General features: G+C 72.6%; 15 protein-coding genes and 2 pseudogenes (1 of these 17 running past the window's edge). 8 read left to right on the plus strand and 9 right to left on the minus strand.

Going from position 1 to position 57,671, the window contains the following annotated elements:
- A partial coding sequence (locus ACWC9R_RS19970; RefSeq protein ID WP_450733228.1) for a peptidase C39 family protein occupies positions 1-815 on the plus strand: 815 nt, incomplete at its 5' end.
- Positions 816-1,184: 369 nt separating this feature from the next.
- Here the strand turns inward: ACWC9R_RS19970 and ACWC9R_RS19975 are convergent.
- From ACWC9R_RS19975 to ACWC9R_RS20005, 7 genes and pseudogenes are all read right to left on the minus strand, one after another.
- The gene (locus ACWC9R_RS19975) at positions 1,185-3,347 is read right to left on the minus strand and encodes an SUKH-4 family immunity protein (RefSeq protein WP_450733230.1); all 2,163 of its coding nucleotides are present in this window, start codon (positions 3,345-3,347) and stop codon (positions 1,185-1,187) included.
- Positions 3,348-3,404: 57 nt separating this feature from the next.
- A complete protein-coding gene (locus ACWC9R_RS19980; RefSeq protein WP_450733232.1) occupies positions 3,405-8,660 on the minus strand; it encodes a toxin glutamine deamidase domain-containing protein in 5,256 nt (1,751 codons plus the stop codon).
- Between the two features lie 134 nt (positions 8,661-8,794).
- Positions 8,795-9,280, minus strand: coding sequence for a hypothetical protein (locus ACWC9R_RS19985; RefSeq protein ID WP_450733234.1), 486 nt, complete (start codon positions 9,278-9,280; stop codon positions 8,795-8,797).
- Positions 9,281-9,444: 164 nt separating this feature from the next.
- Complete coding sequence (locus tag ACWC9R_RS19990) at positions 9,445-9,729, minus strand: hypothetical protein (protein ID WP_450733236.1); 285 nt, start codon at positions 9,727-9,729, stop codon at positions 9,445-9,447.
- Positions 9,730-10,286: 557 nt separating this feature from the next.
- Positions 10,287-10,517: pseudogene (locus ACWC9R_RS19995) on the minus strand (IS5/IS1182 family transposase); the annotation flags it as partial.
- 34 nt (positions 10,518-10,551) lie between these two features.
- A complete protein-coding gene (locus ACWC9R_RS20000) occupies positions 10,552-15,855 on the minus strand; it encodes a sacsin N-terminal ATP-binding-like domain-containing protein (RefSeq protein WP_450733304.1) in 5,304 nt (1,767 codons plus the stop codon).
- Positions 15,856-16,596: 741 nt separating this feature from the next.
- A complete protein-coding gene (locus ACWC9R_RS20005) occupies positions 16,597-17,619 on the minus strand; it encodes a hypothetical protein (protein WP_450733238.1) in 1,023 nt (340 codons plus the stop codon).
- Positions 17,620-17,951: 332 nt separating this feature from the next.
- Between ACWC9R_RS20005 and ACWC9R_RS20010 the strand changes: the two genes are divergently transcribed.
- A complete protein-coding gene (locus ACWC9R_RS20010) occupies positions 17,952-18,437 on the plus strand; it encodes a GNAT family N-acetyltransferase (protein ID WP_450733306.1) in 486 nt (161 codons plus the stop codon).
- Positions 18,438-18,493: 56 nt separating this feature from the next.
- Here ACWC9R_RS20010 and ACWC9R_RS20015 read toward each other — a convergent pair.
- A pseudogene (locus ACWC9R_RS20015) lies at positions 18,494-18,643 on the minus strand (IS630 family transposase); the annotation flags it as partial.
- 118 nt (positions 18,644-18,761) lie between these two features.
- Positions 18,762-19,622, minus strand: a complete 861-nt coding sequence (locus tag ACWC9R_RS20020; RefSeq protein ID WP_450733240.1) for a helix-turn-helix transcriptional regulator — start codon at positions 19,620-19,622, stop codon at positions 18,762-18,764.
- Between the two features lie 86 nt (positions 19,623-19,708).
- Here ACWC9R_RS20020 and ACWC9R_RS20025 point away from each other — a divergent pair, with 86 nt between their 5' ends.
- The 6 genes from ACWC9R_RS20025 to ACWC9R_RS20050 form a co-directional block, all read left to right on the plus strand.
- Positions 19,709-20,500: an SDR family NAD(P)-dependent oxidoreductase gene (locus ACWC9R_RS20025; protein ID WP_450733242.1), complete on the plus strand. Its 792-nt coding sequence runs from the start codon at positions 19,709-19,711 to the stop codon at positions 20,498-20,500.
- 283 nt (positions 20,501-20,783) lie between these two features.
- Positions 20,784-21,227, plus strand: a complete 444-nt coding sequence (locus ACWC9R_RS20030) for a universal stress protein (RefSeq protein WP_450733244.1) — start codon at positions 20,784-20,786, stop codon at positions 21,225-21,227.
- A gap of 1,502 nt (positions 21,228-22,729) precedes the next feature.
- Positions 22,730-23,938 (plus strand): cytochrome P450, encoded by a 1,209-nt coding sequence (locus tag ACWC9R_RS20035; RefSeq protein WP_450733246.1) that lies wholly within the window; start codon positions 22,730-22,732, stop codon positions 23,936-23,938.
- A 180-nt stretch (positions 23,939-24,118) separates the two neighbouring features.
- Positions 24,119-25,474, plus strand: a complete 1,356-nt coding sequence (locus ACWC9R_RS20040) for a serine hydrolase domain-containing protein (RefSeq protein ID WP_450733248.1) — start codon at positions 24,119-24,121, stop codon at positions 25,472-25,474.
- A gap of 152 nt (positions 25,475-25,626) precedes the next feature.
- A complete protein-coding gene (locus ACWC9R_RS20045) occupies positions 25,627-44,235 on the plus strand; it encodes a non-ribosomal peptide synthase/polyketide synthase (protein ID WP_450733250.1) in 18,609 nt (6,202 codons plus the stop codon).
- 11 nt (positions 44,236-44,246) lie between these two features.
- Positions 44,247-57,671 carry the 5' portion of a non-ribosomal peptide synthase/polyketide synthase gene (locus ACWC9R_RS20050; protein WP_450733252.1) on the plus strand. The gene runs 6,597 nt beyond the window's last position, so only the first 13,425 of its 20,022 coding nucleotides appear in the window; its start codon is at positions 44,247-44,249; its stop codon lies beyond the right edge, outside the window.

The raw sequence follows: 57,671 nt of genomic DNA on the forward strand, positions 1-57,671 counted from the left end.
CCCCCGCGAGCGGCCTCCGCCTGACCTCGTACGAGCTGCGCGTCACCCTCCACCGCCGGCCCGGCACCGCCCTCACCCCCACCGTCTGGCGGCTCGGTGCCATGGGCTCGGACCTCCCCGACCGCTTCGAGGTGCCCGCGTCGAAACCCGGCCAGGTCGGCCGTGAGCTGGCCGTCCCGCACTACTCGCAGGAGACCCACAAGGGGCAGTACCCCGAGTACGACAACGGGGGCGAGGCCTGGTGCAGCCCCACCTCCTCCCAGATGATCATCGAGTCCTGGGGCCGCGCGCCCACCCGGGAGCAGCTGTCCTGGGTCAACCCCGACTACGCCGACCCCCAGGTCTGCCACGCCGCCCGCCACACCTTCGACTACCAGTACGAGGGCTGCGGCAACTGGCCCTTCAACGCCGCCTACGCCGCCACCTACCGGGACATGCAGGCCCTCGTCACCCGCCTCACCTCCCTCACGGACCTCGAACGCCTCATCCACGCGGGCATCCCCGTCATCACCTCCCAGTCCTTCCTCAAAACCGAACTGGACGGCGCGGGCTACGGCACCGCCGGCCACCTGATGACCGTCATCGGCTTCACCAAGACCGGCGACATCATCGCCAACGACCCGGCCTCACCCGACAACGCCTCGGTCCGGCATGTGTACAGGCGCCGTCAGTTCGAGAACATCTGGCTGCGGACGAAGCGGAAGAACGCCGAGGGCAAGGTTGTCGGGGGCTCGGGTGGGGTTTGTTATCTGTACTTTCCGGCCAGGGCGTCAGCGGCTCAGCGGCGGGTTCTGGGGGAGTTGGGAATTCGTTGAGTTGGGGTGTCGCGAAGGGGGCTTGATGGCCTGACGGAGCGCTCAGGCGCCTCAGCGCGGTTCCAGGACTTACGAAAGAGGTCCGGTAGATCATTCCGCCGGCTTGATTCCCTATAGGGAGTCGCTCATCGACGTACCGACCCCGTCGTCCCGCGCCTCCGGCCACTGGGTGTGCTCCGTCATGAGGGCACGGAGCGGTCCTCGGCCGCCGTTCCGGACTCCGGCTCCCAGCCGTCCATGAGGGCCTCCCATGCCCGAACGGCACCGTGTTCTTCAACCCCTGGCGGCATTTGCTCGCCTCGGCTGCTGTACCGCGTACCCCCACAGATACCCGTCAAGAGAACTTGCGGGAGAGCACAGCGAGGTGCTCTATTCGGCTCCGGAACCTGGGGACAGTTGCCGGGTCCAGCCATCGTATTGAGCACCCTGACGGTCGATGGTCGACAAGAGGTTATCGACGTACGTCCGGATGACATGTGCATCGTGCTCGTTCACGCATGACCTCAGCATGCGCAGGCCCCGATGAAGAGCGACCAGCAGGGCTGTGAAGTGCGCGAGGCTGGAAGCGATGAGTTCGTCGTCCTCGTGCTCGTCGAGGAGGAGCACCTGACCGTCCTCGCCGTCGATGATGACCGGCGTGTCGTCCCACGACCCGATGGAGAAGTCGGGCCGGTCCGGATCGTCGGGCCAAGTAATCTCCTCCAGCCCTTCGTCGGCCAGCGGACGGAGTCGCAGACCTGCAAAGCTCGTCACAGGCAGTCCAACACCTGTGAGCCAGTCGCGGGATGCGGGGTGAGACAACCCCCTCGGTACGTCGTCTGTTGACATTTGCTGCACCACGCCGGAGCCGAAGTAAGCCTCGATCTCACTGCGTGCGGGCGGCGAGAAATCAGGAGGAACAGTCGCTCGGACCCGGCCGAAGGGCGGCAGCATCGGGCCGTTCGACAGGTCCAGGGGCGGCTCTACGCCCTGTCCTCTCTCGGCCTTGACGGCGAACAGGCCGCTGTCGCCGCCATATACGTGCACTCCTCCGATTGGCAGGGAGCACAGGCGCATGCCGCTTTCTCCACGCCCTATGCCGCGGAGTGTCGCCTTCCCGGACTCGTCAGGAAGCGGTTGTCCGTCCGGAGCAAGGGGGAGGGTGAGGTGCGATGCAACGGATTCCGGCGTGGTGCCCGTCCAGGGGCCAGCGGTCACTGAACCGTCACTCACATCCCAGACCCGGCCCTGGCGATCGGGGTTTGAGCCGATGGTGAGAACTGCCGGACGGCCTTCCTGCACTACGTGGATGAGCGATTCAATGCCGCCGGGCTCGACGAGTTCAGGGGCGAGGCTTCCGGGCGGCCGCCAGGAAGCCCAACAGGTTTGCCAGGGGAGAAGAACACCGGATTCTTCGATGCCACGTACGACGTCCGTGCGACCTCGCGCGGTGTGTGTGAGGTGAAGCCAGGCGGCCCAGGCCGGTTGTTCACCACCGGGCTCAACGCCGCAGCGCCACAGATGACGCGCGTCGCTGGCTGCGTTGTCCGTAGTTGCGTCGCCTCGCTTGGAAGCGGCGCACGCGGCGTCCAGAATCTCCCGCTGTCCGATGTTCGCCAGTACTGCACCGTCATCGAGGACCGCTGGCAGCTGTCCGCTGCGGGCCGCATGCATCGCGAGTCCGTGAGCCGCGTACCGGCCCACCGGCCCTGACGCAGCCCATCCGCGAGGGTGTCGCATCTCCTCTTCGCGGGCGCGCAGCCAGACGACAATCTCCGTGTCAACAGCCGCTATCAATTCCGCGCTCGCTGTGTGCCGCAGGCGGTCGGCATGGTCTTCGTGGCGGAACCTCACACCCTCCGGTCCCTTTACGAAAAGCTCGGCATTCGCCTCCACCAGCTGCTGAAAGACGTCCTCATCCCTTGCTGATGGATCGAGCGCCTGGGTGAGCGCAGCCCAGACCGGCAGCGGCACATGCCTCGGTTCGGCCAGAGCCAAGGCGGTCAGGAAGGCAGACGGTACGTCGGTGTTCTGATCGCAGGCGTCCTCAGGCGTCTGTGCCGGCAAGACGTACCGTGTGCGGCGAAAGGCCGGGTCCATGACCGGCATTACTTCGACCGCAACGGCAAGGCCCGCTCGCGCCAGCCCGGACGCAACGGTGTCTTTTACCACGTCCCCTTGCAACGACGTACGGGTGACACCGGAGCGGTGGGTATTGCTCAACAGCACCAGCCGATTCCGGCGCGTCACCGGCACCGAGTCGAGAAACTGCCGTATCCAGCCGGGGCCTTCTGGCCTCGGCGGAGGCGCTCCGAAGCTCTCGAACACCTCGGCGAGCAGAGCTTCCGGTGACTTCGACGTCGCATCCAACAAGACAGCGTCTGGCTCCTGCTCGGCGACCTGACGCAGAACCGTGGTCTTGCCGGCCCCGAGCGGCCCGGCGAGCTCAAGCACCCGCCGCTCGGCCGACTGGCGGCCGCGCCACCATGCGACCACCTTTTCGGCGGCGTCGTGCCTGTGCACCTGCTCAAGCACCGGGGTCAGGGCATTCATCGATTCTCTCTTCCGGCGGTGCAGCGGATAACGGCCGCTATTCTGTGCCGCATATTTCTACCATAGTTGCGGCTGAGCCGCGATCCAGATGTGTGCCAGCGAGGCCATGTGATCCGTGAACTCTTTATCGCGGGCCTTCTCTGCATCGGTCCAGACATCGGGATTGTTCTTGATTTCCCGGCTGATCTTCTTGCTGTCTATCGCTTCCCCGGCGTCCTTCGCTTCCTTCTTCAGTCGTGCACGCTCGACGTCCCGCATGCTAACGCCTTCCTGGTCGGAGCGATAGGTGAGGCTGTAATACACGGGAACCCCCTTGATGCGCGAACGGAGCTGGTCGGAGCAATTGGCGTGACCTTGTCCCAGACCGCACGGCTCACGTTCAGTGTAGAGCGCGGCGATGGTGTACCTGTCTTTCTGTTCTTCCGCCTGCTGGTCCGATACGTCGCCGCCGTTTCCCTTTGCCGCCGCTTCACGCGCTTCCAAGTTTGCGTTGTGCATCCAGTCCAGCAAGTGCTTTTCCGAATGGCGAGGAGCTACACCCTTCTCGCCGGCGGGGACGGAAGAGTCCACTACATAGGTGGTCTTCCCCTTGTCGTCGGACACCTCAAGCACCGCGAAGTTTCGCCCGGAAAAGTCGGGACGATGGTCTCCTGAACGATTCAGGAGTTCGTCTATGCCGACCTTTTCCAGCTCTTTCTTTATCTGGTCGTTGAGTAGGGCATCCGAGTCTATTTGTTCCTCGTTGTGCTCGTTCTCATGATCCACCGAATGGTCGGTTACTGCGGCTTGGCCGCCCAGTTTGTCGACAGCGTGATTCACATCCGGGTTGACTTTGAGATCATCAGGCCAGGACGCGGCGTCGCGCTTGCGAACCGATGCCGATTCTTTGAAAGTGGTGGCAGCATCTGGATTCTTCGGGGGCTTGATTCGGCGGCGCTTTCTTGGCTTGGCCTGTCCCTCCTCTGCGGCCGCGTCTGCCCAACGCTTCTGCTGTGCCGTGGGAATCGGGCGATAGGCATTTTCGCTGCGATGCGGACTCCGGCTCACAGAGTGACTTTTATGGAAGGACGTGCTCAGGCGGCCGAGGGCGGAAACTACTGCAAGTTGCTGGCCTTGATTGAGATAGGCGAACCCGGGGAGCAAACTCTCCAGCTTCTGTTTGGGTACAGGCCTTGGCCCCTCTGGTTCATTGCCTTGGTCGGCAACGAACCGCAGGGCATTGGCCAAAGGCCCGGCTTCGCCGTTCGGCCCGGGTTCGGCCCACTGGTTGAGCATCTGGCGCGGAAGCTCAAGGTCTATGCGCTGTACGGGGTTGCCTGTTTCGGGGTCGCGCAGATCGTCTTGTGCGGAGTCCAGCGGTAGATCGCGCTGCGGAGCCTGTTCCAGCAGATCAGCCTCTGAGGCTTGGGGGGCACGATGCAGCGGAAGTTGATGGTTGAGGTGGCCCCGCTCCTCCCGCGGAGGGAGTGGGTTTCGATTTTGCGGGTCGATATCACTGTTCGTCGGATGCTGGGGAGAGCTCCCCGGATTGCGCGGCCGTTCGTTGGCTCGAGGCTGCTGTGAAGCGTTGCTCGCATCCGGCCGAGAGGTACTCGGAGCCTGGGTCGGGCGCGAGCCTTCGGGTGCGCCTGCGGGCCCTGGATTCTGGTGCGGCTGTTGGTAGGGGCCGGGCTGGCTTGCGTACGGGCTCTGCTGGTGCGGCTGCTGGGCGTACGGGTTCGGTTGCTGCTGCGTGTATGGGTTCTGCTGTTGCGGCTGAGGCTGGTTGTACTGGGAGGCCTGCTCGGACTGGGCCTGTTGTTGTTGGTCCTGCGGCTCGGGATGGTGGGGCGGTTGCAGGGCGGGCTGGTTCTGGACTGTGTCGGGGTTGTACGGCTTGCGGTCGGCGTCCAGGATGAGGGGCCAGACGAGGGTGGCGCTTGTGTTGAGGGGCTGGTCGCTGACCTCGCCGGACTGGCTGTCCACCCAGATGACGCGGCCGTTGTGATTGACCGCGTTGAAGATGTGCGAGCCGCCGTCCTCGCCGTCGTCCGTATCGGGCCAGGCGACCAGTAGCACGGCTGATGCGCCATGCCCCGCCTGGCGGAGCTCGTCGGCTATGAGGTGGTAGCCGTCCGGGCAGTCGAGCCCGAGTTCACGGAATGGGGTGCCGGCCCACTGCTCGATGTTGTCTACGCCATCCCGTTCGCCGGTTTCGAGGTCGATGCCGCCCTCGCCGTCCGGGTCGTAGGTGCGGACCGCGGACACCTGCGGGTTGCCGTACCAGGACTCCAAAAAGGAGCGGCCGCAGTCGGCGCAGTTGTTGGACCGTCCGAGGACGTCGGGGCCGCCGTCGTTCTGCAGCTGGGCCCAGGGCTGGAAGGGATCGTTGAACGGTCGCGGAGTACCGTCCGGATTCCGCGGAAAGCTTGCCTCCAGCGCCCTCTGGTCGTGCGGGAACGGGAAGTAGAGGCCTTCCGTCCCGAAGTTGAGGCCGATCCGTACGTCGGTGTTACTCCGCTGGTTCGGGCGTTGCGGGACCGGCGCTCGGTGCTGTTGCTGCTGGTCCGGGTGGGCTTGGGTCGGATTGGCATCCGGATGGTGCGGTGCGGGCTGCTGATGCGGTGCCGGCTGCTGTTGAACGGGCTGCTGCTGGGGCTGGTAGTGGGGCTGTTGCTGCTGCGGGGCCTGCTGGTGGGTGGGCGCGTGACGCTGCAGCGTGGGCTGTGGCTGGTGCTGAGACTGCTCTTGCGGATGGGGGGAGTTGGGGTTCGGCGCGCCTGGTTTTTGGGCACCCGGTTGCGACGGGGGCTGACGGGGGCCGTCGGCCCGAGGCTGGCCCGAACGGGCGGCGTCAGGCTGCTGCGCTGTGTCTGGGCGGGGGGCGTCGTGGCGGGCCCCGTCCGGTCGGGGTGAGTCCGGCCGGGTTGAGTCTGGGAGTGTGGCATCGGGGCCTGCCGCATCGGGGCGGGTGGCGTCGGGATGTGTGGCGTCGGGCCGGTTGCCGTCAGGCCGGTTCGAGTCCGGTCGCGTGGCGGCACCGCTGGGGTTCGCGGGAGGTTGCGGGAGCCGGCGGCTGTCGTCCTGGCGGGGCGAGTCCGGACGCGTGCCGTCGGAGTTCTCGGGCCGGAAGTCGTTGTTGCGGGCAGGACCGTCGAGGCGGGGGTTGTGCGGCGGTGCCTCGGGGCGTGGCTGCTGGGTGTGGTCGTGGATCGGCTGGGTGCCGTCGGGGCGGCGGTTGGGGCGAGGAGAAACGTTTCTGTTGGCCGGGGCGCCGCCGCGAGGTGTAGTGGTGCCGGCGCCGCCCTGAGGCGGCATGGCGCCCAACATCGGGCCACTGGCCTGTGGGGTGTTGGACTGCTGCGCCTGCTGGGGGTTGGGCGAGGGAGTGCCGCTGCTGGCGTCGGCTGCGTGCTGGGTGGGCGGGGGAAGTGTCGCCGTGCCCGCGGACTGGGTGTTGACGCTCGTGTCATCGCGGTCGTCCGGGACGGTGGGCATGGGGTCGCCGGGGGCCGGGTCGCGTTGGCCGATGGGTTGGTTGGACGGCGGGGTGTCGTGGGCGGGGGCGCTTTGGGGTGGTGTGCCGCCGACGTGTGGCATGGAGGGGCGGCCGTTACCGGGGGAGGTGTCCCCGTTGTTGGTGTTGCCGGTTGCGTCGTGGGAGGGGGCCGGGTCCGGTGACGGGCCTGGGGCCGGTGAGGGAGCCGGGTCCGGGCGTGAGGGTGGGGCCTGGTGGGGGGGTTGGTCGGGTGTGGGCTGGGTGTTGATGGGTTCCGGGGTGGGTGCGGGGGCGGGGGCGGGGCGTGCGGAGTCCGGGGTGTTGTCCCGTTCCGGCTGCGTGCTGATCGAGTCGGAATCCGGACGTGCCGAGTCCGGGGTGTGGGCTGGGGTTGGTTGGGTGTTGATGGGTTCCGGGCTGGGGCGTGCCGAGTCTGGGGTGTTGTCCGGCGCCGGCTGGATGCTGATGGAGTCGGGGTCGGGGCGGGGGGTGTCGGGGGTGCCTTCGGAGTGAGGGGTGGCGCTGTCGGTGTCGGGGGTGTTGGTGGTGCCGTGGGGGGTGTCGTTGTCGGCTTGGTAGCCCTCGTCGAAGGGGGAGCGCTGCTCTGGGGGCGGGAGGGGCTCGGCTGTGGGGGAGACGGGTGTGGGGGAGACGGGTGTGGGGTCGGGGCGGTTGGTGGGGTTGTCGGCGGCCGGGTCGGTGCCCTTGTCCGCGTCTGTGCCCGTGCCTGCACCTGTGTCGGTGTTTCCGATTGTGCCGGTGTTGTCCGTGGTGCGGGGGGTGTGGCTGGTGGAGTTGCCGCCGTCCGAGCTGCCGTGGTTACCCTCGCTCCCGCTCCCGCTGCTGTCGCTGTTGTCGCTGGAGGGGCTGCCCGAACCGGAACCCGAGTCGGAATCGGAGCTGGAGCTGCTGCTCGAGTCGTTTCCGGTGTTGTTGCTGGAGCCGCTGTTGCTGCTGCTGTCGGCGGAGTTGCCTCCGTCGCTGTCGCTGGCGCTGCTGCCTTCGGAGTCGCCTCCGTTGGTGCCGGAGTCTGCGTCGCCTCCGCTGTCTCCGGAGCCATTGCCGCTGTTGTCTGTGACGCTGTCTCTGCCGATTTCGGCGCGGGCGTCGAGGCCGCTGCGGGCGCGGTGGCCGGCGCGGTGACCGGCGCCGTCGCGGAGCCCTTCGCCGAGGGCTTCGCCTGAGTTTTCGAAGGCTTCTTCGCCGGCTTTGTAGCCCTCTTTGAGGGTCCGGCCGACGTTGTAGCCGTTTTGTGCGCCGAAGTTCTGGTTGACGGTCTGCGCGATGAGGTCGGAGACCATGGCTTCGAGGGCGGAGATGACGGGTTCTTTGGCGGTTTCCAGGATTGCCTGGAGGAGTTGCTGGGCGACTTCTTTGAGGATGCGTTTGACGAATTCGCGGGTGGCGATGGTGGCGGCTGCGCCGCCTATTTCGGACAGGCCGAGGGTGAAGGGGGCGGCGGCCTGGGCTGCTATGAGTTCGGTGGCGAGGATGACGAGTTGGACGATGACGGCGATTTTCATGCCGATGACGAGGGTGGCGGCGGCTTCGAAAGTGAAGGCGATGACTTCGGCGGCCTCGGCGGCGTCGTCGAAGTAGCCGGAGCCGCCGGCGAACTTGTCCCAGGTGGCGCTGAAGCCCTCGGTGGCGTCGCCGGTGTTGGCGCTGAGGACGTTGGCGGCGTAGGTGGCGCCGTTGGCCTGGTGTTCTCGGACCTCGGCTGCGAACTGGCGCCATACCTGGGCGCATTCGAAGAGCTTGTCTTCGTCTGCGGTCGGCCAGTTGAAGCCGAGCATTTCCAGGACCCACTCAACAGCGGCGGGTGGGTTCAGCAAGGTGGAGCTCCCCCGTGAATGTGCGTGTGTGACATGCGCGGTGGGAGGCAGGCGCTGGACCGCCCCTCACCGAAGGAGCGGCGAGGCGGCGGGTCTGGGCAGCCTCTCACCACGGAATTGGCGAGGTGGCGGTGTCAGCGCTGCTGTTGCGGGTCTTCCAGTCGGGCCTGGAAGAAGGTGCCCTTGGGCTTCTGCTTGGTCGGGTCCTGCCAGGCTTGTTCGTTTTTGACGTGCTGCTTGATCAGCGACTCGCTGAAGTCTTCGCCTTCGGCGTAGTTTTTGGACATGGAGGTCAGGGCCTTGCCGATTTCCTGGAGTTTGGAGGAGAGGTGACCCATGGACTCGTTCATGCCGTCGCGGACGCCTTCGTAGACGACGCCGAACTTTTCGCCGATCTCGTCGTCACCCCACGGGGGCGCGCCCTCCTTGCTGGCGAAGGAGGTCAGACCGCTCCAGAACTGCTCGCCGAAGGACTTCTCCTCCGGCTGTTTTTCCTTGCTGGGGTCGGCGGGTGGTCCTGCGCCCAGCTTGTTCAGTCCGTTCATGAGCCGTTCCACCGACGAGTAGAAGTCTTCGCCGAGTTTCACGAAGTTGGTGCCCTCAGCCTTGAGGGACTCCACATCGGTCTGGAACCCGCCTGCCCCGCCCACAACGCCCCCGCGCTCACATGGTTACGTAAAGTTAACGTCAAGTCAGAGCTTAACGGTCCCACTGGTAACTCGCCACGCGCGCCTGGGTGATGGCGCCTTCCCACGGCACCGAGAAGCTACGACAGCCGCAGGCCTCAGCTTGCCCTCCGGCTGCGGAGGCGGTGGTAGAGCGCTACCGCTTCCTTCGGTGGGTAGTTGGGCAGGAAGGTCACCTCGCCGTCGTCTTTGGCGATGACGACGTTGCTTCCTCCGGGCTGCGAGGGCCGGGCGGTGGGGTTCTCGCGGCGCGGCCAGCCGGCCCGGATCAGGTAGCCGATGTCGAATTCATGGACGGACAGGCCGACGGGGCCACCGGGTGAGCCGAGCCGAGGGAAGTGCCGTCGGCCGATCTCCAGCGCCTCGGTCTCGTTCGTCGGCACGGGCTGCGGTGCACCGTCCGCAGCGCCGGAGCGCGGAGGAGCTGGAGGAGGCGTGGGAGGCAGGACGTGGTTGTTCCCTGCCTGGTCGGAATCGGTCACGGTGCTGTCTCCTTCGGTGCCGATCTTGTCGGTGGTGGTCAACCTAGCTCACGTTGCAGCGGCCCGATTGGTTCACCTCCGGTGGAGGCAAGCTGCTCGGCGGTGCGTCCATGCGCAGGGCGGGGGTGCAGGCTGGTCGGAACCGCACGGTCGAGCGAGTAGCTGTTCTGGACGCCGAAGTTCTGACTGGCGGTCTGGGCGATGAGGTCGAGACGCTGGCCACCAGGGAGGAGATCACCGGCTTCTTGGCAGTTTCATGGATTACGTGCATGAACTGCAAAAGGTGCGTGGGCCCTGCGAGTTGGGCTCATTGAGCCAAGCCCCCGACGCGCGTCATGGCGGGCTCTGTTGTGACTGCGAGATGGTGACCCACGATCATCCTGCTCTCGGACCGGAGCCAGTTCGTTTCCGGCAGACCTCTGGGGTGTTCACCTCTGCGATGGAGGACGCCTACTTCAACGGTTGGTGGCCCGGTCCTTCCTCTCCGGGATGACCGCCTTGTTGCAGCATTTGCGCAGGTGGGCGTGGTTGGCGTGGGAGGAGTAGGCCTTGCCGCCCGCCATGGTGGTGGGTCGGGTGCGGGGACGGCCGACCGGCAGACGGCCCCGCACGTTGTTCAGCACCGGGATGAACTGAGGGCTGTCGGCGGCCAGGTGGATCTTGGAGGTCAGGCCGCCGCGGGGCCGGCCGCTCCCCGACGTGCGGGGCATCGTGCGCTTCAGATCACGGCCGTCGGCTGTTCCGCAGTGGCGAGCACTGATAGCGCAGACCCTTGCCCACGATCCGGAACCGTTCGCGACCGGACGCCGAGAACGGGTTGGGCAGATCGAACACCTGGCGGTGCTCCGGGTCCAGGGCGGCGGTGATCAGCAGAATCCGGTACCGTCCGCCACGCGCGTGGGTGCGGGCGGCATCCACCTCGGACGGCCCGAACTCGAACTCCACGCGCTCGCCGACGGGTTCGCTCAGCGCCTTCACCTCGTACAGCCGTGTGGTGTCACGCCAGGCGACCTCGAAGTCGTACCCCAGGCTGTCCGATGCCTCCCGGTCGCCGTTGATGACCGCCGCGTACCCCGACCGCCAGTGCACCTCGGGGTAATAGCGCTGGAGCCAGGCCCGTGCCGCGACCTCCCCCACCAGGCCGATGGCCGACCGCTGGTCCTCACTCACCTGGTGCAGACGGGCCACGACCACCCGCGACGTGCCGGAACTCCCGCCCCGCCGGGGCTGGGGCACCGGCGCGACCGTGTCCAGGCGTACCTTGCCGGACTGGGCGAGGAAGGCCTCGTCGACGGTCCTGGAGGCCAGGTCCGCGATGGCGGAGAAGTGGTCGCGTCCCACGGCGACCTCCTTCTCGCCGATCATGATCGTGGCCGGGCCCGCCCCGCGTGATCCGGCGGTGCCCTGCGCCGGTCCGGTCCGGGCCGCCAGGTCGACGGGGGTGAGGCCGAGGAGCCCCGCGTCGGCCGTGAGCGGCATGCCGGTCGGCCAGCCCACACCGCGCCGCACCACGTCGAGCAGTTGTCCCTCGCTCAGCTCGACGAGGTCGCTCAGGCCGGAGCCGTCCAGGAAGGTCCGCGCCTCCAGCAGGGGCGCGCCCTGCCAGCCGGTCGGTACGGGCGCTCCGTGCCGGCGGCACCAGGCGGACACCAGCCGGGCCAGCGCCGGAACCAGGGGGTCCAGTGCGACGGTGTTGAGTTCGCGGAGCCGGTCGATGGGCGGGAGACCGGTGGCTCGGCTGAGATCGTCGTCGGCGCCGTGCGAGCGCAGCCAGGCCTGTGTCCTGGCCCGCATCTCGTCCTCGGGCGGGGTAACGAACCGGGGCAGCCAGTCGGGGTCCGGCAGCAGGTCGTGGAGTCGACGGGCCCCGGCGTACGCGGAGAGGTCCGCGCCGTCGCGGGCCGCCGCCACGTACCGTTCGCGCAGCCGGTCCACCAGGGTGCCGGCGTGGCCGCGTACGAAGTCGCCGAAGGCCTGCTCGTGAAGATCGGGGTGGGAGTAGGGGGCGTAGGCGGGGCCGAGCGTGGTGAGCGCCTCGTTGAACCGCTGGAAGTCCAGGCCCAGTTCATCGCGGAGTTCGGCCGGTGTGGTGCAGGAGCGGGCGAGGGCGACGACTTCGGAGGCCGGCAGGGGCAGCGAGACGGTGTACCGGCCGACGATCTGGACGAGTTCGTCCTCGCCTGCCGCGCGGTCGAGCGCCCGGGCGCTCTCCTCGTCCCATGCGGAGCCGAGGAGACAGCACAGAACTGGGCGCAGCAGTCGTACCGTGTCGTGCACGTCTCCCGTGAGATGGCGTCTGATCTCGGCGACCTTGGCCTCTGTCGTGTCGAGTGCCATCGCCAGGGTGCGGTCGTCGATCCATTCCGGATCACGGGTGTCGAGCTGCCGTTCCAGCTTGACCAGGACCAGCTCCAGCGCGTCCTGCAGCCCTGGCCTGCCCAGCAGTTGGGCGAGCGCGGACGTGCACGCCTGCAGTTCGTCCCAGCCCTCCTCGCTGCGCCAGACGACGACCGTGGGATGGTCGGCGTCCGGCAGCGGCAGAGCGCGCGTGGTCGGCGGTGGTTCGGTGAGCACGCCCGAGATGACGACCTCCACCTCGTCGGCCCGGATGACACGCACGGCACGCAGCCGCTCCAGCAGGGCCCGCACACCGCGCTCGCTGCGGCGCAGGAACGCCCCGGACTTCAGTTCCACGGCCAGGGCCACCACCGTGACGAGCCATTCCCTGCCGTCGATGAGCGTGTCGGCGTGTCCGGTGGGGGTGATCGGTTCGCCGTCGCGGTGGCGGACCTGCACATCGGTCGCCGACGTGCGCAGGGTGCGGATGCCGTGCGCGTCGGCCATCTCCACGATGGCGTCCCCGCTCTCCGGCCCGGCGACCAGGACGGGATGGCCCGCCAGTTCGACGAGTGCTTCCTTCAGCGGCGCCTGCTCGTCACAGACATGCACGGGCACGTCCTCGGCCGCCGGTACGAAGATGCCGAGGGCGTTGCCACGGCTGACCACGAGCCGTACCTCCTCACCGGGGAGCCACGGCCAGCGGGCGTTCTGCGCGAGGTGCGACCACGCGCGCCCGTAGTGCTTCTTGAAGGAGACGCTGAGGTACGACGGGACGTCGCCCCGGTGGAGGATCTCACCGAGGTGCTGGACGGCAGCTCCGGCGTGCTGCGGGTCCTCCCAGCTCCGCAGCCCGCATCGGCGGAGCCTCGCGGCCGCGGCCTTGTCGGCGAGCAGCCGCCTGGTCTGCAGTGGCAATGAGGGGACGAAGCCGGGCAGTTCCGCGTCGGTGCTGAACCACGCCTCGCCGGGTGTGACGAAGGCCGGACCGTCCGACTCGGCGTCCTCCACCGGAAGCCAGGGTGTGTGGCGGAGGAAGGACGCGAACGGAGTGGGCCAGGAGTGCTCGTCCTTGAACGGGTACGTGGGCCGGTGCACGGTGACGTCGAACACCTCTTCTTGCCAGGTACGGAACCCCAGGATGAGCAGTTCCGCGAACTCGCGCCGGGCCGCGGGGCCGAGACCCGCGACCTCGGTCGCTCCCGGGAGATGAGCCGGTGGCCGCTGGAACTCGTAGGGCGTCCAGGGGTGAGCGAACTTGGTCCACCGGGACCGTACGTCCGCCACCCACGCCGGGCCCAGGGTGTCACCGAGCCCGAACCGCAGAGTCAGAACATGGGGTGCGAGGTCGTTGCCGTGCCGGGCTCCCAGGCGGTCTCCGACGGTGGACAGCCGCAGTCCGTCGGCGACGCCGATGGCCGTGAGGAATTCGAGGTACGCCTCGCGGTCCCGCACCGGCGCGGGCCAGGCGTCGGGGCCGCTGATCCAGCGTTGCCGTTGGGCCGCGAGTTCCGGGATGCGGGAGCCGCCCGCTTCGAGGAACTTCTCCAGCCGTCTCGCGCCTTCGGTGCCCCAGCCCGGTGAGAACGAGCAGTGTGCCGCCCGCGCCCAGGCGCCGTCGGCGAGCGGGACCCGGAAGGCGACCCGCGACAGCCGGCCCCGCTGGGCCCGGGTCAGCACGGGGAACTGCCGCAGCGCGAAGGTGAGGGCGTCACGGCAGAGGGCCTCCGAGGGCCGTGTCCTGAGCAGGTCGTGCAGCGCGTCGAGGACCTGGTCCAGCTGGTAGGAGCGGACCAGCCCGCCCCGCTGCAGGAAGTCCCGTCCCGAGTTCTCCCAGGTGATGCCGGGGTGGGTGAAGGAGATACGGCGTCGCAGCGCCTTGAGGTCACCGGGAACTCGGGTGACGGCGTCGGCATGCTCGTCCCCGGGATGGAAGAAGACGGTGCCTTCCTTCTTGTCTTTCCTGCCGGGCTCCGCCGCACCGCCGAGCGCCGGTCGCAGGCCGCCGTCCTGGTCGAGGATGATCCGCCGGCCCCGCAACGCGGTGTGCTGGCCGGCGAAGGCCTGGGCCACGTCGTTGTAGAAGCCCGCCCAGCGCGGGCTCGTCGGCTCGCCGTCCTCGGCCCGGATCTCCTCGGCCACCGCCTCGACCCAGTCGGCGGTCCTGACCAGCGGAGGACGCATGGCCCTGGAGAGGAGCGCCTTGGCCAGCTGGTCGGCAAGGGTGTGCCGGACCTGGCCCACGGAGGTGGCCAGCAGAGGGGCTCCGGCCCGGGCGAGCGTCTCGGCGGTGAGGACCCGCCAGGGGCGCCTGCCGTCCGGCCAGGCGTACGTGTCCCGCAGGGCGCCCCAGGACTCCCCGCCCTCCAGAGGGAGGATCGGCTCGGCGGCGAGCTGCCCGCTCACCGCCTTGTCGAGGCGGACCGGAGTGTCCCAGCACATGAGGTCCAGCACGAGGTCACCCGCGCGGTCGTGTGCGGTCTCGTCACGCAGGCGCCGGGCAAAGTCCACGCAGAGAAGGGCGAGTTGGTCGATCAGCAGGTCGTTGAGCGCCACCGCCTCGCTGATCTCGAGACGAGCGAGCTTGGTGAAGAACGGGGCGTGTGCATGGCCCGGGAACGGAGCGGAGGACGCTTCGGACATGGGAATGAAGGTGTACATCCGGCCGCTCTGCGACAGCGGCCGGTCCAGCCGGAGCGCGACACCGACCCACGCCTCGCCCTGCCAGTCCAGCCATTTCGCGTCGATCCCGTGGACCTCGACGCTGCGCTCGATCGCCGCGCGCAAGGCCTCGGCCTCCAGGGCCCGACGCGCCAGCAGATAGTGCCCGGCATCGCCGAGGTCGACCTCGCTGATCCAGTCCGCCGTCCGCGGGTCGACCAGGTCGGAGCGGCGCTGGGCACGCGACAGCACATGCCGTGTGCCGCCGTCCGTGTCACGGATCTCCACGACCAGCTCCCGTACCCGGTCGAGGAAGAGCAGCAGGGGCGCCTCGTCGTCCACCACCTCCGCGGCCTGCGCCACGACAAGGTCCCAGGCGTGGTCGTGGCGCAGCGGAAGCCGAACGACGGTCGAGAAGCCGCCCGCGGCGAGTTCCTTGAGCACGGTATCCGTGGCCTCAGCCGGCACCGGCAACGCCAGCGGGGAGATGTCCTGGATCACTCGGGCCGCGAGGGCCGTGTCGTCGACGATGGCGTTGATGTCGTCCGGCCGGGCGAAGCGGAAGCAGTAGCCGTCGAACGAGTCGGAAGCGGGCGACGCCTTGGAGTAGATCTCGGGCCAGTCGGTCAGCTGCAGCACACTGCGGAAGCCGAGGCCCTTGTTCCCGATGCCTTCCCCCGCCCCCTTGCTGGAGAGGGCCAGTTCGGTGATGGCCTTGAAGTTCTCCTCGGTGAATCCGGTTCCTTCGTTGGCGACGTACAGGACGCCGCCACCGTCCTCCTGGCGGATCGCCAGCACGGCGATCCTGCCGGTGCCCCCCGCGCCCAGGGCGTCGTGTCCGTTCTGGATGAGCTCCAGGATCGTGCGGCCCTCGTACTCCTGGGCCGTGTCCTCGCTGACGGACTTCAGACTCTCGGCGAAGCGCCAGTCTCCTCCCGCTCCGTCGAAGATCTCGATCCGCCGTCGTGTCAGAGCGATGATCGCGTCCCCGAACCCCGCCCCTGATCCGCTGCCCCTCGTCGGTGTGATGGCCGTTCCCCCCTCGTTGGACCGGCATGCCTGTGCCGTGCCTGCCGGGAATCGTGCTCATCAGTGTGGCCGGAAGGGGGTACCAGACACGTTTTCCGGCCAATTACTTGAAAGCTCATATGTCGATGCGAGAGGGGGTGGGCCGGCTCCGTCCCCTGCAACGTCCGGGGACTCTCAGATGTGGTGAACGGCGGGACGGCTGAAAGAAGCCCTTCGGCTGCCTGAATTGTCAGAGGCGGGTGCTAGGGGCTGTCTGTGGTGGTGATCAAACTCGGGTCTTGCATCCTGGCTGGGGTGCCGGTGCGACAGGACTTCGGTGTGACACGTACGCAACTCACCAACGGAGCATGGGAGTTCACCGGACCGTGCCTGCCGGTAGGCAGGTTCGGCGCGTATGTGCCATAGGCGTACTCGGTCATGACTTCGGTGACAGTCGGCGGATCGGGGGCCGGCCTGCGAGCGCGGTGTGTTGGCGTCGAGTGTTGCGGAAGGTCAGCCACGGCTCCAGCGCGTGGGTGCGCCCGCACCACTGTCCCGCCCCGGTCGCGCGGAGGGAGGGCGCACACTCACCACAACCTGGCCGGGTGGCCGGGCGATGGCGGCGCTTCGACCGGGCATCCGGCGAGGGCCGTGTCAGCGCCTGCTGCTTTCGGCGAGGCGTCTGAGACTTCAGGCGCCTCGCTCAACCGGCCGGGGCATGACTCGTGTGACGAGTCCGGTCGGTGACCACTCCGAAGAGGCTCAGTGGTGGGCCCTGTAGCGGGTGGCGAGTGCGTGGAACGCTTGCTTTGGTTCCCAGGGCATGTCGGGGTAGGCGCGCTTGCCGGCGGGATAGCCGCTATGCTCGTCCAGGACTTTGACGATGCCGTAGGAGGCGAGGTCCTCGTCCGGTCCGGATGTCCGGTGGGGTGTGCTGAAACCGGCGAAGCTGAACCAGAAGACGGAATCGACGCCCTCCCCCTCGAAGACGGTCATGAGGTCGTCTAGGTAGCGGACCTGCTCGCCCTCGTCGCGCACCAGGCCGGGTTTGAGGGTGACGCCGTCGGCCTCCCTCGCCATGTACCAGCCGGCGCCGCCGTGCTCTCCCGCTCCCCGGTAGGTGCAGCAGCCGGCCTCCATGATGGCGACGGGCTTGCCGTGGCCGCATTCCTTGCGCAGGTCGGTGCGGTAGGTGGCCGCATTGCGCAGGCTGCGGAAGGCGTCCAGGCCGACGATGTCGAACGGGGCCCAGTCCACGCCGTCCAGAGGGCAGGAGGCGTAGCTGACGCGGCCGCCGAAGAGAGGTCGCAAGGCGTCGACGACCTCCCCCAGGAAGGCGTTGACCTTGTCGGGGATGCCCTGGAGCGCGGCTTCGCGGCCGGGGCCCGCCAGGACCGGAATGCGCTCGTTCAGGGTGTCCCCGGGCAGGTAGCCGCGGGCGAACACGCTGAGTTCGCAGCCGGTGACGAGGACGACCTCGGCGCCGTCGCGCCGCAGGCGCTCCGCCCGCTCGGCGCAGTCGGTGAACAGCGGCAGCATCTCGGCGTTCGACAGCTCGCAGGGAAACGGTGAGTACCAGACCTCCAGGCCCGCCTCCGCCGCGTAGCGTGCCGTGGTCTCGACACGGTCCGGATCGCCGCCGGTGATACGGACGGCGGTGCAGTGCAGGTCCTCCGCGACGACACGCATGTCCCGTTCGACGTCCCGAACGTCGAAGACGGGGCGCGACGTGTCGCCGTTGGGAAAGGTGCCGGTGTCGTAATGGATGCCCTTGCCGCGCAACATGACGAATGCCTCCGGTGGAATGGCTGTTTCTGCCGTACGGCGTCATCGTCCAAGTTGCCGCTGCGTCAGCGTCAAGGTCCCACCGCGGCCGGCCTGTCGCCGAGCTGAGGAGCCGACTGAGCGGCCGGGGCAGTCAGTGCTGTGACCGCATGAGTTCGCCGGGTGTGGTGAGGGTAGGTGCCGGGACCTCTGCTGCCGGACTGCTTCGAAAGCGTTGGACATGCTTCCGGTTGGTCGGCGAGCATCCGCCGGTGACAGATGAAGCCGATGAACGAAGACGATTCACGCGGAGCCCGAGACACGTCCGCTTTGTCGAACTGTCCGGCGAGGCGATGTCCGCTTTGCTTGAGGGAGACCTGGCCAAGGCCAGCAGAGCAGCGGGGGTTTCGCTGACCGAGTACTTCGTGACCGACAGGGCGCAGTGGCTGTGGAGGTACCGGCTCGACCAGATGGCCGCTGATCCGGGCCAGGCACGGTGGATGGTGCGGCAAGCAGTCGTCGGCGACCGGGGCCTCGTCCTCGGACATGCCGGATTCCACGGACCGCCTGATGGAGTCGGCATGGTCGAGATCGGCTACGCCGTCGATCCCGACTTCCGTCGCCGCGGATACGCCCGGTCCACGCTGGCCGAGTTGCTGCGCCGGGCGGCCGGCGAACCCGCAGTCACGACCGTGCGGGCGACGATCGCCCCTGACAACGTGGCATCCCTGGCCACCATCTCGGGCTTCGGCTTCGTCGAGGTCGGCGAGCAGTGGGACGAGGAGGACGGGCGCGAACTCATCTTTGAAGTCCCTGCACGCCCGGTTCCACCCGCTTGACGGGAAGGTTGGTGGCACAACGCTGAGCTGTGACCGTGGTGTGCCCTGCGCGGAGGTCAGGCCGCGGCGGCGAGGGGGCGTCCGCCCCGGCGGATGCCCTTCTCGCGGCGGGTGCGGGCGCGTTCGCGGCGTTCGGCAGCCAGGACGTCTCGGTGGCGGGCGTTGGTGTTGCGCCGGCGCAGGTAGGCGTGCGGGGCCCGGGGCTGAAGCAGACCCGGCGGCGGGTCCTCAGGGAGCTGGGCATCCGCTGAGTTGGGCTCTCGCTGAGGCGGCCCGGTGGCGGGCCGCCTTAAGCCCTGGGGGCTGAGCGCGGCTGGAAGTGGATCAGCCCGGGAGGCTCATGTGCTGGGTGCCGATGACGGACAGGAGGCGTAGGGCCTCGTGTGAGGGGGAGCCGGGGGTGGCGGTGTAGATGATGACCTGTTGGTCCCGGTCGGTGATGTCCAGGACGTCGCAGGTGACGGCTACCGGGCCGACGAGCGGGTGGGCGAAGGTCTTGCAGAGGGTGGGCCGGGCGGACACCTCGTGGGTGGCCCAGAGGCGGGCGAACTCCTCGCTGCCGGCGAGGAGTTCCGTGACCAGGCCGGTCACCTCCGGGTCGGAGGGGTAGCGGGCCGCGGCGGTGCGCAGGTGCTGGGCCGAGGTCCGGGCGAACGTGTCCGCGTCCGAGACGCCGTACAGCCGCCGGCCGTTGCGGTACGGGCCGAGGAAGGCGCGGCGGATGAGGTTCCGGTCCCGGCGCGGCAGGGCGGAGAAGTCCTCCATCAGGGCGGCGGCCAGGTCGTTCCAGGCGATGACCTCGTACGTCGCCGAGATCACGATCGCCGCGGCCTCCGGCAGCCGGTTCAGCAGGTCGACGATGCTCGGCCGCACCTCCCGCGACGGTCCGGGGGGCGGCGCGGGCGGGGCACCGGCGAGGTGGTGGAGGTGGGCGCGCTCGGCGTCCGACAGGCGCAGGGCGCGGGCGAGTTGGGCCAGCACCTCCCGGGAGGGGTGCCGGGCGCGGGCCTGCTCCAGCCGGGTGTAGTACTCGGTCGAGATGAACGCCAGCTGCGCCACCTCCTCGCGGCGCAGTCCCGGGGTGCGGCGGCGCGCCCCGGCGGGCAGTCCCACATCGGCGGGGGTGATGCCCTCGCGTCTGCTGCGCAGGAAGCCACCCAGTTCTTGGCGTACTCGTCGGTCCACCTCCCCAGTGTGCGCGGCGCCGGGGCGCCCAGCCAGGTACTGCCGGTGCCTGGATGGGACGGGCGGCCGGACGCAGGCTCGTCGGCATGACCACTTCACCGATCACCTCCCTCACGACCGCCGGCCTGCTCGCCGGGAAGGTCGCCCTCATCACCGGCGCCGGCCGCGGAATCGGCGCGGCGGCAGCGCGGCTGTTCGCCCGGGAGGGCGCCGGCGTCCTTCTCGCCGCCCGCACGGAGTCGCAGCTCAGAGCGGTGACCGAGGAGATCCGGGCGGCCGGCGGCACCGCTGACCATGTGCGGTGCGACCTGGCCGACCCGGCGGATGTCCGTGCCGCCGTCGACCGGTGCGTGGAGCTGTACGGCCGGCTCGACGTGGCCTTCAACAACGGGGCGACGGGCCAGCCGCCCGGCCCGATGGACCAGCTGCCGGAGGCCGAATTCGACCGCGTCTGCGCCGTCAACCTCAAGGGCCCGTGGCTGGCCATGAACGCCGAGATCGCCGCCATTCGCGCCACCGCGGGTCAGGGGGCCCTCGTCAACACCTCCAGCGTCGGCAGTCTGATGGCCAACCCCGACCTGCCCGCGTACGGCGCGGCGAAGGCGGCGCTCAACAGTCTCACCGCGTCGGCCGCCGCCACCTACGGCCCGGAGGGCATCCGCGTGAACGCCATCGCGCCCGGCACCACACTCACCGAGATGCTCCACGAGTGGGATGAGCGGTCCCCCGGCACCATCGCGCAGCTCAATGCCCAGACCCCGCTGCGCCGCGCGGCCGATCCGGACGAGATCGCCCAGGCCGCCGCCTGGCTCCTCAGCGACCGCTCCTCCTATGTGACCGGCACGGTCCTCCGGGTCGACGGCGGGATGCGGGCCTGAGCCGGCACGGGGTTCCGCAGGGCGAAGGCCCCGGGGGAGGGGGCGAAGGTCCTGCGCACAGACGGGGCCGACGGCCGTTCCGGCCGGGGCGGTCGCCTCTGGGCGGCGGGTGGCCGGGCGAGCTGTACTGAAAGTGACGGGGAGGGGCGGCGCGACAGTGGGGCGGAGGAGTGAGCGTGAGCCTCGTGTCCTCGGCCCTCGGCCCCCGGGAGACACGGACCGTCTCCTCGCCGGCCTTCTCTCCCCTCTTTCCTTCTCCTGGTGGGACATGTCGGAGGTGCCCATGAACAGCGAACCGCACGCAGCTGAGCGCATCGTCGTGGGAGTCGATGGCTCGGAGGCCTCGAAGGACGCCCTGCGATGGGCGGTGCAGCAGGCCGAACGGGAGCACTCCACCATGGACGCGGTGATCGCCTGGGAGTACCCGCCGCTCTACGGCTCGATCGGCTGGATCGACGCACCACAGGAACTCGCGACGGACATGGAGACCTCGGCGAGTCAGACCCTGGGCGCGGCCATCGGCGCGCTCGAAGGCGCCGGCGGAGGCCCGTCGGTCCGTGCCGTAGTGGCCTACGGAACGGCGACCGGAGTGCTGCGGGAGGCGGCTCGGGATGCTTCGCTGCTGGTCCTGGGCAGCCGGAAGCAGGGTCTCTTCGGTGGTGTGCTGCACGGCGCGGTGCGCCGGCACGTCACCCGGCACGCCCCGTGCCCGGTCGTGGTGATCTGAGAACCGGCGACTCGCCAACGGCCCGCTCCCCGGCGGCACATACGTCCCTGCTTTCGGGACAAGCGGCTATGCGGCTGATACGGCAGACGCCGTATCAGCCGCAAGACGTGGAATCCAGCCAATAAACCGGACGTCGAAAGCAAGCCGCCGCGCGTGTGGCCGCGCTGGCCGATCAACAACCCTTGAAGGGGGCCGGGTTGGCCCCGAGAACGGGGCAGTGCCTCTGGCCTGCCCGGTCTCTGCGCTGTCGTCGTGGCGATGAGCGCGGTACGGGGCGCGGCGGCGGACTCGGCGTCGGCCGGGACGTGTTCCGGAGGCCCGCTCTCCCGGCCCGCGTTCGCCAAGGTCCGGCACCCGGCGTCGAGCGGTGGTGGCATCATCCTGCGGCGGGAAGAGGGACCCGTGGTGTGCGCTGCCGCTCTCCGGGGAAACGTGCAATACCCGCTTCCCCGAGCCGAGTTCGAACGGACGATCGACATTTGTTGCCTCGCGAGTAACAGGGGTCGCTTGCGGTCCGCCGGCGCGGCAAGGCAAATGGGTTGAAAAATTACTCTCAGTCAAACTCAAGGGGTTGCTATTGTATGACTGGGAGTGAAGACTGTCGGTCAAGCTGGGCTGGCGCGAAAACGCCTGGGGTGCGCCCCGCTGACAACATCAAACTGTACCTGCCGGTAGTTTTTGCGTTTCTCTCGCTCTCTTTTCGGGTGCCGGTGGCCCGTGTACGGATCGCCCGCCTTCACATGCGCGGGAACGTCTGACACGTGTCATGTGTGGGGAATTCAGTGGGGGATGAGTGGTAACGAGATGGTCAACGGTGGCTACGTCACCGTATGTCTGGGCGACGATGAACGGCCAGGGAGGGGTTCCGTGGGCCGGTTCGTCGAGCCGTCAGGCGGGCCTGAGGTCATGTGCGTCTTTGCCCGCGCCATGGGGCAGGAGGAGGCTCGGCGTGCGGAGTTTGCGATCCGATTCCGTACGAAAGGGCCTGGCGTTCTGTCCGCGGTCGCCTTCGGGCCGGCCGTCGCGGCTGCTTTGCTCCCGCCGTTGAGCCGCCCTGCGGCGTTACGAGGGCGGAGCCGACGCCGATTACCGGGTGGCGTGGGCCGGCGCTGAGCGCTGACACCGACAGGTAACCCGGATTCCGGGGCCCATGCCGTCACTTCATCGTGGAGTTCAGTGGTCGTCCCTATTGGCGTGCCATTTCACCGGTGTTCATGTGCGCGTACCTGAATAGGCGTTCCTGTCGTCGGGAGATCCGGGGTGCCCTTTTGGGTCGTGCCGGTATTGCCGCGATGTGCAAGGGTGTCCGGCTCAACCGAACTCGCTTCGCGCGGCGGAAGTGAAAAATTCATCCGATGGCAGTCAACGCCATGAAAGGGCTGTGATAGTAAACCTTCTGCGTCACAAGGCGATCCGTCTTTCGAGGGTAATGGCCGCTGCCCAGTCCAGCGCACAAACCGCCGGGGAGGAACACCCCGGACCCGTACTTCAGGGAGTTTCCGGTGACCAGCAACGAACTGAAAGACGCACCGTTAGTCTTCGACGACCTGGTCGGCCGGTGGAACACCCTGAGCGAGGCCGGTTCCGTGCGCCACGACGAGGAACAGAACCTCTGGCAGGTGCTCGACCACGCCGGCGTGGCCGCCGTGCTGGCCGATCCGGCGACCTACTCCTCGGACTTCTCCGGACTGACGCCCACCCAGCCGGACTTCGAGACCTTCCTCCAGGGCAACTTCGTCGGCATGGACCCGCCGGAGCACCGCAAGCTGCGCACGCTGGTCAGCCAGGCGTTCACCCCGCGCACGGTCGCCGGGCTCGAACCCCGCATCCACGCGATCACGGCCGAACTCCTGGACGCCGTCGCGGACCGGGACCGGTTCGACGTGGTGGACGCGCTGGCCTATCCGCTGCCCATCCTGGTGATCGCCGAACTGCTCGGGGTGCCGGCCGGTGACCGCGGGCTGTTCCAGGGCTGGGCGGGCACGCTGTTCGGCGGGGACGAGATCGGTGAAGCGCTGGACATGAGCGAGGTCGAGCGCGCGCTGGACTCCCTCGCGCCCACCGTGCGCGAGATGAACGGCTACTTCCTCGACCACATCCGCCACTGCCGGAAGCACCCCGGCGAGGACCTGACCAGCAGGCTGCTGCGGGCCGAAGTGGACGGCGTACGGCTCACCGAGCAGGAGATCGTCGGCTTCGTGGCGCTGCTGCTGGTCGCCGGGCACATCACCACCACCGCCCTGCTGGGCAACGCCGTGCTCACCTTCGACCAGCACCCCGACGCCGCCGCGCTGCTGCGCGCGGAACCCGGCCGGCTGCCGGACGCCATCGAGGAGGTGCTGCGCTGGCTGCCGCCCTTCCCCGAACTGGGACGGCGCACCACCCGCGAGGTCGAACTCGGCGGCCGGAGCCTTCCCGCCGACGCCATCGTGATGGCCCACCTGGGCGCCGCCAACCGCGACCCGGCACGGTTCGCCGACCCCGGCACCTTCCATGTGACGCGGCACCCCAACCCGCATCTGACCTTCGGCCACGGCATTCACTTCTGCTTCGGCGCCCCCCTGGCCAGGCTGGAGGCGCGGATCGCCCTGCGCCAACTCCTGGACCGCTTCTCCTGGATCACCGTCCCGAGCCACCGTGCGGTCGAGTTCCAGAACCCGGCCGCCATCGTCAGCGCGCGTCGTCTGCCGCTGGAGGTGCGGAGGACGTAGCGCCGTTCGCACAGGAGAGCGCGCCCGGCACCAAGGGCCGGGCGCGTGCGACGAGTTCGGTCGCCGAGGTCCCTCGGCGGCCAAGCCCAGGGGTTTGTGCGCGCATGCCGTGAGCGAAGAGGTGTCACGGCAGTCAGGCGCGTCATCCCCCGTGAGTTCCGAGTTCCGGGAGTCCTAGTCATGCCGCAACTTTCGAGCGCACCGGTCGCGAGCCGGCAACCGGCCGAGATACGCCGCTTCTTACAGGAGCGTCTGGACACGCTCGCGCGTATCCATCAGGTGCCGGGGGCCCAACTCGCCCTCCAGCTCGACTCGGTGACGTACACGGTCCACACGGGCGCGGCGGACGTCGTCACCGGTGAGCCGTTCACCGCCGACACCGCGGTGCCGCTGGGCTCCGTCACCAAGCCCTACACGGCCGCGGTCGTGCTGCTGCTCGCCGACGACGGTGACCTCGCGCTGACCGACCTCATCGGTACCCACGTACCGGAGCTGCGGCGGGCACCGCACCTCACCGTCCGCCAGCTGCTCAGCCACACCGGTGGACTCCCGACCGGTCCCGACTCGGACGACGCGGCGGCGCTGAGCGCGGCCCGCTATCTGTCCGTGCACTGCTCCGGCCGGGACTCGGTGTGCCCGCCCGGCAGCGGCTTCTCCTACTCCAACGCCGGGTACGTCGCGGCCGGCCGGCTGATCGAGGCGGTGACCGGCATGTCCTGGCAGGACGCCGTCCGGGCGCTGGTCCTGGAGCCCCTGGGCACCGATCCCGCCTTCCTCGGCGAGGCCGCGAAGCGCCCGGTGGCCCGCGGCCACTCCGTGCACACGGCCCTGGGACGGGTCCGGCCGGTGGAACAGAACCTCGCGCCGGTGGAGGCCCCGGCGGGCGGCCTCCAGGCGAGCGCGCTCGACCTGGTGGCCCTGGGCCGGGCCCTGCTCGGCCACGGCCCGCACGCGGTGCTGACACCCGACGCGGCCGAGGAGATGCGCCGCCCCGTCCCGGGCGCCGCTCCCGGAGTCCTGGCGGACGCCTGGGGCCTGGGCGTCGCGCTCTTCCAGCAGGGCACCCAGCAGTGGTGCGGCCACGACGGCAACGCCCAGGGCACCTCCTGCCATCTGCGGGCCGAACCGGACAGCGGCACGGTGATCGCGTTCACCAGCAACGCCAACAACGGCACGGCGCTGTGGCACGAACTGGCCGAGGAACTCACCCGGATCACCGGCGTACAGGTCCCCTCGGCCGCGCGCCCGGCCGTCGAGCAGAGCCGCACCGTCGCGCTTCCCCACTGCGCCGGGGCCTACCACAACGGCACCGTCGAGTACCGGGTCACCGCGGACGCCACCGGCTCCCTGGCACTGACCGTGAACGGCGACACCCCCGCGCCCCTGGTCTGCTACCCGGATCTGAGCTGCGACCTGGTGGACCCCGAGACCGGCCGCCGGGTTCCCGGCGGACGCTTCCTGCGGGACCCGGAGAGCGGCGCCATCGACCGCCTCCAGATCTCCGGCCGCATGGCACGCCGCACCGTCACCGCCTGAACCGGGCACGCCGCGGACGCACCGGCTGCGCTTCCCCGATCCCCGCGCAGCCATCCGTCCGAACGCTCCGGCCTGACCGCCCGGGACCGCTCGTCCGGGCCGCCCGATGTCCTGCTGTACCGCCCCGTCCCCGCTGAGAAGGACCGACCTCCATGACGGACCAGTACGAGAGTTCAGCACCGGAGTCCGCGTCGCCGCAGGACCGGACCGTGCCCGGCACCCCGCTCGGAGACCTGTTCGCGGCGTGGGTGGCCCGTACTCCGGACGCGCCCGCGGTGACCGACGGGCGGCGGTCCTGGACCTACCGGGAGCTCGACCGGCTGGTCAACCGTCTCGCGCACCACCTCATCGGACGCGGGGTGGGACCCGAGCGGACGGTGGCGGTGGTCCTGCCCCGCTCGGTCGAACTCGTCGTCGCGGAACTCGCCGTGGCCACGGCGGGCGGCGCGTTCCTGCCGGTCGACCCGGCCTACCCCGCCGAGCGCCGCACCCTGATGCTGTCCGACGCCCGGCCGGCCGTGGTCCTCGACGACCTGGCGCAGACCCGGCCCGCCACCGGGCCGGACCACGCACCGACGGACGCCGACCGGGTCGCGCCGCTGTGCGCCGAGCACCCCGCCTACGTCATCTACACCTCGGGATCGACCGGAACGCCCAAGGGCGTGACGGTGCCCCACACGGGCCTGGCGGGCTTCGCCGCCGCTGCCGCCGCGCAGTACGACGTCACGCCCGGTGCCCGCGTCCTGCAGTTCTCGTCGCCGAGCTTCGACGCCTCCGTCCTGGAGCTGTGCGTCTCCGTGCTGTCCGGCGCGACCCTCGTCGTGCCGCCCCACGGGCCGTGGCTGGGCGAGGATCTCGCGGCCGTCCTGGCGGACCACCGCATCACCCATGCGCTCATCCCGCCGGCCGCGCTCGCCACCCTGCCCACCCCGTCCCACGACAACGGACTGCCCGGCCTGCGGACGCTGATCGTGGGCGCGGAAGCCTGCCCGGCCGAGCTGGCCGACCGCTGGGCGGCGGGCCGCCGGATGATCAACTCCTATGGCCCCACCGAGGCCACGGTGGTGGCGTCGTGGACCGGGCCGCTGGCCGTGGGCGGCGGCACACCGACGATCGGCCGACCGCTGCCGTACACCCAGGCCCATGTGCTGGACGCGGCGATGCGGCCGGTGCCGGACGGGACGAGCGGTGAACTGTTCGTGGGCGGCGCCGGGGTGGCACGCGGCTACCTCGACCGTCCGGGGCTGACCGCCACCCGGTTCGTGGCCAGCCCGTACGGGCCGCCCGGGGCCAGGCTCTACCGCACCGGCGACCTGGTGCGCCGGAACGCCGGCGGCGACCTGGAGTTCCTCGGACGCCTCGACCGGCAGGTCAAGATCCGCGGCTTCCGCATCGAGCCCGGCGAGATCGAGGCGGTGCTGACCCGGCACGCCCGCGTCGCGGAGGCCGTGGTCCTGGTGCGTGAGGACGAGCCCGGACGGCAGCGGCTCGTCGGCTACGTCACCCCCGCCGACCCCCTCCGGCCGCCGCGGCCCGCGGAGTTGCGCGCCGCCGTCGCCGGCAGCCTGCCGGCCCACATGGTGCCCGCCGCCGTCCTCGTGCTCGACGCGTTCCCGCTGACCGCACAGCACAAGATCGACCGGCGGGCCCTCCCCGCGCCCGACCCGGCCCGCGCCCCCGAGGAGGGGCACATCGCCCCCCGGACCGCCACCGAGCGGACCCTCGCCGGGATCTGGTCGGAGGTGCTCTCGGTCAGCGGCATCGGCACCGGGGACGACTTCCTCGCGCTCGGCGGCGACTCCGTGCTCGCCGTACGGGTGCTCTCCCGCATCCGCGAGGTCCTCGGCGACCGGCTGTCCGTACGGGACCTGTTCACCGCCCGGACGATCGCCGGACTGGTGCCGCTGCTCGGCGACCCGGCCACCGCGGACCGTACGGCGCCGCTCACCCCGGCCCGCCGCGACCGTCCGCTGCCGCTGTCCGGCGCGCAGCAACGGCTGTGGTTCCTCGACGACCTGACGGCCGGCGACACCGAGTACAACACCGGCGTCGCGGTGCGGCTGGGCGGCCCGCTGGACGCCGGGGCGCTGCGCCGTGCGCTGGACCGCCTCGCCCTGCGCCACGACTCCCTGCGCACCACCTTCACCACGGTGGACGGGCGCGGGGTGCAGCGGGTCGACGACACCGCCGGCCTGCCGCTGCGCACCGTCGACCTGCGGGACCTCCCGGCCGGCCGGCGGGAGGCGGAGGCCGAGCGGCTGCTGACCGCGGAGCTGGAGAGCCCCTTCGACCTGCGCGAGGGGCCGCTGACCCGGGCGCTGCTGATCCGCCTCGCTGACGAGGAGCAGCTGCTGCTCCTGGCCCAGCACCACATCGTCACCGACGGGTGGTCGGTCGGGGTGCTGGTCCGTGAACTGGCGGCACTGTACGGCTCCGAGGCGGACGGGAGCCCGGACGGTCTCGCAGAACCGATCCTGCAATATCCGGACTTCGCGGTATGGGAGCGTGCGCAGGCCACCCCGGACCGGCACGCCGACGACCTGGCCTACTGGAAGCGGCACCTCGCCGGGCTGACGCAGCTCGACCTGCCCACGGACCGCCCCCGGCCCGCGGTGCGCAGCACCTCGGGCGCGGCCCACCGGCACGACCTGCCGGCCGACCTGACCGCACGCCTCGGCAGGCTCGCCCGCGCCAAGGGCACCACCGTGTTCACCCTGTTCGCCGGGGCGGCCTCGGTGCTGTTCTCCCGCTACACCGGCAGGCGCGACATCGTGTTCGGCACCGTCACCACCGGGCGCGCCCACCGGGAGCTGGAGGAGGTCACCGGCTTCTTCGCCAACACCCTGGTGCTGCGCAGCGATGTCGACGGCACCGCCACCGTCGACCGGTTCCTGGACTCGGTGCGGGCGACGCTGCTGGACGCCTTCGGCCACGACGGAGTGCCGTTCGACCGGGTCGTCGAGGAGCTGGCCCCGCCGCGGGACCCCAGCCGCACCCCGCTGGTCCAGGTCCTGGTCGTCCAGCAGACCGCCCCGGCGCACCCGCGGGAGGCCGGCGGCCTGCGGATCGCGGACCATCCGCTGCCGCGCCCGGCCGCGCGCTTCGACCTGGTCCTGGAGTTCCAGCCGCGCGACGACGGGTCGTTCGGGCTCACCGTCGAGTACAACACGGACCTGTTCGACGCCCGGACCGTGGCCCGGATGAGCCGTCAGCTGCACCTTCTGCTGGACGGTATGGCGGACGGCCCGCACCGGACCGTGGCCGAACTGCCGCTGCTGACGGACGACGAGCGGCGCACCATGCTGGAGGCCTGGAACACCCCGCAGCAGGACGGCCCGGACACCACGCTGCCCGCCCTGCTGGAGGCGCAGACCGCCCGCACCCCTGACCGGACCGGTGTCGTCTGCGGCGACACCCGGCTCACCTACGACGAGGTGAACCGGCGGGCCAACCGCCTGGCCCGGCTGCTGGTGCGGCGCGGGGTGGGCCCCGAGACCCTGGTGGCGCTGGCCCTGCCGCGCTCGGCCGACCTGGTCGCCGTCCTGTGGGCGGTGCTCAAGGCGGGGGCCGGGTATCTGCCGGTGGACCCCGGATATCCGGCCGAGCGCATCCGGTTCATGCTCGCCGACGCCGGTCCGGCCCTCGTGCTGACCACCCGGGACACCGCCGGCTGCCTGCCCGGGGACACCGAGTGGCTGGCCCTGGACGACCCGGAGACCGCGGCCGAACTCGCGGCGTACGCGGAGGAGGACCTCACCGACGCCGAACGGGTCCGGCCGCTGCACCCCGACCACCCCGCGTACGTCATCTACACCTCCGGCTCCACCGGCCGCCCCAAGGGCGTGGTGGTCACCCACCGCAGCGTGGCCGACCTGGCGGCCTGGGCGGGAGCCCGGTTCGGCCCGGAGCGGCTGACGGACGTGGTGGCCTCCACCTCGCTCAACTTCGACGTGTCCGTCTTCGAACTGCTCTGCCCGCTGCTGTGCGGCGGCAGCATCGATGTGGTGGCCGACCTGCCGGCGCTCGCCGACGGGACCGGCGCCGCGCCACGGCGGGCCGGACTGATCAGCGGGGTCCCCTCGGTGATCTCCCGGCTGCTCTCCCGGGACGCCGGCACCCTCACGGCCGACACCGTGGTCCTGGCCGGTGAGGCACTGCCCGCGCGGACCGTACGGGAGATCCGGGAGACCATGCCGTCCTCCCAGGTCGCGAACATCTACGGCCCCACCGAGGCCACCGTGTACGCCACGGCCTGGTTCGCCGGTGACGCCGCGCCGGAGCAGGCCCCGCCCATCGGCCGGCCCGTCGCCCGGACCCGTGCCTACGTCCTGGACGGCATGCTGCGTCCGCAACCGCCGGGTGTCACGGGAGAGTTGTACCTCGGCGGCGGGGGACTGGCCCGGGGCTACCTCGGGCGTCCCGGTCTGACCGCGGCGCGGTTCGTCGCCGACCCCTACGCCGGCCCCGGCAGCCGTATGTACCGCACCGGCGACCTGGTGCGGTGGACCTCCGACGGTGAGCTGGAGTACCTGGGCCGGGCCGACCAGCAGGTCAAGGTGCGGGGCTTCCGCATCGAGCTGGGTGAGGTCGAGGAGGCGCTGCTGCGCTGTGCGGGGGTGGCCCAGGCGGCCGCCGCCACCCAGGACGGCGACGGCCACAAGCGGCTGATCGGCTATGTCGTCCCGGAGCCCGGCGCGGAACTCGTCCCGAGCGCGCTCCGCCGGACCCTCGGCCGCAGTGTGCCCGACTACATGGTGCCCGCCTCGGTCGTCGTCCTGGACGCGATGCCGCTCAACCCCAACGGCAAGCTGGACCGCGACCGGCTGCCCGCCCCGGACTGGACGACCGCCGGCACGACGGACTACGTGGCGCCGCGCACCGCCACCGAACGGGCGCTCGCCGCCGTGTGGGCCGAGGTGCTGCGCGTCGAACGCGTCGGCGTCGACGACAACTTCTTCTCGCTGGGCGGCGACTCGATCCTCAGCATCCAGGTCGTCGCCCAGGCACGGCAGGCGGGCCTGGCCGTGACCTCGCGCGATGTCTACCTGCACCAGACGGTGGCCGCCCTCGCGCAGTGCGTGGACGCCGCCGGGCGGCCGGCGCCGGGCCCGGACCGTGCCGCGCGGGCCACCGGCCCGGCGCCGCTGACGCCCATCCAGCACTGGCTGTTCGAGAGCGACCCGGAGCGGGCCGGCCACTTCGGCCAGACCCTCTCCGTCGAGCTGGCCGACGGCCTGGACGTCCCGGCGCTGGAGGCCGCCCTGCGCGACCTCCTCGCCCACCACGACGCCCTGCGCTCGCACTTCGTGCCGGACGGGGACGGCCGGTGGCGCCAGCACATCGACGGCGAGGCGCCCGGCTTCACCCTGAGGCGGCACACCGGACCCGACGAGGACGCACCGCACCTCGGGCCGTTCGACCTGGGCCGCGGCCCGCTGCTGCGTGCCGTGCTGCACGACCGCGGCACCGGCCGGCCCGCCGTCCTGCACCTGGCCGTGCACCACCTGGTGGTCGACGGCGTCTCCTGGCGGCTGCTGCTGGAGGACCTGGACCGGGCCTACGGCGCACGGCGCGGGGGAACGGACGCCGCGCTGCCGCCGAAGTCCACCCCGCTGCGCCACTGGGCGCGGCGGCTGAACGGGCACGCGGAAGGCGGCGGCTTCCAGGACGAGACGGCCTACTGGACGGCGCTGGCCCGTACCTGCACCCCGGCGCTGCCGACCGACTTCACCGGCGACAACACCTATGCCTCGGCCCGCTCGGTGACCGTCCGCCTCACCCCGGAGGACACCTCCGTCCTGCTGCACACCCTGCCCGGGGCCTTCCGTACCCAGGTCAACGAGGTGCTGCTGAGCGGGCTGGGCCGGGTGCTGCACGAGTGGACCGGGCACGACCGGGTCCCGGTGGACCTGGAGGGCCACGGCCGTGAGGAGCTCTTCGACGACGTCGACCTGAGCCGCACCGTCGGCTGGTTCACCACCCGCTACCCGGTGGCGCTCAGCGTGGCGCGGGACGCCGACTGGGGCACCGTGCTGAAGTCCGTCAAGGAACAGCTGCGCGCCGTGCCCCGCCGCGGCCTCGGCTACGGCGTCCAGCGGCATCTGCTCCGGCCGGAGGGCCTGCCCGGCACCCCGACCGCCGGCATCAGCTTCAACTACCTCGGCCAGTTCGGCACACCGGGCGGTGACGGCGGCCTCTACCGAGGCCCGTACCGCGAGCTGGCCCTGGACGCCGATCCCGCAGCGCAGCGGCCGCACGCGCTGGAGGTCGTCGGCCGGCTGGACGGCGACGCGCTGGAGTTCACCTGGTTCTACTCGGCCGGCCTGCACCACGAGGAGACCGTCTCCCGGCTGGCCGGGAACTTCGCCCGCGCGCTGGGCGACATCGCCCGCCACGGCGCCCGGCCCGGGGCCGGCGGCCGCACCCCGTCCGACTTCCCGCTCGCCACGCTCGACCAGCCCACCGTGGACCGGCTGGTGGGCGACGGCAACGCCGTCGAGGACCTCCACCCGCTCACCCCGACCCAGGCCGGCATGCTCTTCCACCGGCTCTCCCAGGACGACCAGAGCGTCTACTTCCAGCAGCTCACCTTCGTCCTGGACGGCGTGCCCGACCCGGAGGCCTTCGCCGCGGCCTGGCAGCGGGTGACGGACCGCACCACGGTGCTGCGCGGACGCGTCGTCTGGGAGGACGTGCCCGAGCCGCTGTTCCTGGTGGAGCGCGACATCACGGTGCCGGTCACCCAGCTGGACTGGCGCGCCCTGCCGGACGCTGAACGGCCCGGCCGGCTCAGTGAGTTGCTCGACCGCGACCGGCGGCACGGCATCGACCTCGGCACCGCCCCGCTCCAGCGCCTGGCCCTGGCCCGGCTGTCCGACACCGAGGTCCAGGTGGTGTGGTCCTTCCACCACCTGGTGCTGGACGGCTGGAGCCTCTTCCAGGTGCTCTCCGACGTCTTCCGGTGCCATGCCGCGCTGCGCGGCCCGGCGGCCGCGGACGACGCGGCGCCCGGGGAGGCGGCCCTGCCCGCCCGCCGGCCCTTCCGCGACTACGTGGCCTGGCTGCGCGACCGCGACTGGGCGGAGGCCGAGCGGCACTGGCGGGACCGGCTCGACGGGGTGTGCGAACCCACCGCACTGCCCTACGACCGCGAGCCCCGCGAGGCCCACCGCGCGGAGTCCACCGCCGCGGTGCGGATCGCGCTGCCCGCCGCCACCACCCGCCGGCTGGAGTCCCTGGCCAAGGACGCGGGCCTGACCATGAACACCCTGGTGCAGGGCGCCTGGGCGATGCTGCTGGCCCGTCAGGCGGGCCGCCGGGACGTCGTCTTCGGCACCACCGTGTCCGGACGGCCGCCGGAGCTTCCCGGCGTCGAGGCCATGAACGGCCTGTTCATCGCCACCGTCCCGACCCGGCTGACGGTCCCCGCCGACGGCACCCTGACGGCCTGGCTGCGCCGGGTGCAGGAGATCCAGACCGAGGACCGGCGCTTCGACTTCGTCCCGCTCGCCCGGCTGAAGACGTTCGGCGACCTGCCCGAGCGGGTCCAGCTCTTCGACAGCATCGTGGTCTTCGAGAACTACCCGGTCGGCGACGACCTCGCCGCCGCCCACGGACTGCGGCTGACCGGCCTCGACGGCATCGAGACCACCAACTACCCGCTGAGCCTGGTCGCCTACCCGGGCCAGGAGCTGGCGCTACGGCTCGGCTACGACCCGGAGCTGTTCGACGCGGCCACCGTCGAGCGGATGGGGGAGTACCTCACGGTCCTGCTCGCGGGCATGGCCGAGGACCACCGGCGCCCGCCCGCCCGGCTGCCGGTGCTCGGCGCGGCACGCCGCCGCCAGGTGGTCGAGGAGTGGAACGACACCGCCACCACGGTGTCCGAGGACACGGTGGCCGCGGCGTTCGCCGCGCAGGCCCTGCGTACCCCCGACGCCCTCGCGCTGGACGCGGGGGACACTCGGCTGACCTACCGGGAACTCGACGCCCGCACCGACGCGTTGGCCCGCGAGCTGGCCGGGCTCGGCGTGCGGCCGGAGACCCCGGTCGGCGTCCTCATGGACCGGTCGGCCGCCCTGGTCCTCGCCCAGCTGGCGCTCGCCAAGGCGGGCGGGGTGTATGTCCCGCTGGACGTGCGCGCCCCGCGGGAGCGGCTGCGGCAGGTGCTGGCGGAGAGCACGGCGGACCTGGTGCTCACCGACGCGGCCTGGGAGGAGACCGCCCGCGCCGCTTCACCCGGCGGCCGCACCCTGCTGGTCACGGACGAGGCCGCGCCGGCCGGCGAGGCCGCCCCGGACGGCACGCCGCTGCCCGCCCTCCACCCCGACAACGCGCTCTACCTGATGTTCACCTCCGGCTCCACCGGCCGCCCCAAGGGCGTCGCGGTGCGCCACCGGGACGTCGTGGCGCTCGCCTCCGACCGCGCCTTCGACGGACACGACCGCGTCCTGGTGCACTCCCCGCAGGCCTTCGACGCGGCCACCTACGAACTGTGGGTGCCCCTGCTGCGCGGCGGCCGGGCCGTCCTCGCCCCGCCGGCCGACGTGGACGCCGCCACCCTGCGCCGGGCCGTCAGCGAGCGGGGCGTCACCTGCCTGTGGCTGACCGCCGGGCTGTTCCGCCTGGTGGCCCAGGAGGACCCGGAGTGCCTGCGCGGCGCCCGCGAGGTGTGGACCGGCGGCGAGGCCGTGCCGGGTGCCGCGGTCCGCCGCGTCCTCGACGCCTGCCCCGGCCTCACCGTCGTCGACGGCTACGGCCCCACTGAGACGACCACCTTCGCGACCCGGCGGGCCTTCCGCTCCGGCGAACCGCTGCCCGCCGCCCTGCCCATCGGGCGTCCGCTGGACAACACCCGGGTCTACGTGCTGGACGACGCGCTCCAGCCCCAGCCGCCGGGCATCCCGGGCGAGCTGTACATCGCCGGTGCCGGGCTCGCCCGCGGCTACGACGGCCGCCCCGGTGCGACCGCCGCCCGCTATCTGGCCGACCCGTTCGGACCGGCCGGCACCCGGATGTACCGCACCGGCGACCTCGTGCGCTGGAGCGCCGACGGCGAACTCCACTTCGTGGGGCGGACCGACGACCAGATCAAGATCCGCGGCTTCCGCGTCGAACCGGCCGAGATCGAGGCCGTGCTCACCCGCCGGCCCGCGGTCGGTGAGGCGGTCGTCACCGTGCCCGGCGACGGCGGCCGCAAGCGCCTGGTCGCCTACCTCGTCCCCGCCCCGGACGCGACGGTGCCGCCGGCGGCGGAGCTGCGCGCCGCCCTCGCCGCCGAGCTGCCCGACTACATGGTCCCCGCCGCGTTCGTGACCCTGGACGCGCTGCCCCTCACGGCGAACGGAAAGGTCGACCGGCGCAGGCTGCCCGCCCCCGACTGGTCGGCGGCCACCGCCGGCGAGCACCTCGCGCCGCGCACCGAGGGCGAGCGCGTCCTCGCGGAGATCTGGTGCGCCCTGCTGGGCCTCGAACGGGTGGGCGTCGAGGACAACTTCTTCATGCTGGGCGGCGATTCGATCCTCAGCATCCAGGTCGTCTCACGCGCCCGCCGGGCGGGGCTGACCCTGACCCCGCGGGACCTGTTCCGGCATCCCACCATCGCCGCCCTGGCGGCCGCCACCGGTGCCGCCGCACCGGTCAGCGGCACCGGCCCGGTGTCCGGAGACGTCGCCCTCACCCCGATCCAGCACTGGTTCCTCGACGCCCGGCCGCACCGTCCCGAGTACTTCAACCAGTCCGTCGTCATCGAACTGGCCGAGGAGCCCGACGTCCCCGCGCTGCGGGCGGCGCTGGACGCCCTCTGGCACCACCATGACGCGCTGCGCTCCCGCTTCGAGCGGCGGGCGGACGGGACCTGGCGCCAGCACTGCCCGGCCCCGGACGCCACCGCACCGCGGTTGCTGGAGGTGCACGACCTGTCCGGCCGGGACGAGGAGGACGGCGCCGCCGCTGCCGAGGCCGCCATGGCCGCGGCGGACGCCGGATTCCGGCTGGACGAGGGCCCGTTGCTCGCCGCCCGGCTGTTCACCGGCGCGGGCACCGCACCGCCGCGGCTGTTCCTGACCGTGCACCACCTGGTCGTCGACGGCGTCTCCTGGCGGGTGCTGCTGGAGGACCTGGAGAGCGCCTACCGGCAGGCCCGCAGCGGCGATCCGGTGGGCCCGCTCGCCCGGACCACCTCCGTACAGGAGTGGGCGCGTCGGATGCACGCCCACACCGAGGCCGGCGGCTTCGACGGCGAACGCGCGCACTGGAGCGCGGTGGCCGCACACTGCGCCACCGCGCTGCCGGTGGACGCCGACGGCGGCAACACCATGGCCGACCTGCGCTCGGTCACCGTCCGCCTGGACCGCGGGCGCACCGGCGACCTGCTGCAGAAGGTGCCCGGCGTCTACCGCACCCGGATCAACGACGTGCTGCTCACCGCGCTCGGCCGGGTGCTCGCCGAGTGGACCGGACAGCAGACCGTCGCCGTCGGCCTGGAGGGGCACGGCCGCGAGGACCACCTCTTCGACGGCGTCGACCTGTCCCGTACGGTCGGCTGGTTCACCAGCCTGTTCCCCGTCGCGCTGGACGTCCCGGGCGGAGACTGGGGCACGGCGCTGAAGTCCGTCAAGGAACAGCTGCGCGCGGTACCCGGCCGGGGCCTCGGCCACGGGGCGCTGCGGCACCTCGCGGAGGCCGCCGCACCCGCCGGCACGCCCCAGCCGCAGATCAGCTTCAACTACCTGGGCCGGTTCGACTGGACCGGCGACGGCGGGCTCATCCGCGCCGTGCACGGCGGACTGGGCGGCGCCGCCGCCCCCGAGTCCGTGCGGCCGCACCTGCTGGACGTGGTGGGCCGGGTCGAGGAGCGGTCGCTCGAACTCACCTGGTACTACAGCGGCCAGGTGCACCAGGAGGAGACGGTCACCGCGCTGGCCGAGGGCATGCTGCGGGCGCTGGAGGACATCGTCGCGCACTGCGCCGGGCCGGACGCCGGCGGCCGCACCCCGTCCGACTACCCGCTCGCGCGCCTCGACCAGGCGGCCGTGGACCGGGTCGCGGCGGACGGCCGCGCGGTGGAGGACATCTACCCGCTGACGCCCATGCAGGCGGGCATGCTGTTCCACAGCCTGATGGACCCCGACGCGCACACCTACTTCAACCAGGTCCAGCTGGTGCTCTCCGGCGTCACCGACCCGGCCGCGCTCGCCACGGCCTGGCAGCGGACGGCCGACGCCAACCCGGTGCTGCGCACCCGACTGGTGTGGGAGGAGACCGCCGAGCCGCTGCAGGTCGTCCAGGCACGGGCCACCGTGCCGGTCACCCACCACGACTGGTCCCGGCGCACCGCCGAGGCCTGCGAGCACGCGCTGCACACCCTGCTCGCGGAGGACCGGGCGGCCGGACTCGACCTCGCCGCTGCCCCGTTGATGCGGCTCGCCCTGATCAGGCTGTCCGAGGACCGGGTCCGGCTGGTGTGGACGTTCCACCACGTCCTGCTCGACGGCTGGAGCGCGGCCCAGGTCTTCGACGAGGTCTGCGAACGGTACGCGGCGCTCACCGCGGGACGCCGCCCCGACGTCCCCTCCCGGCCGCCGTTCGGCAGCTATCTGCGCTGGCTGACGGAGCAGGACGGCACCCAGGCCGAGCGGTACTGGCGCACCGCGCTGGCCGGGTTCGCCTCCCCGACCGAACTCCCGCGGGACCGGGTGCCGCTGGAGGCCCACCGCGCCTCCTCCTCGGGCTCGGTGCACCTCGCGCTGGACGAGGCGGACTCCGCCCGCCTGCGGGAGACGGCGCAACGGGCCGGCCTCACCATGAACACCGTGCTCCAGGGCGCCTGGGGCCTGCTGCTGTCCCGCTACGGCAACAGCGACGACGTGGTCTTCGGCACCACCGTCTCCGGGCGGCCCGCCGCGCTGCCCGGTGTGGAGTCCATGGTCGGGCTGTTCATCAACACGCTGCCCACCCCGGTACGGATCGACGGGCGCCGCGGGCTGCTGGACTGGCTGCGCGAGCTGCAGCACGCCCAGTCGGAGTCCCGGCGCCACGACTTCGTCTCCCTGACCGACCTCCAGACCTGGAGCGAGGTCCCGCGCGGGACGAACCTGTTCGACAGCATCGTGGTCTTCGAGAACTACCCCTTCGACAGCGAGGCGCTGTCCCGGCACGGCCTGGGCATCGAGCAGGAACGCGACCTGGAGCCGACCAACTACCCGCTCAGTGTGATCGTCGCCCCCGGTGAGCGCCTCACCGTGGCCCTGGACTACGACCCGGCCGTCTTCGACGCCGCGACGGTCGAGCGGCTGGGCACCTGTCTGCGGGTCCTGCTGACGGAGATGGCGGCCGATCCCGACCGCTGCCTGGGGGACCTGCCGCTGCTCACCGCCGACGAGCGCGGGCGCGTGCTGCGGGAGTTCGGCGGCACCGCCGCCACCCCGCCGCGGCGGGCGCTGCCCGAGGTGTTCGAGGCGCAGGCGGCCCGCACTCCGCACGCCACCGCCGTGCTGGCCGGGGAGACCCGGCTCACCTACCGGGAGCTGAACGCACGCGCCAACCGCCTGGCCAGACTGCTGATCGCCGCGGGTGCCGGCCCGGAGCGGTTCGTCGCCCTGGCGCTGCCGCGCACCGCCGACCTGGTCGTGGCCCTGATGGCGGTCCTCAAGAGCGGCGCCGGCTATCTGCCGGTCGACCCCAAGTACCCGGCCGAGCGGGTCTCCTTCCTGTTCGACGACATCGGGCCGGACATCGTGCTCACCACCGCCGCCCTGGCCGGCCGGCTGCCCGACGGGCCCGCCACCCGGATCGCGCTGGACGCCCCCGGGGTCGCGGAGCGGCTCGCCGGGCAGAGCCCCGCCGACATCGGGGACGGCGAGCGGACCGGTGCGCTGCTGCCCGCCCACCCCGCCTACGTCATCCACACCTCGGGCTCGACGGGCCTGCCCAAGGGCGTGGTGGCCACCCACGGGTCGGTGGTGGCGCTGACCGACTGGGCGGCCGGTGAGTTCGGCGGCCGCGGCCTGTCCCACGTCGTGGCCTCCACCTCGCTCAACTTCGATGTGTCGGTCTTCGAGATCTTCAGCCCGCTGCTGTCCGGCGGCTGCGTCGAGATCGTGAGTGACCTGCTGGCCCTCGCCGAACGCTCCGCCCCCTGGACCGCGAGCCTGCTCAGCGCCGTCCCCTCCGCCCTCGGCCAGCTGCTCGCCGAGGACACCGTCCATGTCACCGCGGACACCGTGGTGCTGGCCGGTGAGGGGCTCGCCGCCCGCACCGTACGGGAGGTGCGCGCCGCCGTCCCCGGCTGCCGGGTCGCGAACATCTACGGCCCCACCGAGGCCACCGTCTACGCCACCGCCTGGTACTGCGACCCGGCCGACCCCGACCGCACCCCGCCGATCGGCAGTCCGGTCGCCGGCGCGCGGGCCTATGTCCTCGACCCGCGGCTGCGGCCGGTCCCCGTCGGGGTGCCCGGTGAGCTCTACCTCGCCGGAACCGGCGTGGCCCGCGGCTACTTCGCGCGGCCCGGACTCACCGCCCGGCGCTTCCTGGCCGACCCCTTCGGCCCCGCGGGCGAGCGGATGTACCGCACCGGCGACCTTGTACGCTGGGACGCCGACGGGCAGTTGGAGTACCTCGGCCGCGGCGACGACCAGGTCAAGGTGCGCGGCTTCCGCATCGAACTGGGCGAGGTCGAGGCCGCGCTGGCCCGGCACCCCGCGGTGGCCGAGGCCGCCGCCGCGGTGACCGAGTCCGACGGCCACAAGCGCCTGGTGGGCTATGTCGTCACCAGGGGCGCGGAGGACACCGACCCCGCCGCGCTGCGGGCCTTCCTCGCCGAGAGCCTGCCCGACCACCTGGTCCCCGCCGTCGTCGTCCCCCTGGAGCGGCTGCCGCTGGGGGCCACCGGCAAGCTCGACCGGCGTGCCCTGCCGGCGCCCGACTGGGCGGCCCCGGCCGCCGGGTACGTCCCGCCGCGCACGGACACCGAGAAGACCCTCGCCGGGATCTGGGCTTCGGTGCTGGGCCTGGAGCGGGTGGGCGCCGAGGACAACTACTTCGCGCTCGGCGGGGACTCGATCCTCAGCATCCAGATCGTCTCCGCGGCCCGCCGCGCGGGCCTCGCGCTGACCCCGCGCCATCTGTTCGTCCACCAGACCGTGGCCGCGCTCGCCGCGGCCGCCGCTGACCTGCCGGCCACGGTGTCCACCGCCGAACAGGGCCCGGTGGTCGGCGAGGTGCCGCTCACCCCCGTCCAGCACTGGCTGTTCGACAGCGTCCCGGACAGCCCCGGGCACTTCACCCAGGCGCTCTCCTTCCAGCTGGCCGCCGAGGTCGACGAGGGCGCGCTGCGGGCCGCGCTCGCCGCGGTGCTGGAACACCACGACGCCCTGCGCATGGTGTACGAGCCCGCCGGCGACGGCCACTGGCGCCAGTACAGCGCGGCGCCCGGCGCGGCACCCGCCCTGGCGGTCCACGACCTCTCCGCCCTGGAGCCGGAGGCCCGGGCCGCGCGGCTGCGCGCGCTGTCGGCGGAGCTGTCCGCCGGCTTCGGCCTCGCGGACGGGCCGCTGCTGAGGACCGCACTGTGCCACCTGGGCGACCAGGACCGGCCGGTGCTGCTGCTGGCGGCCCACCACCTGGTCGTCGACGCGGTGTCCTGGCGCATCGTCCTGGAGGACCTCGACACCGCCTACCGCCGGGTCCGGGCCGGGGAGCGGGCCGCGCTCGGCCCCAAGACCACCTCGTTCCGCGCCTGGGCGCAGCGGCTGCACGACCACACCGCGGCCGGCGGCTTCGACGACGAACTCGCCTACTGGAGCGGCCAGGACGGCCAGGACGGCCAGGCGGAGCTGCCCGTCGACTACGCGGGCCGCAACTCGGCGGACTCCGAGGACACCGTCACCGTCCGCCTGGAGGCCGAGGAGACCCGGCAGCTGCTCCAGGACGTGCCGGACGTCTACCGGACCCGCGTCAACGACGTGCTGCTGTGCGCCCTGGGCCGGGTGCTGGCCCGCTGGACCGGGCAGGACCGGGTACGGATCGGACTGGAGGGCCACGGCCGCGAGGAGATCTTCGACGACGTCGACCTCTCCCGCACCGTCGGCTGGTTCACCACCCTGTTCCCGGTCACCCTGGACCTGCCGCCGCACGCGGACCTCGCCACGGCGCTGAAGTCCGCCAAGGAGGGCCTGCGGACCCTGCCCCGGCACGGCCTGGGCCACGGCGCGCTGCGCCATCTGCGTACCCCGGCCGCCACCGGGCTGCCCGCCGACCCGCAGATCGCCTTCAACTACCTGGGCCAGCAGGACTGGAGCGCCTCCGCGGGCGACGGCCTGCTGCACGCGCCGTACGGTGCGCTGGCGGGCGACATGGACCTGTCGGCCGACCGGCCGCACCTCATCGACGTCATCGGCCTGGTCACGGACAAGCGCCTGGAGTTCACCTGGTCGTACTCGGCGAACCTGCATCTGCGCTCCACCGTGGCCGGGCTGGCCGAGGAGATGGCCGCCGAACTCCGGGAGATCGTGCGGCACTGCGCCCGGCCGGACGCCGGGGGCCGCACCCCCTCCGACTTCCCGCTGGTCCGCCTCGACCAGGACACCGTCGACCGGCTCGCCGGCGACGGCCGGGATGTCACGGACATCTATCCGCTGACCCCCACCCAGACCGGCATGGTCTTCCACGGGCTCGACGAACCCGACCAGGGGCTCTACGTCGAACAGGCCACCTTCGTCCTGGACGGGGTGCCCGACTCCCGGCTGCTGGCCGCCGCCTGGCAGCACGTCGTCGACCGCACCCCCGTGCTGCGCAGTGCGGTCGTGCTGCACGAGGTGCCGGTACCGCTGCAGACCGTGCACCGCTCGGTCACCCTGCCGGTCACCGCACTCGACTGGAGCGCCCTGACCGAGGAGGAGCGCGCGGCCGCACTGACCCGGCTGCTCGCCGACGACCGGGACCGCGGGCTCGCCCTCGACCGGGCGCCGCTGCTGCGGCTCACCCTCATCCGGCTCTCCCCGGCAGAGGTACGGGTCGTGTGGACCTTCCACCATGTGCTGCTCGACGGCTGGAGCGTCTTCCAGGTGCTCTCGGACGTCTTCGCCTGCCACGCGGCGCTCACCCGGGGCGAGGCCCCCGAGCTGCCGGACCGCAGGCCGTTCGCGGACTACGCCGCCTGGCTCGCCGCCCACGACCCGGCCCCGGCCGAACAGCACTGGCGCGGCGCGCTGGCCGGACTGACCGCACCCACCCCGCTGCCCTACGACCGGCGCCCGGCGCCGGGGGCCGCCACCCGCGCCGGCACCTGGCTCTCGGAGCGGCTCGGCGAGCAGGAGAGCGCGGCGCTCCAGGACTTCGCCCGGCGCCACCACCTCACCCTCAACACCGTCGTCCAGGGGGTCTGGGGCCTGCTGCTGGCCCGCTGGAGCGGAGAGCGGGAGGTGTGCTTCGGCACAACGGTCTCCGGACGGCCCGCCGACCTGCCCGGCGCCGACGCCATCACCGGCCTGTTCATCAACTCGCTGCCGGTCCGGTGCCGGGTGGACGGCGGCGCGGCCCCCGCCGACTGGCTGCGCGGCCTCCAGTCCGCGCAGGCCGACGCGCGCGGCTTCGAGCAGGTCCCGCTGTCCGACCTGCGCGGCTGGAGCGAACTCCCCGCCGGGGAGGCACTGTTCGAGAGCCTGGTGGTCTTCGAGAACTACCCGATCAACGACACCGCGGCCACCGCACACGGCCTGCGCGTCCGCGATCTGCACGCCCTGGAGGCCACCAACTACCCGCTCACCGTGGTCATCTCGCCCGACACCTGCCTGAGCGTCGAACTCGGCTATGACCCGCGGTACTTCGAGGAGTCCACGGCCCGCTCCCTGGCCACCCAGCTGGTGCACACCCTGGGCGCCCTGGCGGCACCCGGCGGCGCGGCGACCGTGGACGGGATCGACATCCTGCCGCCGGCCGAGCGCGACCGGCTGACCGGGCGCACCGAGCCGGCCGGGGACACGGTCCCGGCCGCCCCCCTGGCCGCGCTCGTCGAGGCGGCGGTGGACCGGTGGCCGGACGCCCCCGCGCTGACCGCGCCGGACCTGCACCTCTCCTTCGCGGAACTGGAGGCGCGGGCCAACCGCCTCGCCCACCACCTCCTCACCCGCGGGACCGGTCCCGGCGACCTCGTCGCCCTGGTCCTGCCGAGATCGGCCGACATGGCCGTCGCCCAGCTGGCCACCGCCAAGACGGGCGCCGCCTACCTGCCGGTGGACCCCGGGTACCCCTCGGAGCGGATCGCGCTGATGCTGCGCGACGCCGCCCCGGCCGTCACCCTGGAGGCCACCGAGGTCCATGACCTCCTAGCCGCCGGGGACGACGACGCACCCGGCCACCGGCTCACCGACCGGGACCGGGTCCGCCCGCTCGACCTCGACGACCCGGCCTACGTGATCTACACCTCCGGCTCCACCGGCACCCCCAAGGGCGTCGTCGTCACCCACCGCGGCCTGGCGGCCTTCGCCGCCGCCGAGGCCGACCACTACCAGGTCCGGCCGGGCGACCGGGTGCTGGCCTTCGCCACGCCCAGCTTCGACGCCTCGGTGCTGGAGCTGTGCATGGCCCTGCCGGCCGGTGCCTGCCTCGTGGTGCCGCCGCCCGGCCCGCTGCTCGGCGAGCAACTCGCCGAGGTGCTCCGCCGGGAGCGCATCACCCACACCCTGCTGCCGCCCGCCGCGCTCGCCACGGTGCCGCCCGCCACCGCGGGCACCCTGCCGGACCTGCGCACCCTCATCGTCGGCGCGGACGCCTGCGGCGCCGACCTGGTCGCCCGCTGGGCCCCGCACCACCGGATGATCAACTCGTACGGGCCCACCGAGACCACGGTGGTCGCCACCTGGTCCGGCCCGCTGGTGCCCGACGGCGCCGCGCCGCCCATCGGACGCGCCCGCGCGGGCAGCCGCAGTTATGTGCTCGACGAGCGGCTGCGCCCGGTCGCCGACGGTGTCCCCGGCGAACTGTGGATCAGCGGAGCCTCGTTGGCCCGCGGCTACCTCCACCGGCCCGGCCTGACCGCCACCCGGTTCACCGCCGACCCCTACGGCGCGCCCGGCGAGCGGATGTACCGCACCGGCGACCTGGTCCGCCGCGACGCCCGCGGCGAACTCCACTACCTCGGCCGCACCGACCACCAGATGAAGCTGCACGGCCACCGCATCGAGGCGGGCGAGGTCGAGGCCACCCTGACCGGCCACCCCGCCGTCGCGGACGCCGTGGTGTCCGTACGGGAGGACGAGCCGGGAAGGCCGCGTCTGGTGGCCCATCTGCTCGCCGCACCGGACACCGAGGTCCCGTCCGGCGCCGCGCTGCGCTCCTTCGCCGCCCGGACCCTGCCCGGCCACATGGTCCCCTCGGCCTTCGTCGTCCTGGAGCGTTTCCCGCTCACCGAGAACGGCAAGACCGACCGCGCGGCCCTGCCCGCACCCGGCCCGGACGTCGCGGAGCCGGCCGCCCAGGTCGCCCCGCGCACCCCCACGGAGCAGTTCCTCGCGGACGTCTGGTCCGAGGCCCTGGAAACGGGCGTGGGCGCCGAGGACGACTTCTTCGCCCTCGGCGGCGACTCGCTGCGCAGCCTGCTCATCGCCTCCCGGGTCAACGAGACCTTCGGCGTGGAGCTGACTCCCCGGGATGTGCTGACCGCCCGCACGGTCGCCGCCCTGGCGGAACTCGTGGAGGAACACGTCCTGCGCGAACTCGAAGACGCCGCACGCGGCACCAGCGACCCCAACGAACGGTGAGGAACCCCGACATGACGTCTTCGCAGTCGAAGAAGGACCGTGCCGCGGCCCTGCCCCAGGAGTTGCAGGAGGCGCTGCGCCGCCGCCTGGCGGGCCAGGCCCCGCCCGCAGCCAAGGCCAGGCAGCAGATCCCGCGCGCGGACCGCTCACAGCTCCTGCCGCTCTCCTTCGCCCAGCAGCAGCTGTGGTTCCTGGACCAGCTCCGGCCCGGCGACGCCCGCTACAACAGCGCGGTCGCCCTGCGGCTGACCGGCACCCTGGACCGGTCCGCGCTGTCCCGGGCGCTGGACGCCGCGCTGGAACGCCATGAGTCCCTGCGGACCACCTTCGACGCCGTCGACGGACGGCCCGTGCAGACGGTGCGGCCGGCCGGTCCCGTGCCGCTGCCGGTGCACGACCTCGGGACCGCGCCCGGCGCCCCGGCGGCGGACGCGGCGCTGGACGAGCTGCTGCTGGCGGAGTACTCCCGCCCGTTCGACCTGTGCACCGGTCCGCTGCTGCGGGCCCTGCTGATCCGGCTGGCCGACGACGCGCACGTGCTGCTGCTCACCGCGCACCACATCGTCACCGACGGCTGGTCCATGGGCGTGCTGCTGGACGAACTGTGCACGCTCTACGACGCCCTGGCCCACGGGGAGACGCCGGCGCTCGCCCCGGTGGCGACGCAGTACCCGGACTTCGCCGCCTGGCAGCGCGAGCGGCTGTCCGGCGCCCTGCTGGACGAGCAGCTCTCCTACTGGACCAAGCAGCTCGACGGGACCGTGCCGGCGGCGCTGCCGCTCGACCGTCCCCGCGGCGGGGAGGAGGCCGGTGACGGCGCGGTCCACACGTTCCGGGTCCCGGCGGCCACCGCGGCCCGGCTCCGGGAGGTGGCGGCAGCCCAGCACACCACGCTGTTCGCGGCGCTGATCGCGGCCTGCCAGGCGCTGCTCGCCCGCTGGTCGGGACAGGACGACATCGCCGTCGGCTCGCTGACCCCCGGCCGCGGACGCACCGAACTGGAGCGCGCGGTCGGCCTCTTCGTCAACACGGTGGTGCTGCGCGCCCCCGTCGACACCGCCCGCTCCTACCGCGAGCTGCTGGACGCCTCCGCCGGTGCCGTCCTCGACGCCTTCGCGCACGGCGACACCCCCTTCGAGCGGGTCGTGGAGGCCGCGGGCGCGGCCCGGGAAGCGGGCCGCAACCCGCTCTTCGACGTGATGGTCCTGCTCCACCCCGCCCCGCCGGCGGCCCCCGGACTGCGGGGGATCACGGCCGGGACCGTCACCGTGCCCCGCCGCTCGGCCACCTTCGACCTGAGCGTGGAGTTCGTCCCCGACGGGGACGGGCTGACCGGGCTGCTGGAGTACCGCACCGACCTCTTCGACGCCGGCACCGCCGCGCGGATGGCCGGGCAACTGGTGCTGCTGCTCGGGGGAGTCGCGGACGCGCCGGACCGGCCGCTGGGTGAACTGTCCCTGCTGTCGGAGCGGGACCACCGCCGGCTGACCACCGAGTGGAACGACACCGCGCTGTCCGTCCCGCCCACCACCTACCCCGCCGTCTTCGAGGCGCAGGCGGCCCGCACCCCGCACGCCACGGCACTGGTCGCCGGGGGCACCACGCTGGACTACGCCGCGCTCAACACCCACGCCAACCGGCTCGCCCACCACCTCATCGCCCGCGGCGCCGGCCCCGAACAGCTCGTCGCGCTGCGGCTGCCGCGCACCGCCGACATGGTCGTGGCGCTCCTCGCCGTGCTGAAGTCCGGCGCCGGATACCTGCCGGTCGACCCCGAACTCCCCGACGAGCGGACGCGGCTGCTGCTCGACGACGCCCGGCCGTCGCTGGTGCTCGACGAGGCGGCGCTGCGCGCGGTACCGGCCACCGCCCCCACCCACGACCCCACCGACGCCGACCGCCGCGCCCCGCTGCACCCCGGCCACACCGCCTACGTCATCTACACCTCCGGGTCCACCGGCCGCCCCAAGGGCGTGTCCGTCGAGCACCGTGCGCTGACGAACCTGCTGGCCGGCCACCGGCACGGCTTCGTCGCCGAGGCGGGCGGCGGTCCGCTGCGCACCGCCCTGACCGCGTCGTTCTCCTTCGACACCTCCCTGGAGGGCGTACTGCTGATGGCCGACGGCCACCCGCTGCACCTGGTCGACGAGGTGACCCGCCTCGACCCGGCCGCCCTGGTCGAGTACGTCGTCGAGCACCGCATCGACTTCCTCGACCTGACCCCCTCCTACTTGCGCCAGCTGCTGCCCGCCGGGCTGCTCACCGACCCGCGCCACCACCCCCGGGTGCTGATGCTCGGCGGCGAGGCCGTCGGCCCCGCGCTGTGGCGGGAACTCGCCGGGCTGGACGACGTCGCCGCGTACAACTTCTACGGGCCCACCGAGTGCACGGTCGACGCCCTGGCCTGCCGGATCGACGCCGCCGCCCGCCCGGTGGTGGGCCGCCCGCTGGCCAATGTGCGCGCCCATGTCCTCGACGACCGCCTGCGGCCGGTGCCGCCCGGCGTCGGCGGCGAGCTGTACCTGGCGGGCGACCAGCTCGCCCGCGGCTATCTGAACCGGCCCGGCCTGACCGCCGCGCGGTTCGTGGCGGACCCGTTCGGGCCGCCCGGCAGCCGGATGTACCGCACCGGCGACCTGGCCCGGTGGACCGCCGACGGACGGCTCGACTACCTGGGCCGCGCCGACGACCAGGTCAAGATCCGCGGCCACCGCATCGAGCCCGGCGAGGTCGAGGCGGCACTGCTGGACCTGCCCGGCGTCGCCGGGGCGGCCGTCGTCGCCGTCACCGACGCCCACGGCCACGCCCGTCTCGCCGCCTACGTGGTGCCCGCCGCCGGCACCGGCCGGCCGGCCGCCTCCGAACTCCGGGCGGCCCTCCGGAGCACCCTGCCCGGCCACATGATGCCCGCCGCCTTCGTCACCCTGGATGCCCTGCCGCTCAACACCAGCGGCAAGCTGGACCGCCGCGCGCTGCCCGCCCCCGACCTCGACGCGGCCCCGCGCGAGCGGGAGTTCGTGGCGCCGCGCACCCCCGCCGAACGGGAACTGGCCGGAATCTGGGCCGCGGTGCTCGGCCTCGCGCGGGTCGGCGTCACCGACAACTTCTTCGAGCTGGGCGGCGACTCGATCCTCAGCATCCAGGCCGTCTCCCGCGCCCGCGCCGCCGGACTGAGCCTGACCTCCCGGGACGTCTTCCGGCACCAGACCGTCGCGGAGCTGGCCGCCGCCGCGGACCTGCGCACCGCCCCCGCACCCGCGGCGGCGCAGCCGGAGGAGACGGGACCGGCCCCGCTCACCCCCATCCAGGAGTGGTTCTTCGCCACCCACGGACCGCTGCGGCACTTCAGCATGTCGATGCTGCTCGACCTGCCGCAGGACCTCGACGCGGACGCCCTGGAGCGGGCCCTGCACGCGGTGGCCGCCCACCACCCGGCGCTCCGCACCCGGTTCGTCCGCACCGGCGACACCTGGCGCCAGCACCCCGTCGACACCGTGCCGCCCGGCCTCCTCGCCCGGCACGACCTGTCCCGGACGGCCGGCGCCGCGCGGGACGCCGCCCGCACCGCCGCGGCCGACGCCGCCCGCGCGGACCTCGACCCCGCCGCCGGCACCCTGCTGCGCGCCGCCCTGCTGACGGCCGGGCCGGGCAGCCGCCCCCAGCTGTTCCTGACGGCCCACCACCTCGCCGTCGACAGCGTCTCCTGGCGCATCCTGCTCGCCGACCTGGAGAGCGCCTACCGCCGCGCCGCCGCGGGCGAGCCCCTCCAACCGGAGCCCGCCACCACACCGTTCACCACCTGGGCCGCCCGCCTGGCCCGGACGGTGCGGGACGGCGGACTCGACGGCGACCTGGCCCACTGGCGCGCCGAGAGCGAGACGGCGCGCACCCCGCTGCCGGTGGACCGCCCCGGCCCCGCACTCGCCGGCTCGGTCCGCACCGTGCGCACCCGGCTCGGCCGCGACACCACCGAGGCCCTGCTGCGCCGGGTCCCCGGCGTCTACCGGACCCAGGTGAACGACGTCCTGCTCAGCGCGCTGGGCCGGGTGCTCGCCGACTGGGCGGGCACCGACCGGGTGACCGTCGCCCTGGAGGGACACGGCCGGGAGGACCTCGACGGGACCGACGGCACCGAGGACGGGCCGACGGGCGCCGGTGAGGTCGATCTGTCCCGTACCGTCGGCTGGTTCACCACCCAGTACCCGGTCACCCTCACCCTCGACGGCCCGTCGCGGGAGCCGGACTGGGGCGCGACGCTCAAGGCGGTCAAGGAACGGCTGCGCGCCGTCCCCCGGCGCGGCCTCGGCTACGAGGCGCTGGCCCGCCTCGGTTCGCCTGACCCGGCCGCCCGCGCCCTGCGCGAACTGCCCCTGCCGCAGGTCTGCTTCAACTACCACGGGCAGTGGGACGGCGCGCCCGGCGGGGACTTCGCGCCCGCCGGCGACGTCCCCGGCCGCGACCTCGACGCCGACGCACCGCTCGACCACCTGCTGGACATCTCGGCCGTGGTCGCCGACGGCGACCTGGAACTGACCTGGCACTACAGCGAGCAGGTGCACGACGAGCGCACGGTACGGCAGCTGGCGGACGGCACCGTCAGCGCGCTGGCCGCGCTCGTCGCCCACTGCGCACGGCCGGAAGCGGGCGGCCGCACCCCCTCCGACTTCCCCCTCGCCCGGCTGGACCAGGCCGGGGTGGACCGTCTGGCAGGGGACGGGCGCGCCGTCGAGGACATCCTCCCGCTCACCCCGCTCCAGGAAGGCATGCTCTTCCACCGTCTGATGGGCGGTGCCGACGACGTCTACCTCGACCAGGCGTCCCTGCTGCTGGACGGCGTCGCCGACCCCCGCGCGTTCGCCCGGGCCTGGCAGCGGGTCGTGGACCGGACCCCGGCGCTGCGCACCGCGGTCGTCTGGGAGGACGTGCCGGTACCCCTGCAGATCGTGCACCGGCGGGTGAACGTGCCCACCGTCCACGTCGACTGGCGCGAACAGGACGAGGACCGGCAGGCAGCCGCACTCGCCCGGCTGCGGGACGAGGACCTCGCGCGGGGGCTGGACCTCGGCACACCGCCGCTGATGCGGCTCACCCTGATCCGGCTGCCCGGCGGCAGGCTGCGGCTGCTGTGGACCTCGCACCACCTGATCCTGGACGGCTGGAGCCTGGCGCAGGTGCTGACGGAGGTGTGCGAGGAGTACGCCGCCCTCGTCGCCGGCCAGGACCGGACAGCGCCCGTGCGCCGCCCGTTCGGCGACTATGTGCGCTGGCTGTCCGCACGGGACGGCCGCGCCGCCGAGGAGCACTGGCGCACCGTCCTCGCGGGCTTCGCCACCCCGACGCCGCTGCCCTGCGACCGCCCGGCCCGCGAGGCCCACCGGGCCCGCTCCGCGGCGGTCGTCACCGCGAGCCTGCCCGTCGGGCTGTCCCAGGAGCTGCTGCACACCGCCCGGCGCAGCGGACTGACCCTCAACACGGTGGTGCAGGGCGCCTGGGCGCTGCTGCTGGCGCGCTACAGCGGCGAGCCGGACGTGGTGTTCGGCACCACCGTGTCCGGCCGCCCGGACGCCCTGCCCGGCGTCGAGTCCATGGTCGGGATGTTCATCAACACCCTGCCCACCCGGGTACGGGCCGACGAACACCGCACCACCGCCGACTGGCTGCGGGAGCTGCAGGACGCCCAGTCCGAGTCCCGGCGCTTCGAGGCCGTCTCGCTGGCCCAGCTGACCTCGCTCAGCGACGTCCCGGCGGGCACCGCGCTGTTCGACAGCATGGTCGCCTTCGAGAACTACCCGTTCGACGACGCCCGGACCTCCGGCGCCGGCGTGCGCATCCTGGACGTCGCCTCGCGCGATGCGACCAACTTCCCGCTGGTGCTGCGCGCCCACCACAGCGACCGCCTCGGCTTCGACCTGGCACACGACCCGGACCTCTTCGACACCGGCACCGTCCGCGCGCTCGCCGACCGGCTGTGCCTGCTGCTCACGGAGATCGCCGCCGGACCGGACCGGCCGCTGCGCGAGCTGGCGTGGACCACCGCCGGGGAACGCCGGCGGATGCTGGTCGACTGGAACGGCACCGAGCACGGGCGGCCCGAGCCGACCCTGGTGGACCTGTTCGAGGAGCGGGCCGCGCGCACCCCCGACGCCACCGCGGTGACCTGCGCCGGAAGCACCCTGTCCTACGCCGAACTCGACGCACGGGCCGGGCGGCTGGCCCACCGGCTGGCCGAGAGCGGCGCCGGGCCGGAGCGCTTCGTGGCGCTCGCCCTGCCCCGTTCCCCGGACATGATCGTGGCGCTGGTGGCCGTGCTGAAGACCGGCGCCGCCTACGTCCCCGTCGACCCGGAACTCCCCGGCAGCCGCCTCGCCCATCTGCTCACCGACGCCGCCCCGGCCCTGCTGGTGACCACCACGGACGTCGCCGGACGGCTCGGGGACACCGCCTGCCCCCGGCTGCTCCTGGACGACCCCGCGGTCCGCGCCGACCTCGCCGGGCGCCCCGCCACCGGCCCGGCCCCGGCCACCCGCCCGCTGCCCGAGCACCCCGCCTACGTCATCTACACCTCGGGCTCCACCGGCCTGCCCAAGGGCGTGGTCGTCCCGCACGCCAACGTGGTGCGGCTGTTCTCCCGCACCCAGGAGTGGTTCGCCTTCGACGAGCACGACGTGTGGACGCTGTTCCACTCCTACGCCTTCGACTTCTCCGTCTGGGAGATCTGGGGCGCGCTGCTGCACGGCGGCCGGCTCGTCATCGTCCCGCACGAGGTCACCCGTTCCCCCGAGGAGTTCCTGCGCCTGCTGGCCGACGAGCGGGTCACGGTCCTCAACCAGACGCCCTCGGCGTTCTACCCCCTGATGCGCGCCGACGCCGAACACCCCGAAGTCGGGGCGCGGCTGGCCCTGCGGCGGGTGGTCTTCGGCGGGGAGGCGCTGGACCTGGGACGGCTCACCGACTGGTACGCGCGGCACCCGGAGTCCGCGCCCGTCCTGGTCAACATGTACGGCATCACCGAGACCACCGTGCACGTCTCCTACGCGCCCCTGGACCGTGCCACGGTCACCGCGGCCACCGGCAGCACCATCGGCCGCGGCATCCCCGACCTGCGGGTCCGGGTGCTCGACGGCACTCTCGCCCCGGTGCCGCCCGGCGCCGTCGGCGAGCTGTACGTGGCCGGGGAGGGCCTGGCCCGCGGCTATCTGAACCGGCCCGGCCTGACCGCCGCGCGGTTCGTGGCGGACCCGTTCGGGCCGCCCGGCAACCGGATGTACCGCACCGGCGACCGGGCCCGCTGGCGGCCCGACGGCACCCTGGAGTACCTCGGCCGGGCCGACCAGCAGGTCAAGATCCGCGGCTTCCGGATCGAACCCGGGGAGATCGAGGCCGCCCTGACCGCGCACCCGGGCGTCGCCGAGGCCGTGGTCTCGGTGCGCGAGGACACTCCCGGGGTGCGGCGGCTGGTGGCCCATGTCGTGGGCACCGGTCCGGGCACCGCGCCGTCCGCCGCCGCGCTGCGCGCCCACCTGGCGGACGCCCTGCCGGCCCACATGGTGCCCGCCGCCTATGTCGCCCTGGACGCCCTGCCGTTGACCGTCAACGGCAAGCTCGACCACCGGGCGCTGCCCGCCCCCGGCCCGGACGGCTTCGCCGCCGGCGAGGACCGCACCGCCCCGCGCACCGAGGCGGAGCGCCTCGTCGCCCGGGTGTGGGCCGAGGTCCTGGACACCGGCGAACTGGGTGTGGAGGACGGCTTCTTCGCCCTGGGCGGCGACTCGATCCTCGCCATCCGCGTCACCTCCCGGCTCCGCGCCGCCCTCGGTGCCGAGGTCTCGCCCCGGCTGCTGTTCACCCACTCCACCGTCGGAGCCCTGGCCGCCGCACTGCCGGACCCGGCCGCCGCCCGCCGGGCACCGGACGACCCGATCCCCGCGGCCGACCGCACCGCCGCCCTGCCGCTGTCGTTCCCCCAGCAGCGTCTGTGGTTCCTGGACACCTTCGAGCCGGACAGCACCGCCTACGTCACCTACTTCGTGCTGCGCCTGCGCGGCACCCTGGACTCCGCGGCCCTGCGCACCGCCCTGGACGCCCTGGTGGCCCGGCACGAACCGCTGCGCACCACCTTCGCCGAACAGGACGGCCACGCCTCCCAGCGCGTCCACGCCCCCCGGACGGTCGACCTGCCGCTGGACGACCTGTCGGACACCCCGGCGCAGGACCGCGACGGCGCGCTCGACGCGCTGCTGGCCCGCGAGGGCGCCGTCCCGTTCGACCTGGGCAACGGGCCGCTGCTGCGGACCCGGCTGATCCGGCTCGGCGACGGGGAGCACGTCCTGACGCTGGCCATGCACCACATCGTCACCGACGGCTGGTCCACCGCCGTCCTCGGCCGGGACCTGGGCGAGCTGTACGCGGCCGCCCTCCAGGACCGCCGCCCCGACCTGCCCGCACTGCCGCTCCAGTACGCCGACTACGCGGCCTGGCAGCGGGCCCGCGCGGCCGGCGCCGATGAGGCGCAACTCGTCTACTGGCGGCGGAAGCTGTCCGACGTGGCGCCGCTGGAGCTGCCCACCGACCGGCCGCGGCCCGCCGTCCGCACCGAGAACGGCGCGCTGCTGGAGTTCTCGCTGCCCGCCGCGCTGACCGACCGGCTGCGGGAGACCGGCCGCCGCGCCGACGCCACCCTCTACATGACCCTGCTCGCGGCCTGCCAGGTGCTGCTCGCCCGCTGGGCCGGCCAGGAGGACGTCGCGGTCGGCACCGTCGCCTCCGGGCGCGAACGCCCCGAACTGGAGCACCTGGTCGGGATGTTCGTGAACACCCTGACGCTGCGCAGCCGGGTGCGTGACGACCTGCCGTTCACCGCGCTGCTGTCGGAGGTGCGCACCACCGTCCTGGAGGCGTTCGCCCACCAGGACGTGCCCTTCGAGCGGCTCGTCGACGTGCTCCAGCCGGAACGGGACACCAGCCGCACCCCCCTCTTCCAGGTCATGGTGGCCCTGCACAACCTCGGCGGCGAGGCACCGCACCTGCCGGGCCTCGACGTCGAGACCGTCCAGCCGCCGGGCCGGCACGCCGCCTTCGACCTCGGCTTCGACTTCGTGGAGCGCGACGGCGGCCTCACCGGCTTCGTCGAGTACAACACCGACCTGTTCGACGCGGACACCGTCGAGCGGGCCACCGCCCGGCTGCGCCTGCTGCTGGAAGCGGTCGCGGACGACCCCGCCCGCACGGTCGGCGCGCTGCCGCTGCTGTCCGACGCCGAGCGGCGGCAGGTGCAGGAGGAGTGGCAGGGCGAGACCCTGCCCGTCCCCGACCAGACCTTCGTCGACCTGTTCGAGGCGCAGGCGGCCCGTACCCCGCACGCCACGGCACTGGTGGCCCGGGACGCCACGCTGGACTTCGCCGCCCTCAACGAGCGCGCCAACCGGCTGGCCCACCACCTCATCTCGCTCGGCGTCGGCCCGGAGCGGGTGGTCGCCGTCCAGCTGCCGCGCACCTCGGACATGCCGGTGGCGCTGCTCGCCGTCCTCAAGGCGGGCGGCACCCAGCTGTCCCTGGACCCCGAACTCCCCGCCGAACGCCTCGCGTTCCTGCTCTCGGACGCCGCGCCGTGCACCGTCCTGACGGCCGACGCGCTGCGCGACGCCCCCCTCGACCGGCAGCCCGCCCACAACCCCACCGACGCCGACCGCGTCGCGGCCCTGTGCGCCACCCACACCGCGTACATCAACTACACCTCCGGCTCCACCGGCCGCCCCAAGGGCGTCGCCGTCGAACACCGCCAGCTGGTCAACCTCTGCCACGACCACCGGGCCGGGCTCCTCGCCCCGCACACCACCGGCACCCGGCCCCTGCGCTTCGCGCTGAGCGCCGCCTTCTCCTTCGACACCTCATGGGAGGGCCCGCTGCTGCTGGCCCTGGGCCAGGAGGTCCACCTCATCGACGAGGACGTGCGCCTGGACCCGGCCGCCTTCGTCCGCCAGGTCGCCGGCAGCCGCCTGGACTGCGTCAACGTGACCCCGTCCTTCCTGCACGAGCTGATGGCCGCCGGGCTGCTCACCGGTGACCACCACCGCCCCCGGATCGTCATGGTCGGCGGTGAGGCGGTCGGCGCCCCGCTGTGGCAGGAGCTGGCGGCCACCGAGGGCCTCACCGCCTACAACGTCTACGGCCCCACCGAGTGCACCGTCGACGCGGTGTACGGCCGCGTCACCGGCGCCGGGCGTCCGGTGATCGGCCGGCCGGGCCGCAACCTGCGCGCCTATGTGCTCGACGGCGCCCTGCGGCCGGTCCCGGTCGGGGTGCCGGGCGAGCTGTACCTCGCCGGTGCCCAGGTCGCCCGCGGCTACCTGGGGCGCCCCGGGCTCACCGCGGGGCGCTTCGTCGCCGACCCGTTCGGCCCGCCCGGCACCCGGATGTACCGCACCGGCGACCGCGCGCGCCGGGACGGGCACGGGCGGCTGGAGTACCTGGGACGCACCGACGAACAGGTCAAGATCCGGGGGTTCCGGATCGAGCCCGGCGAGATCGAGGCCGCCCTGCTCACCGACCCCGCGGTGGCGGACGCCGTGGTGGTGGCCGCCGAACACGGCGGCCGGGCGCGGCTGGTGGCCTACGTGGTGCCCGCCGGGGAGCGGACACCCCCGGCCGACGAGCTGCGGGTCCGGCTGCGCCGCACCCTGCCGGACTACATGGTCCCCGCGGTGTTCGTCCCCCTGGACCGCGTTCCGCGGACCAGCAGCGGCAAGACCGACCGGCGCGCCCTGCCCGAGCCCCCCGCCGGGCCCGACACCGCGACCCGGTACGTGGCCCCGCGCACCGACACCGAGACCTGCCTCGCCGGGATCTGGGCGGAGGTGCTCGGCGTGCCCCGGGTCGGCGTCGAGGACAACTTCTTCGCCCTGGGCGGCGACTCGATCCTCAGCATCCAGATCGTGTCCCGGGCCCGCCGGGCCGGCCTCGGGCTCACCTCCAAGGACGTCTTCCGCCACCAGACGGTCGCCGAACTCGCCCTGCGCACCGCCGCGGTGACCCCGCCGCCCGCCGACGGCGCCGGGGCCCCGGACGGACCGGCCCCGCTCACCCCCATCCAGCACTGGTACCTGGGCGGCCGCCGCCCCGGGGACACCCTGCGCTTCACCATGACCAACCGCCTCGAACTGGCCCCGGGGAGCGACGAGGCGGCGCTGCGGCACGCGGTCGACGCCCTGGTGGCCCGCCACGAGGCGCTGCGCACCCGGTTCGGCCACACCGACGGCGCCTGGCGCCAGGAGGTGCTGCCGGCCGCCCCGGCGGACGTCCTCACCCGCCACGACCTGACCGGTCTCGACGCCGCCGGGCGGGAGGAGGCCGTCCAGCGGGCGACCGCGGCCGCCCAGTCCGCCTTGGACGTCACCGAGGGCCGGGTCGTCCAGGTCCTGTACTTCGACTGCGGCCCCGATGTCCCCGCCCAACTCGTCGTCACCGTCCACCACCTGGTGGTCGACGGGGTCTCCTGGCGCATCCTGCTGGGTGACCTGGAGACCGCCTACCGCGACGCCGCCGCCGGCCGGACGCCCGCCCTCGCCCCGGCGAGCAGCGGCTACGGGCACTGGGCGGCCCGCCTGGAACGGCACGCCCGGTCCGGCGCCTTCGACGGTGACGTGTCGTACTGGACCCGGGTCTGCCGGACCCCGGCGGACCTGCCCGCCGACCGGCCGGGCACCAACACCCACGGCGGCGCCGCCACCGTGACCGTCCGCCTGGGCCGCGCCGAGACCGACGCGCTGCTGCGCCAGGTCCCCGATGTCTACCGCACCCAGGTCAACGACGTCCTGCTCAGCGCCCTCGGCCGCACCCTGACCCGCTGGAGCGGCCAGGACTCCGTCCTCATCGGCGTGGAGGGCCACGGCCGCGAGGACCTCTTCGGCGACCTGGACCTCTCCCGCACCGTCGGCTGGTTCACCGCCGAGTTCCCCCTCGCCCTGTCCGTCACACCGGACGCCGACTGGCGCGACACCCTCCGGTCCGTCAAGGAGCAGCTGCGCGCCGTGCCGCTGCGGGGTCTGAGCTACGGCGCGCTGCGCCACCTGCTGCCGCAGAGCCCGCTGCCCGACGCACCGGCGCCGCGCGTCGGCTTCAACTACCACGGCCAGTGGGACATCGCCGCCGCCGCCGGACGCCCGGACGACGACGGGCTGTACCGGGCCGCCCTGCCGCCCGCCGGACAGGACACCGACCCCGACGAGACCCGCACCTACCTGCTGGATGTCACCGGCGTGGTCCAGGACGGCCGGCTCGAACTCGGCTGGTCCTACCCGCCGGAGAGGTACGACGAGTCCACCGTCCGCCGCCTCGCCGAGGACACCCTCACGGCGCTGACCGAGATCGTCGCGCACTGCGCCCGCCCCGGCACCGGCGGCCGCACCCCGTCCGACTTCCCGCTCGCCGGGCTCGACCAGCACCAGGTGGACCTGCTCGCGGGCGACGGGCGGGAGGTGGCGGACATCCATCCGCTCACCCCGCTCCAGGCCGGCATGCTCTTCCACGGGCTGGTCGACTCGGCGGGCGCCTACTTCGACCAGACGGTGCTGCGGATCGGCGGGGTCGCCGACCCGCAGGCGTTCGCCGCGGCCTGGCAGCGCGTCGCCGACCGCACCCCGGCGCTGCGCAGCAGCGTCCGCTGGCAGGGCCTGCCCCGGCCCGTGCAGGTCGTCCACCACCGGGCCGAGCTGCCGGTCACCCTGCGCGACTGGCGCACCCTGACCCCCGCCGAGCGCGACCGTGCCACCGACCGGCTGCTCGCCGCTGACCGGGCGGCCGGGATGGACGTCACCACCGCACCGCTGAGCCGCCTCGCGGTGGCCGCGCTGCCCGGTGACGAGATCCTGCTCGTGTGGTCCTCGCACCACCTGATGCTCGACGGCTGGAGCACCGGACTGCTCTTCGCGGACGTCTGCGCGCAGTACGCGGCGACGGCGGAGGGACGCGACGCCGGACCGGCGGCCCGCCGCCCGTTCCGGGACTTCCTGCAGTGGCTGGCGGAGCAGGACGAGGCGGCGGCCGAACGGCACTGGACCGAAGCCCTCGCCGGATTCACCGCCCGCACCCCGCTGCCCTACGACCGGCCGCCCGTCGAGGCGCACCGCGCCCGGTCAAACGCGCTGGTGCACCGGGAACTCACCCCCGAGGTCTCGGCCCGGCTGCGCGAGACGGCCGGGCGGAACGGCCTGACCGTCAACACGGTGGTGCAGGGCGCCTGGGCGCTGCTGCTGGCGCGCTACAGCGGCCGCCGGGACGTGGTGTTCGGCACCACGGTCTCGGGCCGCCCGGCCGAACTCCCCGGCGTGGAGTCGATGGTCGGCATGTTCATCAACACCGTGCCGACCCGGGTCCGTACCGACGGCGGCCAGGGCGTCCTGTCCTGGCTGCGCGACCTCCAGTCGCGGCAGAGCGACGCC

This window comes from Streptomyces sp. NPDC001219, from assembly GCF_053597915.1.

Coding starts and splice junctions, on each gene's coding strand:
- ACWC9R_RS20040 (WP_450733248.1), top strand. CDS start 24,119: ATGCCGCAACTTTCGAGCGCACCGGTCGCGAGCCGGCAACCGGCCGAG.
- ACWC9R_RS20045 (WP_450733250.1), top strand. CDS start 25,627: ATGACGGACCAGTACGAGAGTTCAGCACCGGAGTCCGCGTCGCCGCAG.
- ACWC9R_RS19975 (WP_450733230.1), bottom strand. CDS start 3,347: ATGAATGCCCTGACCCCGGTGCTTGAGCAGGTGCACAGGCACGACGCC.
- ACWC9R_RS20010 (WP_450733306.1), top strand. CDS start 17,952: ATGTCCGCTTTGCTTGAGGGAGACCTGGCCAAGGCCAGCAGAGCAGCG.
- ACWC9R_RS20030 (WP_450733244.1), top strand. CDS start 20,784: ATGAACAGCGAACCGCACGCAGCTGAGCGCATCGTCGTGGGAGTCGAT.
- ACWC9R_RS20005 (WP_450733238.1), bottom strand. CDS start 17,619: ATGTTGCGCGGCAAGGGCATCCATTACGACACCGGCACCTTTCCCAAC.
- ACWC9R_RS20025 (WP_450733242.1), top strand. CDS start 19,709: ATGACCACTTCACCGATCACCTCCCTCACGACCGCCGGCCTGCTCGCC.